This is a genomic window from Blautia aquisgranensis (assembly GCF_040096615.1).
GTDB lineage: Bacteria > Bacillota > Clostridia > Lachnospirales > Lachnospiraceae > Blautia_A > Blautia_A aquisgranensis.
Map to the genome: position 1 here is coordinate 173,015 of NZ_JBBMEJ010000003.1, position 57,671 is coordinate 230,685.

Genomic DNA, 57,671 nt, shown 5'->3' on the forward strand with positions numbered 1-57,671 from the left:
CCTATTTCGAGGTAAACGGCGCGCTTCTTTCCAGATCTATTATCTTTGAGCTGAAGGCTCTGGAGATCCCGGAGGTGAAGGAGCTGATTCTGCGGGCTGTGAACGATCCAGAGCGGGGAATGGGAAGTTACGATGTAGTGATCGATGATGATGCACTGGAATTTCTGGCAGACATGGCAGGAGGTGACGCCAGAAGTGCACTGAATGCCGTAGAACTGGGAATTCTGACCACACCCCGGGGAGAGGACGGAAAGATCCATCTGACCCTTTCTGTGGCTTCTGAGTGCATTCAGAAGCGTGTGGTGCGCTACGATAAGAACGGGGACAACCATTATGATATTATCTCAGCGTTTATCAAGAGCATGCGAGGTTCCGATCCGGACGCTGCAGTTTATTATCTGGCAAAAATGCTCTATGCAGGAGAAGATGTGAAATTCATTGCCAGAAGGATCATGATCCTGGCCTCAGAGGACATTGGAAACGCAGATCCCCAGGCACTGTGCGTGGCAGCGGCAGCAGCCCAGGCTGTGGAACGTGTGGGAATGCCGGAATCCCAGATCATTCTTTCCCAGGCTGTGACTTACATGGCCTGTGCGCCAAAGAGCAATGCGGCAGTCAACGCCATACAGGAGGCTATGCGCTGTGTGAAGGCGAAGAAGACTACCGTTCCGGTACATCTCCAGGATGCCCACTATGGCGGCCATGAGAGCCTTGGTCATGGAATTGGCTATAAATATGCCCACAATTATCCGAACCATTATGTAAAGCAGCAATATCTGCCTTCAGAGATCGAGGGAGAGCATTTCTATGAATTAAGTGACATGGGATATGAGAAGACGCTGAAAGAACATATGAAGAAGATACATGACGAAGCAGAATAACAGGTAAAAAAAGGAGGAGCTTTCTCAGAGAAGCTCCTCCATTATTTTGTCGTAAACGTTCTGGTATTTGTAAGGCCAGCTTTCACATACGGACTGTGCAGCGGGCAGATTGGGAACGTTGATGCTGAGATCTACAATGTTGACACCGCCTTCTATGATCCGGCAGCGGACGGAATAGCTGCCCTCTTTCGTCGGATAATAATCAGCAGGAGTGAGAAGATGCTCCTCAATCTTGCAGTGAAGAGAATTGAGATATTCTTCGACTTCTTTCTTGATATCTGAGGAAAGCTCTTTGGAAAAATATTTCAGAGTATTTTTTCCTTCATCAGTTAACCGGTAGTAGGTTCGGTTGGACTGGGAGGACATTTCCACCAGTTCGGCCTCCACCAGCTCGGAGACGGCCTGTTGGAGCTGAAAATAATTGGTATATTTCCGATCCAGGATAAAATCCGTGATCTGCGAATTGGTAAGATCTCCCTCAGAATTCTTCAGCATATATAAAATGATAAGTTTATAGGTTGTAAAAGGTGATGCCATAAAAATGCCTCCTTTTTACTGACGCAGGGAAAGAGGTTTAAAAGCTTTTCCCTGGAAGCTCTGCCGCTCCTTCATTCTGTGATGAAGAAGGTTCAGAACCTCGCGTTTACGACTGGCCCATAAAGGTGCGATCAGAAGTTCCTTCGGACCGTCGCCTGTTACACGGTGGATCACGATATCCGGACGCAGCTGTTCCAGACAGTCGATCACAAGATCCAGATATTCTTCTCTCTCATAAGTACGGAAAAGACCGGATTCATAATCAGCGGCAAGATCAGTACCACGAAGTACGTGGAGAAGCTGGAGCTTGATTCCCTGAATATCCATGGCATTGAGATAACGGATCGTATCCAGGATATCCTCGTGGCTTTCGCCGGGAAGTCCAAGGATCGTGTGGACGATCACTTCGATCCCGCCTCTGCGGAGACGGCTCACTGCGTCATCAAAGCAGGAGAGCGGGTAGCCGCGGCGGATATACTGAGCAGTTCTTTCATGAATGGTCTGAAGTCCGAGCTCCACCCACACGGGTTTGATCCGGTTCAGGGAATAAAGAAGTTCCATGACCTCATCGCCCAGGCAGTCCGGCCTTGTTCCGATGGACAGTGCCACGATATCCGGATGGGTGATCGCCTCTGTGAAAATCTTTCGCAGATATTCCACCGGAGCATAGGTATTGGTGTAAGCCTGAAAATAGGCAATGTATTTGTGAATCGGTCTTTTGGCGGAGAGGCTTGCAATCTGTGTATCGATCTGTTCCGTGATGGAAAGAGAAGCACTTGCTGCAAAATCGCCGCTTCCTCCCTGACTGCAGAAGATGCAGCCGTTTTTTCCCAGAGTGCCGTCACGGTTGGGGCAGGACATGCCGCCGTTTAAAGCCACCCGGTAGACCTTTTCGCCGTAGCGCTCCCTGAGCATGTAATCCAGGGAATGGTACGGCTTGTCATTCCAGCGTGTTCTCATGCTTCTTCCAGTTCGCTTTTTTCGCTTTCGTCCTTCGGTATGTAGTTATCGAAGATCTTTACGAAAAGCTTGGATTTCCAGTAAGCCAGAGTCGCAAATCCCATCAAAACAAAGAGCATGATCAGAATGGAAAGTACCTGAGCCGCGCCTGTATAGGACATAAGCAGGAAAAGCAGTACCGGTGATGCGGAGATCAGGAGCATCAGTGCAGTCTGCGGAAGATGGCGGACTGACATCAGGAATGCGTTGACAAAGGTGTTCTTAATGGAGTTGTAAAATTTCGCAAGGATCGGATAAATGTACAGAAGGATCAGTGCATAGATAAATGCAACTGCGATAAACAAAGTGAAAAGTCCCTTGTACATTACACTGTCTCCGGCTCTTGCAATGCGAAGATCAACAAACAGAACACCGGCTGTAAGCAGCATAATAATATTTATGATGGTTGCCTGCTTGAAATTCTGCTTAAAAGCGTGGAAAAAGCTCCGGATGATATAGGATTCTTCGTCTCTTGCCATTTTCAGTGTAACGTAGTAAAGAGAGGTTATGGAAGCGCCTGCCGTAATGATCGGAATACAGCAGAGGATGCACAGAATGTTCAGAAGGATCAGGTCTGCCACGCGTCCCATAAACACGAAGAACTTATTATCCATGTTAAAAAAACGATTCATCTGATAAGTCTCCTTTTCTTTTAAAAATTATTATTTTAAGTATACCCAATCACAGAGGAAAAAGCAAACCCCAAATAGGATCGGAGAATAAATGCATGTGTCCGTCATGGAAAGACAAAAATGTGAAATAGTTTATTAAATTTCCCTAAAATGCTTGCTTATCACAATTTAGAGTGTTAAAATATCAGTATTGTATCAAACGAAAATTATGTAATTTCAAAGGAGCGTAACAATGAGCAAAAAAATCAGGACGGAGGCCGTGGATCACCTGTTTGAAGCGATCCTGTGCTTGAAAGACAAGGAAGAGTGCTATACGTTTTTTGAGGACGTTTGTACCATCAATGAGTTGCTTTCATTATCTCAGCGCTTCGAGGTAGCGAAGATGCTTACGGATAAGCGTACATACCTTGATATCTCAGAGAAGACGGGTGCTTCCACAGCTACGATCAGCCGTGTAAACCGTTCCCTGAACTATGGTAATGATGGGTATGAGATGGTATTTGCACGTATGAAGAAGAACGAAGAAGAGAACGATAAGGCTGAGTAAGGCCATAACGCAAAAAAAGAGATGGACGCGGATGTCTGTCTCTTTTCTTCTGCCCGGAAAAATGTTCCGTGGATCATTTCTTTTTTTCTTTGTGGTGGGAAGTCTCGTCTTTCTGTGGAGTCATCTGATCGATCATGTTCTCAATGATCATCTTCTTCATATAAACATCGAAGCTTAACAGACAGATAAAGGAGAACTGGTGGAGAAAATCCTTATCCTCCGGATCAGCGTTCTGGAAGATTTCACCTGCACTCTTGAAACGACGAAGGAGATCTTTTTCGAGGTAACGGATCTGGTTCTGCTCCATGCTGAAAACCTCCTGATAGATGTAGGTCATATCCTTGTCAGTCATGGACTTGAAATATTTATCTGTGATAGGTCCGAGAAGCGTCTGGATATCACTGATAGAAAGAATATTCTTAAAATAATAGATAAAGATCAGCATCAGTAGATGCTCTCTGGAATAGCGTTTCTTCTCGGGGGGCGGGAGAAGCTTGTTCTTGGCATAATTATTGATCATGGTCTTGGTCAGGATCTTATCATTGTCGTGACGTTTGGTGGAAGCAAGATTCTCTTCCATAAAAGTTGTCACCTGATCCATGTACAGATCAATGTTCGGGATATCATCGGGTTTTATATAATCAAGCTCAGCTATTTTTTCGAAAATGCTGTGCATCATGTCTTTTTCATTATTTGTCATCGCATTTATCACCTCTGCTCCCTATTATATAGTTTTAAATACTACTTGTAAAGAAACTTTTTTTGAAGGGCATAATGTTATTCGTGGAATGAATTTCCGGGTTTACCGGTGAGGAAAGACATGATAGTATATAAAGATACGATTGGAACTTATTAAAAACAGATACCTGTTGCCGATATAAAAAAGAAATGGAGATCAAAATGAGTATACATGAAGCGTTGGATACACTAAATCCCATGCAGAGGGAAGCAGCTGTACATACAGAGGGACCACTGCTGATCCTTGCAGGTGCCGGTTCCGGAAAAACAAGAGTGCTGACACACAGGATCGCCTATTTAATGGAAGAAAAAGGAGTAAATCCGTGGAATATCCTGGCCATTACTTTTACCAATAAGGCTGCAAATGAGATGCGCGAGCGTGTGAACCGGATCGCGGGAATGGGAGCGGAGAGCGTATGGGTTTCTACTTTTCATTCTGCCTGCGTGAGAATCCTGCGCCGTCATATTGAAGTGCTGGGATTTAGCAGCAATTTTACTATTTATGATGCAGATGACCAGAAGACAGTCATGAAAGAGATCTTCCGGAAATTTGATGTAAATACGAAAATATACAAAGAACGTGCTGTTTTGGGAGAGATTTCCCATGCGAAGGACGAACTGATCACGCCGGAAGAGCTGGAGCTGAATGCAGGCGGTGATCCGGATGCACGGAAGATCGCAGGCATGTATAAGGAATACCAGTCCATTTTAAGGGGAAACAATGCACTGGATTTTGATGACCTGATCATGAAAACGGTGGAGCTTTTTCAGCACAATCCGGATATCCTGGATTATTATCAGGAACGGTTCCGTTATATCATGGTGGATGAGTATCAGGACACCAACACGGCACAGTTTAAATTAGTAAGTCTTCTTGCTGAGAAATACAAGAATCTTTGTGTTGTAGGTGATGATGACCAGTCTATTTACCGTTTCCGCGGGGCAAATATCGGAAATATCCTTGGCTTTGAGAAGGTTTTCCCGGAAGCTAAGGTGGTGCGCCTGGAGCAGAATTACCGTTCTACCAAGAACATCCTTAACGCAGCCAATGAGGTGATCGTCCACAATACAGAGCGTAAGGAAAAAACTCTCTGGACAGAGAACGAAGAGGGGGATAAAGTCCATTTCCGTCAGTTCAACAATGGTTTCGAGGAAGCGGAATATGTAACCGGCGAGATCATGCAGGGACGCAGGAGCGGCAGATTCCAGTACAAGGACTGTGCAGTACTTTACAGAACCAATGCCCAGTCACGTCTTTTTGAGGAAAAATTCCTCCTGGCGAATGTTCCTTACAAGATCGTTGGCGGGGTTAATTTCTATGCGCGCAAGGAGATCAAGGATCTTTTGAGTTACCTCAAGACTATTGATAATGCAAGTGATGACCTCGCAGTGCGCAGAATCTTAAATGTGCCAAAGCGTGGAATCGGAGCTACCAGTATCGGTCGTGTCCAGGATTATGCGGACAATATGAATTTAAGCTTCTATGATGCGCTCCGAGTGGTTGAGGAAGTGCCGTCCATTGGCCGCGCTGCTTCCAAGATCAACGATTTTGTTTCCTTTATCCAGGGACTTAAGAGCAAGGCGGAGGCTTATACAGTCCGTGAAACTCTGGAAGAGGTCATTGAACTTACCGGTTATGTGAAGGAACTGGAGGCAGAGAAAACGGAGGAGGCTCAGGCGAGGATCGAAAATATCGATGAGCTGATCTCCAAGACAGAATCCTTCCAGGAAGCCATGGAGGAGGCCGGACAGCCGGCAACACTTTCTGCATTTCTGGAGGAGATCGCACTGGTGGCAGATATCGATTCTGTTGATCCGGATCAGGATTATGTGTTGCTGATGACCCTTCACAGTGCCAAGGGACTGGAATTCCCCAATGTATTTATCGTGGGAATGGAGGACGGTGTTTTTCCGGGATATGCTTCCATCTGGTCCGGTGATCCGTCGGATATCGAGGAGGAGCGAAGGCTCTGTTATGTGGGAATCACCCGTGCCATGAAGGAACTGACTTTAACCTGTGCAAAACAGCGGATGATCCGTGGGGAGACTCAGTATAACCGTGTGTCACGTTTTGTAAGGGAGGTTCCACGGGAGCTGGTAGATCTTGGACATACCATTCAGGAGAAAAAGCCCAGAGTAGATGATATCGTATCTCCGAAAAGCGCCTATGCCCAGATGAAAATGAATTTCCAGGCAAAGAGCACCCTGCAGAAAAAAGATTTCACAGTGAAGAAGGCGGACAGCCTGGACTATGGTGAGGGAGACACGGTCCGTCATGTGAAATTCGGAGTCGGTATCGTAAAAAATATCGCAGACGGCGGCAGAGACTACGAAGTGACGGTAGACTTTGACAAAGTCGGCGTGAAAAAAATGTTCGCCGGTTTTGCCAAGCTGAAGAAGATCTGAGAGGGATCTCTCCGGGCAGACTATTTCTGCAAAAAACTGTAAAAATCCGGCCTCAAGGTTGTAATTGGAAAACCGGTATGTTAGAATCAGTATCAGCGTAATTGAATTGCTGTGAAGTGAACAGTATCACCGGCACATATGCTGCCGGATACTGTGAGGAGGGAATCGGGTAAAAAGCCTGAGCGGTTGCGGCCACTGTATACAGAAGAAGGGATTTCACATGCCATTGCAGAAACTCATGTGAGAAGGCGAAATCCCGATGTCAGAGAGATTCTGGAGAAAATTCTGATACATCATTCATGATCGGCTAAAAGATGAATGGTGTATCAGTTTTTATTTTGCGGAGTTTTTTCTGAGTCTGTAAGTCAGGAAACCTGCTTGACAGTATGTAAGTGGGAGCTTCCGTACAAAGTGTTCCGTGCAGATTTTATGAAGCCCCATCTTTTCGGTTACCCATAGGCAACAGGAGATAAAACAGGCGAAAAGAGAGGAAATGAAATGAAAAACAAGTATGTATCCACAAGAATCATGGCAATGGTAATGGCAGCGGCAATGACCGTATCAGCAGCTCCGGCTGTTTATGCCGCAGAGAGAGCAGACTCCGAGACCATCAAGGAAGACAACCAGCCGGCAGCAGAAGACAGTACAGAGTCTGCAGACACCGAAGATTCTTCCGCAGAGGCAACCAAGACAGAATATCCTCTGACCATCACAACCTATGATTACGATGGAAACGAAATCGAAACCACTTATGAAAAAGCACCGGAAAAAGTCCTTGCTGTATATCAGGGAAGCATTGAGACTATGCTCGCACTTGGTCTGGAAGACCACCTGGTAGCTACCGCAGGTCTTGATAATGAAGTTCCGGAAGATCTCAAAGAAGCATTCTCAAAAACAAATTATCTTGACGAATTTACCCCATCCCTTGAAACTGTAACAATGCTGGAGCCGGACATGATCTTATCCTGGAGCTCTCTTTTCTCTGATAAGAATCTGGGAAATGTAACAGACTGGATCGACAAAGGCTGCAACACCTACTACAACACCAATACTCGTCCGGACGGCGACAGAACACTGGAAAATGAATTCACAGATATCTTAAATATCGGAAAGATCTTCGATGTACAGGACAAAGCACAGGCTATCGTTGATGATGCAAAAGCAGTGATCGACAAAACTCTTACTGCAACTGCAGATGTAAAAGACAAACCAAGCGTAATGGTATTGGAGCCTCTTGGAGATGACATCACAAACTATGGCGTAAAGAGCCTTGGCGGAGATATGGTAACACAGTTAGGCGCAACTCTTGCAAACCCGGATGCTTCCACCGTTGGAAAAGAGGATATCATCGCAGCCAACCCTGACGTGATCTTTGTGGTTTACATGCCATATGCAGGAGATGATCCGGAAACTGTTAAGAACAGCCAGCTTGCAGTGATCCAGGATGATGAGTCCCTGAAGAGCCTTGACGCAGTAAAGAACGGACGTGTTTACCCGATCATGCTCAGTGAGATGTATGCAAGTGCAACACGTACCCAGGACGGAATCGAAACTTTTGCAAAGGGATTATATCCGGACGTAAATCTTGACTGATCGGAGAAAATGCAGTGAAAGAAACAGCTTCACAGAGAAAAAAAGATAAGGTGCTCAGAACATCCATGTATGTGGCAGTTCTCATCGGACTTGCAGGATTCCTTATTTTTTCCATACTTGCAGCCATCACTTTTGGAAATGCGGATCTGTCACTGAAGGATGTATACAGCGTTATCGCTTATAAATTGTTTCATATAAAAAGTCTGTCCGCCTATGCGGAAGGCGCAGTTCATGATGTTGTGTGGCTGATCCGGCTGCCTAGAGTCCTTCTGGCTCTGGCAGTTGGAATGGCTCTTTCCGTGTGCGGCGTGGTGATGCAGGCTATCGTGCAGAACCCGCTGGCAGACCCGTATGTGCTGGGTATCTCATCTGGTGCATCTCTGGGTGCCACACTGGCCATCATGCTTGGAATCGGAAGCTTTCTTGGTGGAAACTCTGTGGGAATCACAGCTTTCATTGGCGCGATGATCACTTCTTTTGCGGTGATCGCCATTGCAAACATGGGTGGAAAGGCAACTTCCGCAAAACTGATCCTTGCGGGAATGGCGGTCAGCGCAGTCTGTTCTGCTTTTTCCAATTTTGTCATTTATATTACCAATGACAAAAATGCGGCAACAGAAGTTATGAAGTGGAGCATGGGAAGTCTTGCCGGAGCAAGCTGGACCAGAGTGGGTGTAATGCTTCCGGTCACGCTGGTGTGCGTGGCTGTTTTCTGGACGCAGTACCGGAACCTGAATCTGATGCTTCTGGGAGATGACGTATCCATTACCCTTGGAACAGATCTGCACAGACTGCGGACTTTTTATCTGATCATTGCTTCTGTTATGATCGGATTTGCCGTGTACTGTGCCGGTGTAATCGGATTTGTGGGACTGGTGATCCCTCATGTGGTCCGGATCCTTTTTGGAACAGATCACAGAAAACTGCTCCCCTTAAGTGCGCTTCTTGGTGCATCGTTTCTGATCTGGTGCGATGTGGCATGTCGTGTGATCCTTAAAAATTCCGAGATGCCCATCGGTGTGCTGGTATCCATTATCGGTGCTCCCTGCTTTATTTATCTGCTTGTGCGGAAATCCTATGGATTCGGAGGTGCCCGGTAATGAAGATCACCACAGAAAATATTCAGGTTGGCTTTCACGCCAGACAGATCCTGAAGGGAATCTCCATGGAATCCCAGGATAAGGAACTGGTAGGAATCATCGGACCAAACGGAAGCGGAAAATCCACTTTGCTGAAATGCATTTACCGTATTCTGAAACCAGACGCAGGAGCCGTGTATCTGGACGGCGAGGAGCTTCATTCCATGAGTGTTCGAAGCTCTGCGAAAAAAATGGCCGTGGTGGCACAGCACAATTATTATAATTTTGATTTTACGGTCCGCGAGGTGGTTCTTATGGGGCGTGCGCCTCATAAAAAGACTCTGGAACGGGACAATGCAAAAGATTACCAGATCGTGGATGAAGCGCTGAAAACCGTACAGATGGAGGCGTTTGCAGACCGTACCTTTTCCACTCTTTCCGGAGGAGAGCAGCAGAGGGTGATCCTGGCAAGAGCACTTGCCCAGCAGACCTCTGCACTGATTCTGGATGAGCCTACCAATCATCTGGACATTACCCACCAGATCATGCTGATGGAGCTGGTGAAAAAACTTAATGTAACCGTGATCTCCGCTATTCACGATCTGAATATTGCAGCAGCATACTGTGATAAGATCTATGTACTGAAGGACGGAGTTCTGGAAGGTTACGGAACGCCGGAAGAAGTCCTGACCCCGGAGCTGATCCGCAGGATCTATAAAGTAGAAGCGGAGATCGTTTACGACAGCCGCGGAAAGATGCATATTTTGTTTTTATGATTCTGGCTGTGAGGCGGGATGCATAGAGGGAAAAAGATGAAAAAGATCGGGATTTTGACATGCCTTAATTCCAATGATGTGTGTACCAGGGCAGGATGTCTGTCTGCATTTCGGGAAAGAAGAGATTTTTTTTCCGGCTATCCGGAAGATACGATTCTGGCAGCTGTGATGACATGCAACGGATGCAAAGAAACCAATGCAAAAGAACCTGCTGAAGATGAGGGAATTTTGGAAAAGGCAGACCGGCTGGTCAGTGAAAAGATCAGCGTCATCCATGTCGGGGTATGCCGTCTGAATGAGGAAAAAAAGGAATGTCCGCGGATAACACAGATCTGCGGTCTGATAGAAGAACGCGGGATCAAAGTGATCCGAGGAACCCATAAAGAATAAGAGAAAACCGCCGTATCTTTCCGGAAATGCCGGAAATACGGCGATTTTTTTACAGAATGTTTCTGCGAAAATTTGTGTAAGTTCTGGTAAAACCAGACATATGGTGGTATAATAAGAACATTAAAAAAAGGCTCGGGTGCAGCGACCTCAAAAAACGCTGCGCTGTAGATTTACTGACAGAAAGTACAGCCGAACAGAAAGAAAGGATGGTGCAGTGTTATGAATTTAAATACAACAAAACTTGAAGAACTGCTCGCAACACTGAAGAAAAAAGAAGAAGAGAAAGATAAGAACACAGTCCTTTGGGTACTGGCGATCATCGGTGCTGTTGCAGCTGTTGCCGGTATTGCGTTTGCAGTATACCGTTTCTTCGCTCCGGATTATCTGGAAGATTTTGAAGAAGATTTTGATGATGACTTCGATGATTATTTCGAGGATGAGGAAGAGTAAGAACTTTCACTGCAGAGGCTGTTTTGAGCAGATCAGAATGGCAGTCTGTTATGTATGAATATGAGAAGCGGATAATTGAAGCCCCGGCGCGATACCGGGGCTTGATTTTTGAAGACGGACCGTGAAACGCTGTACTAGTTATAAAACAGAAAGAGGATTTATGAAAAAAGGTGAAATTTACGAAGGTATTATAGAAAAAGTGGAATTTCCAAACAAAGGTTTTGTTTGGGTTGATGACCAGAAAGTAATTGTAAAAAACGGAATCCCGGGACAGAAAGTCAGGTTTATGATCAATAAGAAACGTTCCGGCCGGGCGGAAGGACGTCTTCTGGAGGTCCTGGAGAAATCTCCGCTGGAGACAAGAGAACCTGCCTGTCAGGAGTTTCCGGCATGTGGCGGCTGCATGTATCAGACCATGAGCTATGAGGCACAGAAGGAGATGAAGGAATGTCAGGTGAGGGAACTTCTGGATGGGGCAGTGAGAGAAAGTCTGGCTAAGATCGGGAAGAACAGTGATGTGACAGAAAAAGCTGAGGCTGCGGATCGTTTATATCACTGGGATGGGATCTATGGCAGTCCCATTGAGTTCGGGTACCGCAATAAGATGGAGTTTTCTTTTGGGGATGAGTATAAGGATGGGCCGCTGTCCCTTGGACTTCACAAAAAGGGAAGCACTTACGATATCCTGAATACGGATGACTGTAAGCTGGTCCATCCGGATATGACAAAGATCCTGGTCTGTGTGCGGGAGTTTTTCCTGGAGCGTAATGCCAGCTTCTATAAAAAGCTGCAGCATGTGGGGTATCTTCGACATCTTCTTCTTCGAAGAGGTGTTACAAGTGGTGAGATCCTGGTCCATGTGGTAACCACCACCCAGGAAGAATATGATCTGGAGCCTCTGAAAGAACAGCTTCTTGCACTTCCGCTGGAAGGGAAGATCGTGGGGATCATGCACATTTTAAATGATTCTTTATCTGATGTAGTGCAGAGCGACGAGACGAAGATCCTTTACGGAAAGGATTATTTCTATGAAGAACTTCTTGGACTGAAATTTAAGATCAGCACATTTTCCTTTTTCCAGCCAAATTCCCTGGCTGCGGAGATTCTGTATTCCAAGGTACGGGAATATGTAGGAGATACCAGAGACAAGGTGGTGTTTGACCTTTACAGCGGAACCGGCACCATTGCCCAGCTTGCGGCGTCCGTTGCCAGCGAGGTGATCGGTGTGGAGATCGTGGAAGACGCGGTAAAAGCCGCCAGAGTAAACGCTGCACTTAACAGCATCAATAACTGTCGTTTTATTGCCGGAGATGTGCTGAAGGTTCTGGACGATGTGCCGGAGAAACCGGATATGATCATCCTTGATCCACCAAGAGATGGCGTTCACCCCAAAGCCCTTCCAAAGATCCTGGCTTACGGCGTAGACCAGATTGTATACATTTCCTGCAAGGTTACAAGTCTTGTGAGAGACCTCCCGGCATTTTATGAGGCTGGATATGAGATGACCCACGCCTGTGCAGTGGATCAGTTCTGCCAGGGGGTCCATGTGGAGACCGTCTGTTTACTGTCGAGAAAAGCCCCGGTTTAAGTGGGTTTCCGGCGATTATCGCAGGATATGAACCTGTGTTTTTAGTGAAAAATTATGAGAATATAGAATTTCCCCACAAGGGGGGAAGTAAAATCCGCGGACAACTGCTTGTGCGCCGAAACTTTATCGGCATAAAGCGTGTCCGCGGATTTTACCATTTGTACAAGATATTCCATTGAAAGTGTTCCTCTAAAGGATTATAATAAATATGTTGTCATTGTAATATGGAGGAAGTATATGGAACTTTTAACAACAACCGAAATGGCAAAAAAGTGGGGGCTCTCTAGACGAAGAGTAACAACATACTGTACAAATGGGCGGATCGAAGGAGCGATTATGAAGGGAAATACATGGCTAATACCTGATAATGCGATAAAGCCTGAAGATCCCAGGCGTACAAGAAAAAATAGTGATGAGATAGAGGAGGGCGCTAAATGAGTTCATATACTGAGATTGATACAGCTTTATTAGATTTGGATTTTACAAATCCGCGTATACAAAATTATTTACAAAACTATCCGGAAGAAAGCAGATCAGGAGAATTACTTGCTATGCTGCTAGGAACTGGAACTGACAGTTGTGCAAGTTTAAAGGAGTCTATCAAGGAGCATGGTGGAATCATTAATCCAATTATTGTAAATCACTTTCCGGATGGCAGATACGTAGTTATCGAGGGTAACACTCGTCTGCAAATATATAGAGATTTTATTAGGGACAATGTGCCAGGAAATTGGAATAAAATAAGGGCTATCATCTATGAGAATCTCGAAAATAATGAAATGCACTCAATTCGGTTACAGGCACATTTGGTTGGACCAAGAGATTGGGATGCTTATGCCAAGGCGAAATATTTAACCTTTCTTTCGGACGAAGAGAAAATGCCTATGAAAGAACTTTTGGCGTATTGTGGTGGATCCTCAAAAGCATCAGAAATTCGCTATATGATTCAAGCATATAAAGATATGAGAGATATATATGCTCCACTATGTGAGGATGACACACAGTTCGATCAAAAGAAATTTTCCGGCTTTGTTGAATTACAAAAAAAGAATGTTGTGGAAAGTCTTCAGCTACATGGATATGACAAAACTGATTTTGCACAATGGATGGTAGATGAAAAATTCTCTCGATTAGAAGACGTGAGACGATTACCACAGATTCTGAATAGTAAAAGAGCAAGGCAGGCTTTTTTAAAGCATGACACGGCTGCGGCTAAGAAAATTTTAGAAGCTGAGGATATCACACCGGATTCTCTGAAAAATGTTACCTACGAGATGTTGGCCAATGAACTTTCAAAGAGAATGTTTGACATTACACATGTGGAGGTTCTTAAGCTAAAAACAGATGCTGAGTATGAGGAAAAATTAAACGCACTACGAAAAGTAGTTGAGACAGTGCAGAGCATAGTCTTAGATGAAATTGATGGTAACTGATATGGGAGAATCAAATAAGCATAAGGTTTTAGTTGAATACGCCTTAAGATTTATTAAAGATAGCGTTGGGGAGGATTTGAGTTATTTTATCGAAACCGATATTAATGATGGACGACCGCTTCCTCAATTGACAATGGAAGGATACAGACCAGACGTATTTTTTGAATACAACGGTGTTATGTTTATAGGAGAGGCAAAAACAAGTGATGACATTTTGAGAGAACATAGTATAAATCAGTATTACTCATACTTGAAAAAATGTTCATTAAACCAGGGACATGCAACATTTGTTTTGGCAGTTCCTCTTGAAGACCGGGCCAGGGCAAATAATATCCTTGTAAAAATCAAGAAAGAAATACCTGGGGATTATGAAGTAAAAGCGATTGGAATGATTGTATAGTTATGAAAAGTAACAAGTTAAAACGAGAGCCTAAATATATAGCCAAATTTAAGGCTTTTCCGTATCAGCAAGAAGCTGTAGATGCGGTGAAAGATTTAGAATATGCTGCGATTTTTCATGAGCAGGGATTGGGTAAAACTAAAATTGCCATTGATGTGCTTTTATATTGGCTGTCAAAGTGTTCGATGGATACTGCTTTAATTGTTACCAAAAAACAGCTGGTTGCAAACTGGGTTAACGAGTTTAAAGACCATACTTCGATAAAACCTGCAGTGTTAAATACAGATAAAAATAATAACTACCGAATTTTTTGTGGACCATACAGAGTGGTGTTGACAAATTTTGAGACTCTAGAAACAGAAAAACAACAATTCGAATTGTATTTGAAAGTTAGAAATGTCGGGATAATTATTGATGAGTCTGCAAAATTGAAGAATCCTAATTCAAAATTAACAAAGACCTATTTTGAGTTGGCTCCGTTGTTTCAGCGAAGAATTATAATGACAGGTACACCTGTAGCCAATAGACCATATGATATCTGGGCACAGATATATTTTTTGGACTTTGGAGAAAGTCTGGGGGCTGATTTTAACGAGTTTAAAAAGGAAACAGACCTTAGCAATAAACTTAGTAGAAATACTGATTTACAGAAAGAGTTTGAAGATAATATTTCCCAGATTTTTAATAGGATAAGTTCTTTTACAGTTCGCGAAACAAAAAATAGTGGAATCATTACACTGCCGGATAAAGTATATATACAGGAAGTTACAGAATTCAATCGTATGCAAGAGGAGTTGTACGAGCGGATAAGAACTGAATTATATGCTGAAGTGGTAAGAGATGGTGAAAGATATATTGATGATTCCTCTGCAATTGTCAAGCGTCTACTTCGCTTAATACAGGTTACATCAAATCCCAAATTGGTAGACGAGGAATGCGAAGCATCTGCAAAGGAGCCTTTGTTGGATGAACTTATTCAAAAAATATTGGCAAATGGTGAAAAATGTATTGTATGGAGTAATTTTATTGAGAATATAGATTACTTCACTAAAAAGTATCAGGATTTAGGTACTGTAAAAATACATGGGAAAATGAATATGGATGCTAGAAATCGTTCTGTCCAAAAATTTCATGATGATGATATTCGTATTCTCTTTGCAACTCCAGCATCTGCAAAAGAAGGTCTGACACTAACAATGGCTAATCATGTTATTTTCTATGATAGAGGTTTCAGCCTAGATGATTATTTGCAGGCACAGGATAGAATACACCGCATTTCACAGAAAAAAACATGCTATGTTCATAATATTATTATTAAGGACAGTATAGATGAATGGGTTGACTTATTATTGAAAGCTAAGCAAAATGCAGCGGCATTATCACAGGGAGATATCAGCTTAGGAGATTATCAAGGCGTGGCTGATTATAGTTTTGGAGATATTGTAAAAAGCATTTTGGAATTTGAAGAAGTAGATGAATAAGGTGGCAGTATGGGAATAAGAGTTATTGGACAGAAAAAGTTTGAAGTTACCGAAACAGAATTATTACAACAAGATTTATTGTTTTACATTGATAATCCTAGAGTATATTCGGTATTGCATGAAAATGGACACGATAATCCGACTCAGACAGAAATTGAAGAGATAATGTGTTCACTGGACCATGTTAAGAGTTTGAAGTCACAAATCATGCAAAATGGTGGCCTTATTGAGCCGCTGATAGTGGTCAAACGAAAAGATAGATATGTTGTGTTGGAGGGAAATAGCCGCCTGGCAGCATACAGAATTTTAGCAAAAAATGACCCACTTAAATGGTCTAGAGTCTTGGTGCAGATATTACCAGAGGATATTTCTGACTCAGATATATTTACACTTCTCGGTACATTCCATTTAAATCCTAAAAAGGATTGGAGTAAATTTGAACAAGCCGCCTATATTTATAGACAAAAGAAGGAATTGGGATGTTCGGATTCCGCCTTGGGAAAACAAGTGGGTATTTCAGCGATAACTGTAAAAAAATACTGTGAGATATATGGCTTGATGGTAGAGCATAATGATACTCATCAATCTCATTGGAATATGTATGAGCAGTATGTACAGAACAAAGGCATTAAACAATATCGAAACACTTATCCAGAGATGGATTCGTTTTTCGCAAAGCAGGTAAAGACAGGGGAAATTGTCAGAGCTCAGGACGTAAGAGATATACTGGGAAAAATTGCTTCTGATGAGGGTAAAAGTTCAACGCATATAATGCAGGATTATATTAAAGGTGATATCGACTTAGAAGAGGCCCATGCACGTTTTGAGGCCACCGGAAGAAGCGGTGACAACTATGAAAAAGTAAAAAAATTTCAGAGATTAATTTCAGAAAAAGATTTTTGCGATGAGTTAAAAAAAGAGGCTGTTGGCAATAGTAAAGACATATTATTTTCATTGAGAAAAATTAATACAGCAGTAACTCAGTTAATGAAAGAAATTGATAAGAAAAAATAGTAGAGAAGTCAGGGATCGACAAATCAAAAGAAAATGGTTATAATGAAACCGTTCTGATGATAGCGCTCCAGGACGGTTTCACTATGCGTAGGAGTTTAATCGTGGAAGATATATTGTTAATTGAACCGGCATACAAAAATAAATACCCACCAATCGGGCTAATGAAAATTGCGTATTTTCATCGTTATATCATGCACGATTATGTAAGATTCGCAAAGGGAAGATTACCGGAGGGACTAGAAAATAAAAAATGGGATAGAGTATATGTAACTACTCTTTTTACCTTCGAGTGGGAAAATACAAAAAAAGCATTACAATATGCGCTGTCTGTAGTAAAACCAGGCGGAAAGGTTTTTACGGGAGGTATCCTGGCAACACTGCAGCCGGAGTGGATTGCAAGGGAATTTCCTACTGTAATAAATAATACCGGACTTCTTAATCACGAAGGTACCCTTGGATTAAAAGGGGAGGAGTGTATCGACACACTTCCTTTGGATTACGGGATATTGGACGATATAAAGGATGAGTATAAATATCCTGCGGAGGATGCATACTTTACATATATGACTAGGGGCTGTGGTATGAACTGTACTTTTTGTGCGGTTAAAACATTGGAACCTACATATGAGCCATATGTATCTATTTCAGATAGTATTAAGAGAATTGATAAAGAGTTTGGACCAAAACGAGACCTTTTGTTGATGGATAATAATGTTTTGAGATCTCCCAAATTTGATCAAATAATTGATGAGATAAAAGCATTAGGATTTGAAAAAGGTGCAACATTTGTAAATCCGAAAACAGGAAAAACTGTTGTAAGACATGTTGATTTCAACCAGGGGTTAGATGCATTTTTACTTAATGAGCATAAAGCACAAAGGTTAGGAGAATTAGCAATAAAACCAGCACGTATCGCCTTTGATCATATTGAAGATGAAGATGTATATGTGCGCGCGATTACATTGTGTGCAAGGGCAGGGATTGATCATATGTCCAATTACCTTTTATACAATGGAGAGGATTTCACTGGTAAAGGGCACTCTTATCATGCGGATACACCAGAGGACTTATTCTATCGCATGCACCTGACTATGGAGCTTGGCGAAAATTTAACCGAGGAGCTGGGAAGAAAAATTGCTATTTTTTCGTTCCCTATGAGATATATTCCGCTAGATAATGATCAAAGAGGATTTATTGGTGCTAATTGGAATGCAAAATATCTTCGAGCTCTACAGTGCATGTTGATACCAACACAGGGAAAAGGTATCCAGGGAAGATCCTTCTTTGAGGCAGATTTTGGTAAGACAGCCGAAGACTTCGTGATGTATCTTGCAATGCCTGAAAGATTGTTAAATAAACGTGGTCATTTTGTAGAAAGAAAAGATGAGCCGAAATTTGAAAGAGAGATTCGGTATACACAGTGGTCTGAAAATAGACATCTTATCGACACCTGGATGAAGTATTATTCGATGTTCGAGAAGGATACAGTTCTGGAATATATTGGGTGTAATAGATTTAGCGTGGAAACGTTAGACAAAATTGAAAATGAAGAACTGAAAAAATTGTATTTTCTTTATCTTACGCCAAGTGCAACAATTCGAGTATTCTCGGATTGCACGGAGGATACAAAAAGAATAATTAGCACATTTATTTCAGAGGAACTCCCGTTTATGTATTCTCGTATCGTTGAAACGATACTGAGTTCGAAACCGGGATACAAAGTAATCGCCGGTATACTTGAAAATTTTGGGGAAAAAGTATGTACAGATTTGTTGAAAAAAATCGATCTGTTCAGCGGGCATGATAATGATAAATTAACGATGCTAATAAAGGCAAACAAATCCAAACGCTTAGTTGATTTTGATTTCGCATTATTACAGTTCATTCCATATTTTCACGTGAGTAATTTGCTTTCAAAACAAGAGGAGCAGATTATTATGAACAGCGCATACGAATTAAAAGAGGCGCCAATAAGAAAAATTCTATTATTACATTTGGATGAATTGAAAGATGTATTAATAAAGACAAATGGCGCTCAGCCTGGTGATACACAAATAATTTCTGTAATAGAAGAACAGATTAAAGAACTGTATCATCAGATAAGCATATTTGAATTATAGGAGACAGAATAGTGGAGCATCAGTTATTAATTGGAAAGTTCACACTAGAGTCCCTTACAAGCGGATTGTATGTATCTCCGTTGGACTTATATAGGGAGTATGTACAAAACGCAGCCGATTCAATTGACGAGGCTCTTGAGCAGGGGATTCTAAAGAAAGGAGAAGAAAAGATCTCAATTACGGTTTCGGAATCTGAAAGGATAATAAAGATTTCAGATAATGGAACTGGCGTTGGAGCAAATGATATTTACTCAAATCTTATAGATATAGGAAATTCCAAGAAAAGACATTCTAATAGTCGAGGCTTTAGGGGAATTGGAAGATTATCAGGATTAGGATATTGTCAGAAGTTGAAATTTGTGACATCTATCCATGGAGAAGAAAAGGCATCCTGTATTACATATGATGCTGAAGAATTAAAGTATTTACTCTCTCCACAAGTGGACAGTCGTGATTCGATTGATCAAGTTTTATCAAGTGTTCTCACAATTGAAGAAATACCCGAGCGTATTAATGAGCATTACTTTTCAGTTGAGCTTTACGGAGTAGTCCCAGAAAGTGATTTGCTGAATGATTCCGAGGTGGTCTCGTATTTACAACAGAATCTTCCGGTTCCGTTTTCTAGAGACTTTGTATGGGGCTCAATGATAAAACAAAAGTTGGCCCAGATGGAGGTTGAACTTGCGGAATATAATGTGGAGCTGAGAACAGACCGTACGGTAATAGATATTTGCAAACCGTACAAGAATAAAATACTTGCTGATAGGATAAGAAAAATAAATGATTCTATATCAGATATTAACTTCGTGCCCTTTTATTCTGGCGAAAAAGTTACGGCTATGCTTTGGTATGCGGAGACAAACTTTTTAGGAACCGTTCTGGATAAAGATATAAAGGGAATTAGGATCCGGCAAGGAAATATTCTTATTGGTGACGAGAATACATTAAGGAAATGTTATAAAGAGGAACGATTTAATAGCTGGATGGTTGGAGAGTTGCTTGTCTTTAATGAAGATATCATTCCGAATACAAGACGAGATGACTATGAAAAAAATAGTGCCTATAAAGAACTGCTTAGTCAGTTCACGGAATGGGCTAATGAAATGTCAAGGCAGATACGTCACCGATCTTACGAAAGAAGTTTAACTCAGAGCGATAAGAAATTTTTGGCTGATGAAAGTGTTACGGATGTAGATGGAGTGGACATTTCTCTTGGGACAGAATTAGATTGTTATGATATGGATGATTCTGATTCGGTTGCCAATACAGATCTGCTCAGTAAGTTATCACTGCTTATGGATATGGGAAAAAAGAAAACAAAATATAATGTTTTGAATCTTAATAGTAAGTTTACAGTCGACCAGAAGCATACGCTAGAGCATGTTTTTGATGCATTGTATGCAAAATATACTAATGCCAAAGCTAATGATATTATCCAGACAATAATCGATTCGTTTTAATTCTATAGCGGTCCTCTTAAATAATGCAATCTCTTTACAGGGGTGATAAAATATAGTGTAGGAGATGATCGTATGCTACACAATGAAGCTAGAAAACTGGTATTGGAAGCCTGGGATAAAACTCACAATGCCAAGGAGATTGCAAAGTATTTTTCAGTAAATGAAAGTACCATATACCGCCTTGTAGAAGAACGCACACGCACTGGAAGTTATGAAACCAGAACGTATCTGAGAGGACGGAAACCAATTCTTACAGAAAAGCAACACCAGGATATTCTGGAACTTGTACAAAAACAACCGGATATCACAATGAATGAGATTATCGAAATCCTTCATTTACCAGTAGGCAACGAAGCTGTCAGGCGTTTTTTGATAAAACAAGGTTATACTTATAAGAAAAAGTCTTTGTATGCAAAAGAACAGGAGCGTCCCCGATGTGCAGATAAAACGCAAAACATGGATAGAAAATATAGCTGGTGCAAAACCAGAACATCAAATATATCTGGATGAAAGCGGCATTAATACAAATCTTACAAGACACTATGCACATGCAGTACATGGGAAACGTGCCATTGACGCTACCCCAGTAAACACGCCTGCCGGAACAACCGTTTTGTCATCTATTCGTCTGAATGGCAGTCTGGTATATACTACATATCAAGGTGGGACAACTGCACAGAGATTTCGTGAATATATGAAAGAACAATTGATACTGAGCCTTGAAAAAGACGATGTTGTAATCATGGATAATATGCGTTCTCATCATTCCAAAATAGTGACAGAGCTTTTGGACAAAGCTGGTATTTCCTATATATATTTACCTTTACCACCATACAGTCCAGATTTAAACCCTATTGAAAAAATGTGGTCAAAAATGAAATCCATTCTCAGAAAGAGAAAAATCCGTATTGCATCTGAACTACCTGAAGCTGTAAAAGCGGCCCTGGAATCTGTAAGCACAAATGATTGCAGAGGATGGTTTCGTGCATGTGGTATTTGCGTTAATTAAGAGGGCTGCTATAGGTTCTCGGAGTTTTTGGATTCCGTAAGTCACAATGGTATTTACGGTACTTTGCATTCCTGTATTTTTGATTTTGGAAATACGTTCTTATTGCAGACATCAGATATAAAAGGAATAAATATAGATATACAAAACACCTAACGGAATTTATGGTAGGTGTTTTGTATATAGAATAAATTAAATAATCAATTATCTTAAAAGAAAAAATAGACAAAACATACTAAAATATCTTTTAGCAATTGAAAAATAGGTTTGCATGCGGTATACTAAAAGAAAAATAGGGCATAATATACCAAAATATCTTTTAGAGGTGCTTAGATGAATATCGAAATAAAGAGAGATTATTATTTAGAACAACTCATTAGTCGCATGGATAATGGTTTAATAAAAGTTGTTACAGGAATTCGCAGATGTGGAAAGTCATATCTTTTGCGTACGCTATTTAAGAAATATTTGCTTGAACAAGGTGTTTCAGAGGATCACATCATTGAAATGGCATTCGACCTATATGATAACATTGAATTTAGAGACCCAAAAGTGTTTTATCTTTGGGTGAAAGAACAACTAAAAGATGGGGAGAAATACTTTATTTTGCTGGATGAAGTTCAGATGTTAGATGAGTTTGTGAGCGTGTTGAATGGACTTGCGGATAAAAAGAACTGTGATGTATTCGTAACAGGAAGTAATGCCAAGTTCTTGTCCAGGGATATAGCTACGGAATTTGGCGGACGTGGTGATGAAATACACATGTACCCATTAAGCTTTTCCGAGTTTATGAGTGTATATGATGGGCATTATTATGATGGTTGGAATGAATATATTACCTATGGTGGCATTCCAATTGTTGTTCTGGCAGATACTGATGAGCAGAAGATGGCACTATTAGATAATTTGTTTAAAGAAACATACATTCGTGACATTGCCTCTAGAAACAAGGTCAGAAATGTAGGAGAGATGGAAACGCTTCTCAACATTCTTTCGTCAGCTATAGGATCATTAACAAATCCGAATAAGCTGCAAAAGACTTTCAAAAGCGTGAACCAGTCAAAGATTACTGCTACAACAATTACAAAGTATATAGAATATCTTGAAGATTCCTTCCTGATTGAAGAAGCGAAAAGGTTTGATATTAAGGGGAAATCATATATAGGAACACCTATGAAATATTATTTTATGGATATGGGGCTTCGCAATGCCAGGCTTAACTTTAGGCAGATGGAAGTAACCCATTCTATGGAAAATGTGATATATAATGAACTTCGAAAAAGAGGTTACAGGGTTGATGTAGGAAATATAATGATTGTTGAACCCGGCAAAAATGGAAAACCTGTGAAGAAGCAATTAGAAGTGGATTTCATTTGCAGCAAAGGATCAAAGAAGTATTATATTCAGTCTGCATATTCATTAGAAACGGAAGAAAAAATGGCTCAAGAAATCAGACCGTTTACCAAAATCAATGATTCATTCAAAAAGATTGTCATTACATCAAATACACCGAAACCATTTTATAATGACGATGGAATTTTGATGATGAGTGTATTTGACTTTTTACTAAAGCAAGAGTCATTGGAACTTTAATTTCTAAAAGATATTTATGGATATTATGCCCAAGATATCTTTTAGTGATGAGTACAACAGAATAAACACTTTTTAACGATAGCTCCGACCTATCGTTAAAAGGTTCGTGGATATGTTCCCTTATACGGACTGAAACTTCTGACGTACTTGGTGAGCAGTCGAGCCATGTGGAGACGGTGTGCCTTTTGGGCAAACGAAAACCAGATACCACGGTAAAACTCAGTGTGGATATGGAGGATTACTACCATATTATAAATGATAAAGATGAGAAATGATGATTTCGCTATAGTGACTTGTTCACGTTGATAATATATCTGATTTTGGAGGAAAATTAATTTATGGATAAAGAAAAAGCAGATATGATTATTTATACGACAGAGGATGGTCTGACGAAAGTTGAAACTACTTTTGATGGTGATACAGTCTGGTTGTCTATTGATCAGATGGCAGAATTGTTTCAGAGAGATAAATCAACCATTTCCAGACATATAAAAAATATATTTACAGAAGGTGAATTACAGCGGGATTCAGTTGTTGCAAAATTTGCAACAACTGCTTCTGATGGAAAAGTTTACAATGTAGATTATTACAATCTTGATGTTATTATTTCTGTTGGCTATCGTGTAAAATCAAAACGAGGAACACAGTTCAGAATCTGGGCAACTGGGATTTTAAAAGAATACATGAGAAAAGGTTTTGCTTTAGATGACGATCGTTTGAAAAATCTGGGTGGCGGTGGATATTTCAAGGAATTGTTGGATAGAATCCGTGATATTCGTGCATCCGAGAAAGTATTTTATCGTCAGGTTCTGGAAATTTATGCAACGAGCATAGATTATGATCCGAAAGCGGAAATATCTATTGTATTTTTCAAAAAAGTGCAAAACAAAATTCATTACGCAATTCATGGACAAACTGCAGCAGAAGTAGTTTATACCAGAGCCGATGCAGAAAAAGAATTTATGGGACTTACTACTTTTAAAGGCAATCAGCCAACCTTAAAGGAAGCTGTAGTTGCCAAGAATTATTTATCTGAAAAAGAATTGCGGGCAATGGGACAGCTGGTATCGGGATATCTTGATTTTGCAGAACGTCAGGCAGAACGAGAACAGGCTATGACAATGAGGGACTGGGCAGAGCATCTGGATCGGATTCTGACAATGAGTGGTGAACAGCTTTTGCAGGGGAATGGAAGTATATCGCACAAACAGGCTGTTGATAAAGCGACTGGTGAATATAAAAAATATAAAGCGCGAACACTCAGCACGGTAGAAGAAGACTACCTGAATTCAATAAAAATATTGGAGAAGAAAACAGATAAAAAACAGTGAGAGCATCATCGGAATTAGTGGTCTGGTATTTCCGATGTATTATGAAGTCTTTGAAGGCGAAGCAATTTGGTTGCTCAACGAAAACACAGTCGAGACCATCGCATTACTTTCAAAAGTGCACACCGTTGCAAACGTTTGATTCTCACGGCCCCATCTTTATTTCAACAACGGGAAGAAATCCCTCCGCAGCAGCTGGCGCTGTCTGCGGAAGAGATGATCTTCCCGTTGTTTTTATATCGTGGTATTATTCAGCTTTTATCTCTCCATCATACTGATAGACTCAATTCCAACACTTCCGCCACGAACTACTTCGATCTGCTTAAACTCTTCCTTGATCAGTTTGATAACAGCATCGTTCTTGGTTGCTGTCTGAACAAATTCCAGAAGAAGGCTGTCCTTGCCGTAGTCGATGACACGGGCCTTGAAGGTCTCAGCGATCTGGAAAAGCTCTACTTTATCCTCAGGAGAACATCCCTTGACTTTAATATAAAGAATCTCTTTCATTCTTACGAACACATCTGTAAAATCAATAACCTTGATGACTTCGATCATACGGTTCAGCTGTTTCTTGATCTGTTCAAATGTTTCATCATCGCTGACTGTGGCGATGGTCATTCTGGAAACGGTAGGATCCTCGGTGGTTCCAACTGTAAGACTGTCCAGGTTATAGGACTTTCCGGAGAAAAGACCGGAGATCTTGGAAAGAACACCTACCTGGTTTTCAACGTAAAGAGAGATCCATCTTTTTTTCATTCCTTTATCCATGATACATTTCCTCCTAACAATCCATGATCAGGTCAGCCAGAGTTCCGCCCGGCTTAACCATCGGGTAAACCATTTCCTCCGGATCAATGATAAATTCGATGATCGTAGGAGTTTTTGTGTTTTTCTTAGCCTCTTCGAAGGCAGCTGCGATCTGGTCTTTTTCTGTGACGCGGATTCCCTTTGCACCGTAGCTCTCTGCGAGACGGATGAAATCCGGTGTGTATTCCGGATATTCCTGACCGTCTGTACGGCGGGAGAGTGCACCGGCCTTCAGGTTTGTCATGGCGTAACGTTTTCCGTAGAAAAGCTTCTGCCACTGGCGGACCATTCCGAGATATTCATTATTGAAGATACAGCAGATGATCGGAAGCTCCTCCAGAACTGCGGTAGCCAGCTCCTGAATATTCATCTGCATGCCGCCGTCACCGGAAACGGAGATGACCGGTGTGTCCGGATTACCAATCTTGGCACCGATAGCACCTGGAAGGCCGTAACCCATGGTTCCAAGTCCGCCTGACATGATCAGCTGACGGTTCTCGGTGATGTCTGCATACTGGCTCACCAGCATCTGATGCTGACCTACATCGGTAACAAGAATGGCCTTGTCAAACTGGCGGTTGATCTCGCCGATGATATCCAGCGGTCCCATAATACCACGGTCCTTCATGGTAAGAGGATGCTCTTCTTTCCATTCCCGGATTTGCTTCAGCCATTTGCCGGTATTACATTCCTGCACATATTCAGCCATTTTTGTGATAGCCTCTTTTGCATCGGCAACAATGGGGATATCTACATGGATGTTTCTGGAAATGGAAGCGGTGTCGATATCAATGTGGACGATCTGTGCATGTGGAGCAAATTCATGGAGCTTGCCTGTGATACGGTCGTTAAAACGGGTTCCGATGGAAAACAGAAGATCGCATTCATTCACTGCCATATTTGCGGCATAAGCGCCGTGCATACCAAGATTTCCGATAAACAGAGGGTTCTTTGTGGAAATGGCGCCACGTCCCATAACGGTTGTGACAACCGGGATCTGAGTTTTCTCAACAACCTGGGTAAAAATCTCCTGCGCACGGGAAATGATCACACCGCCGCCGGCAAGAAACAGAGGTTTTTTGGCCTTCTGCAGCATTTTGAGGGCACGCTTCAGCTGTCCGATGTGCACGCTGGTGTTAGGCTTGTAGCCACGGATATTGACAGTCTTCGGATACTCAGCATTTCCCAGCTCGGCCATTACATCCTTTGGAAGGTCGATGAGAACAGGTCCCGGACGGCCGGTACGTGCGATGTAAAAAGCTTCTTTAATAATGCGGCCGAGGTCTTCACGGTTTCTTACGGTAACACCGTATTTTGTGATGCTTCGTGTAATGCCGACGATATCAACCTCCTGGAACGCGTCGTTGCCGATGAGATGACGGGCAACCTGACCGGTGAAGCATACGAGAGGAACACTGTCGTAGTTGGCAGTGGCAAGACCTGTGACAAGGTTGGTGGCACCAGGGCCGCTGGTTACCAGGCATACGCCCACCTTTCCTGTAGTACGGGCATAGGCATCTGCCTCATGGACAAGAGCCTGCTCGTGACGTGGCAGGATGATGTCGATGCCGCTCTGTTTATATAATTCATCACTGATATCGATGGTGCAGGCACCAGGATAACCGAACAGAACATCAACGCCTTCTTCTTTTAAGGCTTTTACAAGCAATTTGTTTCCGGAAATCTGTTTCATGAATTGGTTCCCTCCTTTGATGATGTGAAAATGATAAATGGCTTTTGCAGAATTTTTTTCCAATAAAAAAGTCCCGGCATATCGGATAAAATATGCTCAGGACGGATGATTCCGCGGTACCACCTGTTTTCAGAGGTAAAACTCTGCTCTCTGCCAGTACGAAAAATATACTGCCTCCCTGTAACGTGGGAATGACGTTGAAGCCTACTGCATGAAGATCCATGGTTCAGTCCACTGCTCGAGGGCTACTTCCATAATCCTGTCACGAAGATTCTCACCGACCATCTTCTCTCTGGGCATCCGAAGAATATGTACTATTCCCTGTCATTGCATTTAGTAAATGTGAATAAAAATTTTAAACTATTATAATATAAAATAGCGGAACTGTCAATGAAAAATGACAGCTCCGCTAAAACTGGTCTTCGTAATCAATCTTCGGTTTTTTCAACTGTTTCCGGACTTTTTTCCGGAAGATAGACATGTACCTTCTCGATACGGTTCTTATCCAGCTTTTCCACAATGAGACGGATACCTTCGTCTGTGATCACTTCGTCACCGGCTACCGGGAGACGGTCCAGATGTTCAATGATAAATCCGCCAAGAGAATCATAATCCTCAGAATCCAGCTCCGTGTGAAGATGATCGTTCACATCGTCCAGATGCATGGAGCCTTCAATGATATACTCGCGGTCAGAGATCTTCTGTACAAGCTCATCCTCTTTTTCGTCGTATTCGTCATGAATCTCACCGACGATCTCTTCCAGGATATCCTCCAGTGTGATAAGACCTGCCATATCGCCGTATTCATCCAGAACAATGGCAATGTTGAAGGTGGAATCCTTCATTTCAACAAGAAGATCGGAAATGCTCTTACGCTCGTAGGTGAAGTGCGGTTTTCTGAGAAAATGTTCAATATCAAATTTTTCATCCTTATTATAAAGAAGAAGATCCTTCATGTTGATGATACCAACGATATTATTCTGGCTGTCCTTATAAACCGGGAGACGGGTGAATTTATCTTCACGGAAGATCTCAATCAGTTCATCGTAAGTGGAATTCACATCAGCAAAGGTTACATGTACTCTCGGTACCATGATATCTTTTGCTGTAGCATCTCCGAGATCGAACACGTTATAGATCATTTCTTTCTCGTCCGATTCGATAACTCCGTCCTCATGGCTGACATCTACGATGGTACGAAGCTCTTCCTCAGTCATAGCTTTGTTCGCGGCATCCGGGTCCACACGCATGAGACGCATCACACCTCTGGAAAACAGATTGATGATAAAGATCACAGGTGTCATGATGGTCATGAGAAATTTGAAAACCGGAATGTAGCGGAGAGTGATCTTCTCAGCATTGATGGTCGCGTAGTTCTTCGGTGTGATCTCGCCGAAGATCAGGATCAGCACAGTAAGGATGACTGTGACAATGCTGACCATATATCCGCCAAAGCTGTATGCAAGTGTAGTTGCAAGGGAAGATGCCGAAATGTTCACAATGTTGTTGCCGATGAGAATCGCACTGAGAAGCTTCGGGGTCTGGTTCTCCAGAATATCAAGAGCCATAGCCGCCCGCTTGTTCCCCTCGTCTGCCAGGGAGCGGAGACGGATCTTGTTTACCGACATCAGCGCGGTTTCGTTAGATGAGAAAAAGGCTGACAGTGCCAGCAGAATAAGTAATATGATTATCTGGTAAGTGTCGCTAGGGTCCACTTTAAATGTTCACTCCTTTAAATTTGAAAAAAATATACAGATACTCCCACATTATATACTTTTTTACCGGTTTTGGCAAGGGCAGCGTGAAGTGTCCCGGGAATCTGTTTTGTTACTGATCACGGAGTAAACAGCAGCTGTATTTACGAAAAATCTACGAAAACGGAGGCAACAGCTTGACAAAATAGTAAGCCTGGACTAACATGGCTTTAAAGGTATCTTGTGGAAGGAGAAAATATATGTTTCTGGAGATAAAAGGAATCAAAAAATCCTTTGGGACAGGTGAGAGTCATGTGGATGTCCTGAAAGGAATCGAACTGGAAATAGAAAAAGGAGAATTCTGTGTTCTCTTAGGCCCGTCCGGTTCCGGAAAATCTACACTTCTGAATATTATCGGGGGTATTGACGGTGCAGATTCCGGGAGTATCACCATTGAAGGTGAATGTCTGGAGGATATGAAAGAAAAGAAGCTTTCGGTTTACCGCAGAAAGCACCTGGGATATATTTTTCAGATGTACAATCTGATCCCCAATCTGACTGTGAGGGAGAATATTGAAGTGGGTGCTTACCTGAGTGATCAGCCGCTGGATGTGGACGAGCTTCTTACTACGCTTGGACTTTACGAGCATCAGCGGAAGCTTCCGAATCAGCTTTCCGGAGGTCAGCAGCAGCGAACAGCTATCGGGCGTGCTATTGTGAAAAATCCGGATATTCTCTTGTGCGATGAGCCTACGGGAGCCCTGGATTACAACACCTCCAAGGAAATCCTCAAGCTGATCGAGACCGTGAATCACAAATATGGAAATACGATCGTCATGGTCACACACAATGATGCCATCAAGGATATGGCAGACCGTGTGGTGAAGCTTCGTGATGGTATGATCCGAAAAAATTATCAGAATGAACACAAGATTCCGGCAGCAGAGCTGGAATGGTAAGGGGGACGGTATGAAGAGTCCTTTACGAAAGCGTATCCCCAGAGAGCTGAAAGGGGAATTTGGAAAATATCTGGTGGTTTTTCTACTGATGGTGCTGACCATCGGGTTCGTTTCAGGCTTTCTGGTGGCAGACGGAAGTATGCTGACAGCTTACAACGAAAGCTTTGCCAAATATAACATCGAAAACGGAAATTTCCGCACAGCAGAAAGAATCTACAAATCCCAGTGGAAGGATATAGAAGCTGCCGGTGTAAAGCTTTATGAGAATTATTACATAGAAGAAGACCTGGACAATGGAAGCACCATGCGTTTCTTTAAGAACCGGGAACAGGTGAACAAGGTCTGCCTGATGAAGGGAGAAATGCCCTCCAGAGAAAACGAGATCGCCATTGACCGTATGTATGCAGACAATAACAGTCTTACAATTGGCGACACCCTTACAAAAGGAAAAAGATCCTGGAAGATCACAGGTCTGGTGGCTCTTTCTGATTACAGTGCACTGTTCCAGAATAATAACGATTCCATGTTTGATTCCGTGAAATTCGGTGTGTGCGTAACAACTCCGGAGGGATTTGATGCCCTCAGTCAGGATAAGCTTCAGTACAACTATGCCTGGATCTACAACAAGCAGCCAGAAGATGAGAAAGAGGAGAAAAAAATCTCCGAGGATCTTATGGAGGACATAGGAGATGTTGTGACCCTGGAGACTTTTGTGCCGCGTTATCTTAATCAGGCGATCATGTTTACCGGGGATGATATGGGCAGTGACAAGGCAATGGTGGTTATGCTGCTCTATATCGTGATCGTGATCATGGCTTTTGTATTCGGAATCACCATCAGCAACACGATCCGCAAGGAAGCCGGTGTGATCGGTACCCTACGTGCATCCGGTTATACAAGGCAGGAGCTGATCCGGCATTATATGACTCTGCCGGTGCTGGTAACGCTGGCAGGTGCACTGATCGGAAATATTCTTGGCTATACAGTGTTCAAGGGTGTCTGTGCGGACATGTATTATGGAAGTTACAGTCTTCCAACTTACGTGACCATATGGAATGCGGAGGCGTTCCTTCTGACAACGGTGGTGCCGGTGGTGATCATGGTACTGATCAATTATGCTGTGCTCCGATACCGGCTGCAGCTTTCCCCGCTTAAATTTCTGCGGAGGGATTTTTCAGGAAAAAAACAGAAACGTGCGGTTTACCTAAGCCCGAAGATCGGAATCTTTTCCAGGTTCCGCCTGCGTGTGATCTTTCAGAACACCAGCAATTATATTGTGTTGTTCATAGGAGTTATTTTTGCAAATCTTCTGCTGTTTTTCGGAATGCTTCTGCCGTCTGCGCTGGATCATTATCAGCAGGAGATCCAGGATAATATGCTGGCAAAATATCAGTATATGTTATCAGTGCCTGCAAGTGTGTCATCCGGAAACAAGCTGGATGGAATGCTCTCCCTGCTGGAATATTATATGGATACCAGAACGGATAATAAGGATGCGGAAAAATTTTCCGCCTATTCGCTGAATACCCTGCCTGGCAAATATAAAAGCGAGGAGATCCTTTTATATGGAGCGGAGCCGGAAAGCCAGTATATCCATGCGGATCTGTCCGGTGACGGCGTATATATTTCCAGCGCCTATGCAGACAAATACCGGATAAAAAAAGGCGATACCATAACTTTGAAGGAAAAATACGAGAAGGATGAATATTCCTTTAAAGTGGATGGAATCTATGAATATACGGCAGGTTTATGTGTATTCATGGAGCGAAATAAGCTGAACGAGATCTTTGATCTGGGAGATGATTATTTTGGCGGATATTTTTCGGACACGAAAATCACAGATATTGATGAAAAATATATCGGTTCTGTGATCGATCTGGAATCCCTGACCAAGATATCTAGGCAGCTGGATGTTTCTATGGGAGATATGATGGGAATGATGTACGGGTTTGCGGTGATCATATTCCTGGTTGTGATCTATCTTCTTTCCAAGGTCATCATCGAAAAAAATGCCCAGGCAATCTCCATGACGAAGATCCTCGGTTACACGGACGGCGAAATCAGCAGGCTGTATATTCTTTCCACATCTCTGGTTGTGGTAATCTGTCTGCTCTTAAGTCTGCCCATTGAGCGGCAGGTGATGGAGGTACTGTTCCGTGAGATGATGCTTGCCAGCATATCCGGCTGGATCACCATGTGGGTAGACCCAATGATCTATGTAAAAATGATGGCGATCGGAATCGCGTCCTATGCAGTGGTCGCAGCCCTGGAATTCCGGAGGATACGTCACGTTCCGATGGATGAGGCATTAAAAAATGTAGAGTAAAAAATAAGGAGTATATGCGATTAAGTGCAGCAGATTTACGTTTCTGCTGTGCAGATGAGTTATCTGTGAATAATTGCATATACTCCTTAAATATTTATAAATTTTCTGAAATACTGGAAATATTACTACAAACTTGATATAATAAACGCAACAATCCTCTGATGCACGAATACCTGGAGCACAGGGGATAATTCACACAGGAAATCAGGTGAGGAACATGGCAGACAGGAAGAAAGATTCGCTGTATAAGAGCTTTGGTTATGCTTTTGAGGGCATTTTTACCTGTATCCGGAAGGAACGCAACATGAAGATCCACTGCACGGTGGCTGCGCTGGTTGTGATCGCGGGAGTAATCCTTGGGCTTTCGGTGACGGAATGGTGCATCTGCCTTGGCCTGTTTGGCATGGTGATGTCACTGGAACTGGTGAATACAGCTGTGGAAGCAGTAGTGGATCTTGTGACCAGTGAACGTCATCCGCTGGCAAAAATTGCCAAGGATACAGCAGCCGGAGCGGTACTGATCGCTGCGATCATGGCGGCAATCGTGGGGCTGATCATTTTTGTTCCCAAGGGACTTGCTTTTCTGGGAATATGCTGAGAAACAGATGGAAACAGGAACCCGGCGCAGGGCTGGTCGAAGCGACCTGACTGCTGTGGGTTTATGAAAGGAGAATGCACTATGGAATTAGGAGACGGACTGAAGAAAATCTTACTGGCAGGTATCGGTACTGCAGCAGTGACAGCAGAGAAATCCAAGGAAATTCTGGATGAGCTGGTTAAGAAGGGAGAACTTACGGTTGAGCAGGGCAAGGTTCTCAATCAGGAGCTGAAGCACAATATCAAGTCAACCGTTAAGACTGCCGCAGATTCTGTGAAAGAATCCGCAGCCAGAAAGAACGAGCAGGAGGAGCTTAAGGCGACGATCTCCAAGCTGACACCGGAGCAGCTTGCAGCTGTGAAGGCACAGATCGAGAGCATGCAGGCTGAGGCAGATGCAAAAGAAGAAGCCGAAGCACCAGCGACAGAGCCTGCTGAGGATGCAGCCACAGAGCCTGTAGAAGAAGAGGAAACAGAAGCAGCCGGCGGGAGTGAGGAAGCTCCGGAGGCATAATAACGGGGAACTTCGAAGAAAGCAGCAGAATTTATGGAAGAAGCCGGACAGAATAAGACGGTGGAACAGGAACAAAAGATAGTTTAAGCGCAAAGAGGAAGCTTGAAAGCTGTCGGATAATTGATAACGTAAACGGAGAATTTTATGACCAGAGAAGAACAGGAGAAAAAAGAAAAAAGCGGATATGGAGAACGGCTGAGAGAAATCACAGCCGTTCTGAAAAAGCATGCCATTACCCGGGGTGTTTCTCCTGAAAAACTCCGGCTCATACTGGAAGACCTGGGCCCGACTTATATCAAGTTGGGTCAGATTATGTCCCTGCGTTCCGATATTTTGCCCAAGAGATACTGTGATGAGCTGATGAAACTCTGTTCCGATGTGCCGCCCATGCCTTTTTCACAGGTGATAGAAGTTCTGGAGGAATCCATGGGCTGTCCATGGCAGGAGGAATTTCAGCGCATTGATGAGAAGCCCCTTGGAGCTGCATCCATTGCACAGGTGCACCGGGCAACTCTGAAAACAGGGGAAGAGGTTGTGATCAAGGTTCAGCGAAAAGGAATCTATGAGACTATGGCCCGGGATATCGGACTGATGCATAAGGCTGTGCGTCTGATGCCACCAGTAAGTATCAAGGGCATGGTAGATCTGAACATGGTCTTAAGTGAACTGTGGACTGTGACCCAGGAGGAGATGAATTTCCTGACGGAAGCTGCAAATATGGCGGAATTTGCGAAGAAGAATAAAGATGTGGCATTTGTGAAGGTGCCTGTTCTTTACCGCGAATATATTTCACCACATGTTCTGGTAATGGAATATATTGACGGCTTTGCGATCAATGACCGGGCAGATCTTCTGGCGAATGGATATGATCTCAATGAGGTCGGAACGAAATATGTGGACAATTTTATCAAGCAGGTGATGGAAGATGGTTTCTTCCATGCAGATCCTCATCCCGGAAATGTACGGATTCAGGAGGGAAAGATCGTCTGGATCGACATGGGAATGATGGGGCGTCTTACAGAACACGACCGTCAGCTGATCAGCGAAGCCATAGAAGGCGTTGCCATGAACAACATCGGCAAGATTCAGGATGCGGTTCTGGCTCTGGGAGATTTCAAGGGAAAACCGGATTCCAGCAAGCTGTATGAGGACATCCGTGGTCTGATGGAGAAATACGGAACTGTCGATATGGGAAGTATTGATGTGGCAGAGGTAATGGTGGATCTGATGGAGGTCATGAAGGAGAACAAGATCATGATGCCTCACGGGCTTACCATGCTGGCCAGAGGACTTACCCATGTGGAGGGTGTTCTGGCGGAGATCAGTCCGGAGATCAACATGACACAGATCGCGGCAGCCAGGATCAAGGAACAGTTTCTGGCCAACGGAAACTGGAAGCATGAGCTGAAAAAGGGCGGAAAAAATCTTTTCTGGTCCATGAAGCGGGCAGTGGATATCCCTTCTCTTGCAGCGGATTTTCTGCAGGGCTGTATGAAAGGACAGACCAAGATCAATCTGGATCTGCATGCGTCAGATGATATGGCATGGCTTTTAAGAAGACTTGTGCGGAACATTGTGATGGGGCTCTGGGTGATGGCACTTCTGATCAGCTCCAGTATCATCTGCACCACGGATATGAAGCCGAAATTGTGGGGAATTCCGGCACTTGGTGCTTTTGGATATATATTTGCGTTTATTATTGTTTTATATGTATTTATCAAGCATTTCTTTTCACGGAAATAGAGATGGCAGTGCTACAGAGTATATTAATATGGGAGGATTTTTGCAATGGGAGTAAGTGAGGCAAAAACAGCGATTCTTGAGAATCGTACAGCACTTGGAATCGAGTTCGGTTCCACAAGGATCAAAGCAGTTCTGGTGGATGATAAGAATCAGCCGATCGCATCGGGTGCTTATGAGTGGGAGAACCAGTATGTGGACGGAATCTGGACCTACAGCCTGGAAGAGATCTGGAAAGGTCTTCAGGGAAGCTACCAGGACATGGCGAAAGATGTGCAGGAGAAATATGGTGTGGAGCTGACAAGCGTAGGTGCTTTTGGTGTCAGTGCCATGATGCACGGATACATGCCGTTTAATAAGGCGGGAGAGCTGATGGTTCCGTTCCATACCTGGCGAAACAATATTACAGGAGAGGCTTCGGAGAAGCTGGCAGAGCTTTTTCATTATAATATTCCTCAGAGATGGAGTATCGCACATTTGTACCAGGCGATCCTTAAAGGCGAGGAGCATGTAAAAGATATCGATTATATCACAACCCTGGAAGCTTATGTACACTGGAAGCTGACCGGAAAAAGAGTTCTTGGTATTGGTGATGCGGCAGGAATGTTTCCAATCGACAGTGAGACGAAAGATTATAATGAGGAGATGGTACAGAAATTTGATGAGCTGATCGCTCCTTACGGTTTTTCCTGGAAGCTTCGTGATATCATGCCACAGGTTATGGTAGCAGGACAGAATGCAGGATACTTAACTGAAGAAGGTGCGAAGCTTCTGGATGTAAGTGGAAAGCTGAAAGCAGGAATTCCGATGTGTCCGCCTGAGGGAGACGCTGGAACCGGCATGGTTGCAACAAACAGTGTACGCCAGCGTACCGGAAATGTTTCCGCCGGAACCTCTGTCTTCGCAATGATCGTTCTGGAAAAAGCACTTTCAAAACCATATAAAGAGATCGATATGGTCACAACGCCTGCCGGAGATCCGGTTGCCATGGCACATTCCAACAACTGCACCTCTGATCTGAATGCGTGGGTGAATGTATTTAAGGAATTTGCAGAGGCAATGGGCATGGACGTGGATATGAACAAGCTGTTCGGAACCCTTTATAATAAAGCACTGGAGGGCGATCCGGACTGTGGCGGTCTTCTTTCCTACTGTTATTTCTCCGGTGAGCATATGACCGGTTTTGAAGAAGGACGCCCTCTGTTCGTGCGTTCCCCTGAGAGCAAATTTACTCTGGCTAATTTTATGAGAAATAATCTCTATACCTGCCTTGGGGCCATGCGTGTGGGCCTGGATATCCTTTTGAACCAGGAGCATGTAAAGATCGATAAGCTTCTGGGACATGGCGGCCTTTTTAAGACAAAAGGTGTCGGACAGCAGATCCTCGCAGATGCGGTAAATGCACCGGTTTCTGTTATGTCAACTGCAGGAGAAGGCGGAGCCTGGGGAATTGCACTTCTGGCTTCCTATCTTGTTAATAAAAAAGATGGCGAGGAGCTTGCAGATTTCCTGGATGAAAACGTATTCAAGGGAAATGAAGGCAGCACACTCGCACCGGAAGAAGAGGGCGTGAAGGGATTCAATGCTTTTATGGACCGGTATATGAAAGGCCTTGGCATTGAGCGTGCAGCTGTAGAGTCGGAAATCTGGTAGATTTACAGGCTGGCTGCCAGCTTTTTAATATCTTCCAGTTGCGGACAGGCTTTCATGCTGCCTTTATCCAGCATATTCGGGACGGTGATGATTCCTTTATCCTCCCACTTGAGATAAGCGGTCATTCCCTTGTACTGTGCAATGGCCGCGTCAAAAACATGATCAGCGCCTGCGTCAAGAAGAAGTGCAGTTTTGTTAAAATGGAATCCTGTGCTTCCGCAGGCGTACAGACGGTCAATAACGGTCTTAAGCTGCGCGGTCATATCGAACCAGTAGACCGGTGATGCAAAAACAACCATATCGGTGTCGGAAAGCTCTGCGAGAACGTTTTTCATATCGTCATCCTGGACGCACTTTCCGCCGTGGGAGTAGCAGTATTTGCATCCGAGACATCCGCGGATGTTCATATTTGCGATATTAAGGATATTTACGGTGTGACCGTTTTCTCTGGCAGTTTCTGAAAAAGTATCTGCCATGATCTGTGTGTTACCGTTGTGGCGTGGACTGCCGTTTAAGATTGTGATCTTCATTTTGAATTCCTCCGTTTATTATGTATAGCCGAAGCAAATGCAGAAAAAAATCTGCATTTGCTTTGGCTATATTGTAACACAAAAATATAAACGGGATGAAAAGAATTCAGGAGTGGAATTGTTTGATTATATGTTTTTACGGAATTTTATTGAAAATAATTCTCCGTAATGATATCATGAGACACGAAAAACACAGAAAAAATAAGAGAAACCGTACATATACAGGAGGAGAAAAAACAATGAAATTAACCATGCTTGGAACCGGAAATGCTCTGGTAACTGAGTGTTACAATACCTGCTTTGTGCTCAGCGATGAGTATGGACATTTTCTGGTTGACGGAGGCGGCGGAAATACCGTGCTTTCCCAGCTGAAAAAAGCAGGCATTGATCTGATGGATGTTCATGAGATCTTTGTTACACATAAGCATGTGGATCATATCATGGGAATCGTGTGGGTGATCCGTATCATCTGCCAGAACATGAAGAAAGGTACTTATCAGGGTGAGGCTAATATCTACGCACATGACGAAGTGATCGGACTTCTGAAAGACATGGCATTCAAGCTTCTTAATAAGAAAGAGACTCAGTACATCGGTGACAGACTTCACCTCATCGAGGTAAAAGACGGCGAGGAGAAAACCATCCTTAACAAGAAAGTAACTTTCTTTGATATCGGTTCCACAAAGGCGAAACAGTTCGGCTTCCAGATGATCTACGGAGACAACAAGGTACTGACCTGCTGCGGAGATGAGCCGTATAACGAATGTGAGGAGAAATATGCCAAAGGCAGCGACTGGATGTTCCATGAGGCATTCTGTCTGTACGGACAGCGTGATATCTTCAATCCTTATGAGAAACATCACTCCACAGTCAAGGATGCCAGCGAGCTCGCTGAGAATCTTGGCGTGAAGAATCTTGTCCTGTATCACACAGAGGATAAGAACATCAAGAACCGTAAAGAGCTTTACGGAGCAGAGGGCAGAGAGTACTATCACGGAAATCTCTTTATTCCGGATGACCTTGATGTGATCGAGATGTAATAAAATATGTAAAAGTGACCGGGGATACTGTGATGGGTATTCCCGGTCTTTGTATATACATCCAGGCATTTCACAGGAAAAGCTCAAGTCCAATCATTCATTAAAAGAAATTCCCGGATATTTTTGTGTTTGATCCCGTTCTGACTCATATCAATTTCATCCATGGAAACAACGTATTTAGGAAAATTATCACGTATGGAATCATAAACGCCGAATTCCCGTTGGATTGTTGACTCAGAGGCAAGCAGGTAAGTAACCTGGATGTAAAGTTTCTGAGACTGTATCTGACATACAAAATCTATTTCCTTTGAGCCGGATTTTCCAACGGTAACAGAATATCCGCGGCGCAGCAATTCCATAAAAATGATATTTTCCAGAATAAGGTTTATATCTTTCATATTTCCACCGAATACCGCCTCGCGTAATCCATGATCTGCCATATAATATTTTTCGTTGGTAGCCAAAATTTGTTTTCCCTGCAGATCCTGACGTTTAACCTGATAAAAAAGATAAGCGTTTGTACAGTAATTTATATAATTTAAAACCGTTTCCGGTGAGACTTTACGTTGCTCATTTTTCATAAATTTCACAATAGAAGATGATGAAAAGGTAGAACCGATGTTTCCAATTACATAAGAGACAATGCGGGAAAGCATATCCACATCTCGTATTTTGTTCCGTTTTACGACATCTGTAAGGACTACGGAGTGGTAAATATCAATCAGATACTGTCTTGCGGGTTCTTCCATAAAACGGAGGTTAGCCAGATAGGGCATACCACCTAAAAGAAGGTATTTTTGAAAAATGACAGTGTCAGAAGAATCCGGAAAAACAGAAAGATACAATTCGCGAAATTCAGAAAAAGAAAAGGGATATATGGTGAATTCCACATAACGGCCACCCAATACAGTCGCAAGTTCTCCGGAAAGAAGCCTGGCATTAGAACCGGTAATATAGATATCACAATCCAGCTCCAGGCGGAAAGAATTGATACATTTTTCCCAATGCTCAACTTCCTGAATTTCGTCAAAAAAAAGATATATTTTACCGGAAAGATTCCGGGTACGCTGTATAACTTCATCATGAAGAGCCTGGGCTGTACATAAATGGGAATTTCTCATATCTTCAAAATTGAAGGATAAAAACTGTAAATCGCTGATGCCGATATTTTTCAATTCTTCTTTAATAAGCTCAAGCATAACAGATTTGCCACAACGTCGGATACCGGTCATAACTTTTACAAGATCTGTGTTGATAAAAGGACGAATACGTTGCATATACATTTCACGCTTAATCATGATAAACACCTCCTATATATAGTATATCAAAGATATACTGGAAAATTCAAATAAAATTATTAAGTTTTTAAGTTATAACTGAAAAATTTGGAATAATAATGATTTTATAAGTTATAATAAAAATAGTACTTGTAAATTTATTAGTGATAATGGAGTGACAGAAAACACTTGTACGTTTCATAGCTATCGTTTACAATATGGTCATGATAATTTTGGTACCTGCAGGTAAGTAACGTGAAAATTACATTTGCCTGCTATATATAATAAGCAGCGAGGTGACAGAATATATGCCAGTAACAGATCGAATCACCCTTCAAAAAAAATATCAGAAACTTCAGGAAATCCTTCGTTCCCTGGGAAGCGTTGCTGTAGCTTTTTCCGGTGGAGTGGATTCCACATTTCTTCTGAAAGCAGCACAGGAGACACTTGGCGATAAGGCTATAGCCATTACGGCATGTCCCTGCTCCTTTACAGAAAGAGAGCTGAAGGAAACAGAGGATTTTTGCAGAGAAAATAATATCCCGCAGGAGGTATGCAGGATCAATGAATTCGAGATTCCCGGATTCCGCCAGAATCCGCCGGATCGCTGCTACATCTGCAAAAAAGGTATTTTCACAAAACTCTGGGAAGCTGCGAAAGAAAAAAATATCAATATGATCGTGGAAGGTTCCAATATGGATGATCTTGGAGACTACCGCCCTGGGCGTCGTGCCATTGTGGAGCTGGGAGTGCGAAGTCCGCTTCAGGAGGCTGGACTTTATAAGGACGAGATCCGGGAGCTGTCGAAAGATATGAACCTTCCCACCTGGAACAAGCCGTCTTTTGCATGTCTGGCGTCCAGATTCGTATATGGGGAAACGATCACAGAGGAAAAGCTCCGCATGGTAGATCAGGCAGAGCAGTTTCTCATGGAGCTTGGTTTTCATCAGTTCCGGGTGCGTATCCATGGAACCATGGCCAGGATCGAGGTTCCGTCTGAGGATATCCTTAAGATTGCAGATAATGAGGCAAGAGAGAAGATCACGGAGAAATTCCGTTCTCTTGGATTTTCCTATGTGACACTGGATCTCCAGGGCTTTCGTTCCGGAAGCATGAATGAAGTGTTGGGAAAATAAGAAAAATAAAGAATAAATTAAAGTTCCCGGAAATACTGAAAATAGGTATTTCCGGGAACTTTTGCTATAAATTTACATATAATCTTTCAGAACATTATGATCACGAAGCACCTTCTCCACAACCGTTCCTTTTACAACATTGAGGAGCGGTTTTTTCAGTGCGTTCAGTGGTCCGGGCAGCTGGATCTCAAGCGGAGATTTTCCATCCATCAGCTTCACGCTGCTGTCAAGAAGCTCACGGATATCGTAAACACTTCCCCATACTTCCGGAACACCACGATCTACACCGAGAAGACCATATACAGCCTCCATTGCGGTACGCACGGAATATTCTGTGGTGAATACAGTATCACGAGGAGTCTCAGCAAACTGACCGAGGAAAGCGAAGTTCACGCAGCCATCCGGAATAACATCCGGGCGGTCGCCCTTGGTACGTGGCATGAAGAATGCAGTGATATAAGGCATCATGGTCGGAACGCAGATGGCACTGTTTTCAGCCATCTCGTCGATCTGCTCTACCGGAACGCCGAGATGATACAGCCACTCAGCAGTGATCTCTTTACCGGTGCAGTCCCTCATAGGTTTCTTGATATAGTCACCAGGAACATCGGTGAACAGTCCGTATACCCATACGCAGACCTTCTTCGGATCCTGTTCCTTGAACTGGCCCTGACGGTTGATGGTCCAGCTTAACAGCCATTTGGAATCCTGACAGCTGACGATACCGCCGGTAACAACCTTGCCGGAGCGGGGATCACGCTGGCAGATATTGGTAATATACGGGATGATGCGGTCATCCAGTGTGGTGATGGTAGCGGATTCCCAGTTGGTTTTCTGGATATCGGAGCAGAATTTTTCCGGATGTCCGAAGGACGGATCCTGTGCGGCAATGTTTTTCCACAAGGACCATACACCACTTGTACGAACTTCGGCATCTCCGTTTGGAGCATGGTTCTGGTCGCCGTAAATAGTGCCCTCTGTGCAGCTTCCGTTTGTGACGAATACAAGATCGTTTTCTGTAAGAAGGATGCCCTGCTCTACGCCTTTGACTTTGCACTCAATGGCAGAAGCGATCTTTTTTCCATTTTTGAAATCGAAGATCACGTTTGTGACCTCTGTATTGAACTGGAAGTCAACGCCTGCATCCTCCAGATATTTCTTCATAGGAAGGATCAGGGATTCGTACTGGTTATATTTGGTGAATTTCAGGGCACTGAAATCCGGAAGTCCTGCAATGTGATGGATGAAACGCTGGAAATAAAGCTTCATCTCCAGAGCACTGTGCCAGTTTTCGAATGCGAACATGGTGCGCCAGTACAGCCAGAAGGTAGAATCAAATACCTCATCATCGAAAACATCCTCGATAGTTTTGTCGTAAAGATCCTCGTCCTTTGTCATGAATAGTTTCATGATCTCCATGCAGCCCTTCTGGCTTAAATTAAATTTGCCGTCTGTGTGTGCGTCCTGGCCACGGTTTACAGTTGCACGGCAGAGAGAGTAGTTCGGGTCGTGCTTGTTCAGCCAGTAGTATTCATCCAGAACAGAAGCACCTGGTTTTTCCAGGGAAGGAATACTGCGGAAAAGATCCCACAGACATTCAAAATGATTCTCCATCTCACGGCCGCCACGCATGATATAACCTCTGGACGGATCGAAGATTCCATCGCAGGCACCACCGGCGATATCCATGGCTTCCAGAATGTGGATATGATCTCCAGGCATCTGTGCGTCTCTTACCAGGAAGCAGGCAGCTGCCAGGGAAGCAAGGCCGCTTCCGACGATGTAAGCATGCTTTTCATCCACGCCTTCCGGTTTCTCCGGGCGGGCAAAGGCTTCGTAATTACCATTGGAATAGTAGATACCCTTGCTGTTTTTGTCATAACGGCCGCGCTCTGTATTGCGGTAGTTCTCAGTTGTTTCTTTTACGTGGAAGCTTTCTTCCTCATTGATCTCTTTCGTTTTTTTCATCAGCATGGCTGCGCCTGCTCCGGCTGCTGCAAGTGCTGCGAGTCCCATGAATCCTTTTTTATCTGACATATGACATCCACCTTTCGTAAATGAGATACTGTTTTGTATCGAATCAACGGTTCTTTGTTTCTGTTGAGGCTATGATAGCCCATCCGGGAAAAAGATTCTATTTACAAAACACCGGGAATGTTCAGTTTCTTATCATTATGCCACTTTTGATAAGTTTTTATTCTGCTGTGATAAGTTTTTTATGTCAGAGGAGCGGCTTCTGTGGAAAAATTGCGGATTGCGTTGTCAATGCTTCCATATAAAGCGGTAGCGATATCATCTACGATCACATGATAATCCTCCTTCATTCCATTTTTGATCCAGTCCAGCATAAGTCCCACAAAGCTGTATTTGTAGAGATTTGCGATAAAGATCTTCTGATCGTTGGTGATGGAGCTGTTCTGGGATTTTTCCTCCACAACGCCCATGAGAAGGTCAAAGGTAAGGTGAAACAGATAATTTTCGATCTGTTCCCGGCCTACACAGCGGTAGACATTTAAAATAAAGGGTTTGTTTTCCATTACGGCATCAAAGATCTGAAGAAGTCCCTCCTGCCAGGTAGAAGAGGTCTTTTTTCCCTGAAGGGCAATCCTGGCATCCTCAAGGCAGGACCATTCCACGAGATCATAGATATCCTTAAAATGATAATAAAATGTCATGCGGCTGATTCCACAGTCCGCGGTCAGATCGCTGATGGTGATCTTATCCAGCGGTTTTTTGAGAAGCAGACGTTTCAGGGATTCCTCAAGGGCAGATTTTGTTGCATTTGTCATGATTTTCTCCTTTATAAGATGAGTGGTATGAGCTTTTTGAGTTTTCGGTTATTGTTATTAATATAACATGAAAATGCACAGAAAATCTATGCGAAACAATGACTTTTCTGTGAAAATATGATAAACTAGTTACTGTTTATTTGAATTTCGAGTATCTATAAAAGAAGGAGTCTCTCCGCATATGAAAAAGAAACCAATCTATATCCTGCTGATATTTGCGGCAATAGCACTCCTTGTCTATATGACAGGAGAATCCTATTACAACGGTATTATTGAAAAAGCAGGACTGGATAAAAAAACAGAAAAAGTCTATCAGTATAAATACGATATGATCGTGGACAGTCCGGATTCAGAGTTCTGGCAGGAGGTATACACAAGTGCAAAAAAGACAGCAGCCGGGAATGATGTGCTGCTTGAAATCATGGGAACAGACCGTGGAACTTCTTATAATAAGCTGGACTATATGAAGATGAGCATTGCTGCCAAGGTGGACGGGATCATCCTGCAGTACAACGGGGAATCCGGACTGGAGCAGGCTATCAATGATGCAGTGAACAGTGGGATTCCGGTCGTGACGGTGATGAGTGATGCTGTGCACAGCCACCGCCAGAGCTTTGTGGGCGTCAGCGATTATCAGCTGGGAATGGCTTACGGCGAGATTGTTTCCAGATATGTGGATGAGGATACACAGAAGATCCTCATCCTTCAGAAAAGGGACATTGATGATATGAACGAAAGTCAGATCTATACCCAGATCAGTAATGCAGTACAGGCAGAGACAGGTTCCGATGAGATTTCCATCAGGGGAAAAAATCTCCTCTCAACAGGAACCTTTGAGACAGAGGAGGCTGTCACCGATATTTTCCAGCAGAAACGGAACATTCCGGATATTCTTGTGTGCATGGACGAGGAAACGACAGAATGCGCGAGACAGGCAGTTCTGGATTTCAACCTTGCAGGTAAGGTGAAGATCATTGGCTATTACACCTCTGAGGATATTCTGGCAGCAGTGGAAAAGGGCGTGATCTCTGCCACCTGTGACATGGATACCACACAGCTTGGACAGTACAGTGTGGAAGCCCTGACCAATTATATCAAGGATGGAAGAACCAATTCCTTCTATAATGTGGATATTAATTTCCTTGACAGGGAAGCAGTGCAGCAGATGAGAAAGGAGGCGGCCACAGATGAAAAAGTTCCGGTGGAGTGACCTTTCTCTGGTAAGCAAGATCGTGATCGAGGTAGGCGTGCTGGCTGCCCTTCTGTTTACGATCAATATGCTGTTTTATATGCGGATCAACAATTCCATGCAGGAGATGGATGATGTGTACGCCAGCAACGCACAGATTACAGAGCTGGGGCAGGTTTTTGACGATGTGCAGGACAGCATGTATCAGTACCTTAAGGTAAAAAGCTCTCAGGCACTGATGGATTATTATCAGAATGAGGCGAAATACAGGCAGGAGCTGGATAAGCTTAACGACCAGAACATTGAGGATTCTGTAAAGCTTCTGGAAAAAAAGATCCGTAAGATGTCCGAATCCTACCTTTCCTGTACAGCGGGAACTGTTGCTGCCAAACGAGGCAGAAATGTAGAAAAATACAAACAGAAATATGATGACAGCCTGGAGCTTTACAGTTATATCCAGAGTTCCATGGATGAACTGAACAAGCAGCTTTTTAAAGAGAACTCCCAGACCTATGGAGCACTCCGGGCTGTGATGAAATATCTGGAGATCAGTAACACGGTGATCATGCTGCTGGCTGTTGCCTGCGGAATGGTTCTTCTGATCATGGCGACCAAGGGAATGTTCCGGCCTCTGACCAGTATGGCGGAAACAGCACAGCTGGTAGGCCAGGGGAATTTTAATGTGAAGATGCCGCCTACAGATGCGAGGGATGAGCTGGGTGAAGTAACAAGAGCGTTCAATACCATGGTGGAGAACCTGGCACTTTATATTACAAGGACAAAAGCCAGCATGGAAAAGGAGCAGCAGATGATGGAGAGGGAGCTTCTGATGGAAACGCATCTGAAGGAGGCCCAGCTGAAATATCTCCAGTCCCAGATCAATCCGCATTTTCTTTTTAATTCCCTGAATGCGGGTGCCCAGCTTGCCATGATGGAGGATGCGGAAAAAACAGGGATTTTTGTGGAAAAGATGGCGGATTTTTTTCGATATAATGTAAAAAAAGGCGAGGAAGATGCTTCTCTTGAGGAAGAGCTGGAGGCGGTAGATAACTATATCTATATCTTAAATGTGCGTTTTGCGGGGGACATTCATTTTTCAAAGAGAGTGGATTGTGATGTGGAAAATGTGCGTGTTCCCAGCATGATCCTGCAGCCGGTTGTGGAAAACGCGGTGAATCACGGAATACGCAATATTGACTGGGAAGGTCATATCGATCTGAGTGTGGAACGCTGGGACGATCACATTGAGGTCAGTGTCCGGGATAACGGATTGGGAATGACAAAAGAACAGATCGAGAGAGTACTGTCCAAAAAAGCGCACAGCAGTTCCGGTGAGGGTGATTCCACAGGAATCGGAATGAACAATGTGATCAGCCGTCTTGAATTGTATTATCAGCAGGACGGACTGATGGAGATATACAGTGAAGGCGAAGGAATGGGAACAGAGGTTGTGATCAACATTCCTCTGGAGAGGAGCGAAAAAAATGTACAGAATTCTGCTTGCTGATGATGAGGGAATCATGCTGGAATCTCTGAAGAGCATCATCAGTTCGAATTACGGAAATGAATGTGAGATCCACACTGCAAAAACAGGCCGTGCAGTGGTGGAAGAGGCGGAGAAATATCCGCCGGATATCTGCTTTATGGATATCCAGATGCCGGGCTTAAGCGGTATTCAGGCGATCCGCGAGATTCAGAAATTTAACAGATCTGTAGTGTTTGTGATCATCACAGCCTATGATAAATTCAATTATGCAAAAGAAGCGGTAAACCTTGGAGTTATGGAATTTCTGACCAAGCCCGTAAATAAAAAAGTGGTTCTGGAAACCTGTGCAAAAGCTATGGAAAAGGTAGACTCCACCAGACAGAAGAGAAGTGATGATCTTCGCATTCGCGAAAAGCTGGAGACAGTTGTGCCCATGATCGAAAGTGGCTATATCAATAATATCCTGCTTCAGGATGATTTTCAGACATATCAGGATAATTACCGGGAGCTTCTGGATATTCAGCAGGAGTACGGATATATGATTGTGGCAGAGTTTGGAGATTCCATGGAAAACGGAGTTCTCACGAATGCGGTAGGCGCCAGCGTCAAAGCCAATAAATTCTATTCTACCTTCCGGGAAATCGCCCAGGGATTTTTTGAATGTCTGGTAGGACCGATCATGGGAAACCGTATCGTGCTTCTTGTTCCTTACAGGAATGCAACAGAGGATTATGAGGAAAGAGTGGAGATCGTAACCAGAACCAGAAACATGGTACATAAGCTGGAGAGCCGGATCGACAGCAAGTTCCGCTGTGGAATCGGAAGAGTGAAAGAGCTTGGAAGCACCATGAAGGAATCCTTCAAGGAGGCCATGATCGCACTTCGTGAAAGTACAAGCCATGTGATCCATATCGAAGATGTTCCGGCAGCCCAGAAGTATGACGGGGAATATCCGAGAGACCTGGAGCGGCGCTATGAGAAACGCGTAATGGATAAGGATGTGGCAGGCGCTTTGAACTGTGTAGAAGAATTTTTCCGGTGGATGGAGAACCAGCCGGGAGTCAGTACTGAGGATATGCAGATCAAGGTACTGGAGCTTGTGATGGGCGTGGAAAAAAAGGCTTTTTTCGAAGGCGCGGTGAAATATGCGATCGGTTATCGAAAAAATTATATTCATGAGCTGCAGGCATGTGCAGGTATGGAAGAAATGAAGAAATGGTTTCTGGATAAGACTTCGGAGATCTGCAGCAACATGGAGAGTGCCAGGGAAAAAGAGGCAGTGTCCATTATTGAAAAAGCAAAGTCCTATATCCGGGACAATTACAAAAAAGATATTTCGCTGGACGAGGTATCCAGGGAGGTAGATATCAGTCCATATTATTTCAGCAAGCTTTTCAAGCAGGAGACGGGTGGGAACTTTATCGAGTATCTTACAGGGGTACGTCTCAGAAATGCAAGAGAGCTTCTCAAGGATTCGGAACTTTCCATCAAGGAGATCTGTGCGGAATCCGGATACAGCGATCCCAATTATTTCAGCAGAATATTCAAAAAATATGAGGGCGTGACACCAAGTGAATTCAGGGAGAGATTGAGGTAGAACAAAAATGAGTTGGGGAAAAGGTATAAAAAATCTTGTGGTTTTTCTTTGTATGTCGGCACTGATGCTGACCGGCTGCACAACGGAAAAGACAGAACAGACGACAGCACAGGAAACAGATACTCAGGAGAAAACAGGGGAAAAGAAGATTCAGATCGGTCTGACAGTGGATTCTTTTGTGATTGAACGCTGGATCCGTGACAGGGATGTTTTTGTGGCAACAGCCAGAGAACTGGGGGCAGAGGTGAATGTGCAGGATGCAGGCGCTGATGCAAAGGAGCAGATCAGTCAGATCGACTACTTTATCAAGAAGCATATGGATGTGATCGTAATTATAGCCAGGGACTGTGGGGCACTTTCGGATGCGGTGGAGCGTGCCCACAGTGCGGGAATTCGGGTGATCTCCTATGACCGGATGGTTCAGGATGCAGATACGGATATGTACATATCCTTTGATAACCGTAAGGTTGGTGAGATCATGGCACAGTCCATGCTGGAAGCAATTCCGGACGGTGGAAAGATATTCATGATCCAGGGCTCTGCCACAGATAATAATGTTGCAATGGTAAAAGAAGGCTTTGAAGATACATTAAAGGGCGGAAATCTGCAGGTGGTATATGAAGCCAACTGTGAGGGCTGGACTGCAGAGCTTGCGGTGGATTTCGTTGAGGAAGCCCTGGAAAAATATCCGGATGTGAAGGGAATCATGTGCGGAAACGACGATATTGCAAGTCAGGTGATCCAGGTCCTTGCCGAGAATCAGCTTGCAGGAAAAGTGATCGTGGTGGGGCAGGATGGTGACCTGGCGGCCTGTCAGCGTATTGTGGAGGGAACTCAGTATATGACTGCGTTCAAATCCATCGAGGATCTGGCCCGCCAAGCAGCGGAATATGCAGTAAAGATGGCACAGGAGGGAAAGGTTCCCTCTGATGTGACAGACACCATGAATGACGGAAGCTATGAGGTTCCGGCCAAGATTCTCGCGCCGGTAGCAGTTACCAGGGACAATATTGACGAGGTGATCATCGACGGAGGCTTCCACAGAAGGGATGAGGTGTATCTGAATACCGATTATGATACAGATTATGACAATTCAGAAAGCTATGCACAATAATACAATATTATGACAAAAATCAATAGCAGATTTTTGGCACAAAAATGTCTTGCTTCATGCAGGGCATTTTTCTTTTGCAAAAAAATGTCTTTGTCTTTGCCAACTATGTCCAGATAGAGCTGTGCTATAGTAACATCATCAAAGGAAACGTGATTCCAAAAAATGAAACGGAGGGTTTTATAATGAAAAGAAAGATGGTATCTGCAATTCTTTGCGCGTCAATGGTAGCTGGTATGGTAGTAGTTCCTGCAGCAACAGCACAGGCAGCAGACAAAAAAGTGATCGGTGTTACCATGCCGACCAAGGATCTCCAGAGATGGAACCAGGATGGCGAGAACATGAAGAAAGAGCTTGAGGCAGCCGGATATGAGGTTGATCTTCAGTACGCATCCAACGATGTAAGCACACAGGTTTCACAGCTTGAGAACCAGGTTGCAAACGGATGTGATCTTCTGGTTGTTGCATCCATCGATGGAAGCAGCCTTGGCGAGCCACTGAAACAGGCAAAGGAAAAAGGAATTCCGGTTATCTCCTATGACCGTCTTCTTATGAATTCTGATGCAGTTTCCTATTATGCAACATTTGATAACTACAAAGTAGGTCAGAAACAGGGCGAATATCTGGTAGATGCACTGGATCTGGATAATGCAGACGGACCGTTCAACATCGAGCTGTTCACAGGTGATCCTGGTGATAACAACTGTAACTTCTTCTTCGGCGGTGCAATGGATGTTCTTCAGAAATACATCGATGACGGAAAACTTGTAGTAAAATCCGGTCAGACAGAGTTTGAGCAGGTTGCTACAGCGAACTGGGACAGCGCAAAAGCTCAGGACAGAATGGATACCATCATCGCAGGTAATTACTCTGACGGAACAAACCTTGACGCAGTTCTCTGCTCCAACGACTCTACAGCACTTGGTGTTGAGAATGCACTGGCAGCGTCCTACACAGGCGAGTATCCGATCATCACTGGTCAGGACTGTGATACACCGAACGTTAAGAACCTTGTAGCAGGAAAACAGGCAATGTCCGTATTCAAAGATACAAGAGCTCTTGCATCTGCAGTAGTAAAAATGGTTGACTCCATCATGAAAGGTGAGGAGCCGGAAGTTAATGATACTAAGTCCTATGACAATGGTACAGGCGTGATCCCGACATACCTTTGCGATCCGGTTGTAGTTACAACAGACAACTACAAAGAGATCCTTATCGATTCCGGATACTACACAGAGGATCAGATCAAATAAATAAAATAAATTTTAAATGCAGGTGGGATCTATGCCCGCCTGCATAAACAGTGGAAAGGGAGGGAAATTTAAATTGGCTAAGATACTTCTGGAAATGAAAAATATCACCAAAACTTTCCCCGGTGTAAAAGCGCTGGACAACGTTAATCTCCAGGTCGAGGAAGGCGAGATTCACGCACTTGTAGGGGAGAACGGTGCCGGTAAATCTACATTAATGAATGTATTAAGTGGTATTTATCCCTACGGTTCATACGAGGGAAATATTATTTATAATGGTGAGATCTGTAAATTTAACACCATAAAGGACAGTGAACAGAAAGGTATTGTTATCATTCATCAGGAGCTTGCGCTGATCCCGTATATGACCATCGGCGAAAACATGTACCTGGGTAATGAAAGAGGAAAAAGCTTTTCCATCAACTGGAACGAAACCTATGGAGAAGCGGATAAATATTTGAAAATAGTGGGGCTGGAGGAATCCTCCAGAACTTTGATCAAGGATATTGGTGTTGGTAAGCAGCAGCTGGTTGAGATCGCGAAGGCTCTTGCGAAAAATGCAAAGCTTCTGATTCTGGATGAGCCTACTGCATCACTGAACGAAGATGATTCCAAGGCTCTTCTGGATCTTCTTCTGAAATTTAAGAAGCAGGGAATGACGTCTATCATCATTTCCCATAAATTAAATGAGATCTCCTATGTGGCAGATAAGATCACGGTTATCCGTGACGGTTCCACGATCGAGACTCTGGATAAAAAGAAAGATGATTTCTCTGAGCAGAGGATTATTCAGGGAATGGTCGGACGTGAGATGACAGACCGTTTCCCGAAACGCCCGGATGTGAAGATCGGGGATGTTTCCATGGAGGTTAAGAACTGGAATGTTTATCATCCGCTGTACACAGAGCGTAAGGTGGTAAACAACGTATCCTTCAAGGTACATAAAGGTGAGGTTGTTGGTATCTCAGGTCTTATGGGTGCCGGACGAACCGAACTGGCTATGAGTATTTTTGGCAAGAGCTATGGAACAAAGATCTCCGGACAGATTTTTATGAACGGAAAAGAAGTAAAGCTGAACACGGTTCAGGAGGCCATCGACAACAAGCTTGCCTATGTTACTGAGGACCGAAAGGGAAACGGACTGATCCTTTCCAAGTCCATCAAGATGAACACGACTCTTGCAAATATGTCCGGTATCAGCAACGGAAAAGTGATCGACACAGATAAAGAGTATGCGGTTGCTGAGGAATACCGGAAGAAGCTGAAAACAAAATGTCCGACTGTTGAGCAGAATGTAGGTAACTTAAGTGGTGGTAACCAGCAGAAGGTTCTTCTTGCGAAGTGGATGTTTGCAGAACCGGATATTCTGATCCTGGATGAGCCTACAAGAGGTATCGATGTAGGTGCAAAATACGAGATCTACTGTATCATCAACGACCTGGTCGCAGCCGGAAAATCTGTGATCATGATCTCTTCGGAGCTTCCGGAAGTTCTTGGAATGTCAGACAGAATTTATATCATGAACGAGGGCAGATTTGTAGGTGAGGTGAGTGGCAAGGAGGCTACCTCCGAGCTGATCATGTCCAAGATCGTGAAGTCAGGTAAAGGAGAGTAAGAAGATGGAGAAAAAGATTAGTTTTTCAGAAATATTAAAGAAATATACCATGGTCATCGTCCTGGTATTTGTTGTGATCATGTTTTCTGTGAACACGAAGGGTGTTATGCTTCTTCCGCAGAACGTGAATAACCTGGTAGCGCAGAATGCGTATGTATTTATTCTTGCAACTGGTATGTTGTTCTGTATCCTGACCGGTGGTAACATCGACCTGTCTGTTGGTTCGGTTGTTTGTTTTGTTGCTGCTGTCGGTGGTAAGATGATGGTTCTTAACAGCATGAATCCGTATCTTACCATGATCGTAATGCTTCTTGTTGGTATTGCGATCGGTGCATGGCAGGGATTCTGGATCGCTTATGTAAGAATTCCTCCGTTTATCGTTACTCTGGCTGGTATGCTTGCTTTCCGTGGTCTTTCCAATGTTGTTCTGGAAGGCCAGACACTGGCTCCGATGCCTGATGGTTATCTGGCTCTGTTCAATAATTATATCCCGGATTTCCTTGGCGGCGGTGAAGGTTTTAACAGAACCTGTTTTGTTGTTGGTATTATTGTGTGCATCGTTTATGTTGTTGTTGTTATGAAGAATCGTGCGGATCGTGCGAAAAAGGGATATAGTGTTGAGGCTTTTGGTGGTGTTGCAGTGAAGATGGTTCTGATCTGTGTTGTTGTTCTGGCGTTTATGTTCAGACTTGCTCAGTATAAGGGTATTCCGAATTCTCTTCTCTGGGTTGCTGTGATCATTGCTATTTATACTTATATTGCTTCCAAGACTACTACTGGTCGTTATTTCTATGCAGTTGGTGGTAATGAGAAGGCTACAAAGCTTTCTGGTATTGATACCAATAAAGTTTATTTCCTGGCTTACCTGAATATGGGTCTTCTGGCTGCTATTGCAGGTATGGTTACTATGGCGAGACTGAATTCGTCTAACCCGCAGGCTGGTACGAACTTTGAGATGGATGCGATCGGTGCCTGCTTTATCGGTGGTGCTTCTGCTTATGGTGGTACTGGTACTGTTCCTGGTGTTATCATTGGTGCGCTGCTGATGGGTGTTCTGAACCTTGGTATGAGTATTATGGGTATTGACCAGAATATTCAGAAGGTTGTTAAGGGTATGGTTCTGCTGGCAGCGGTTATCTTTGATGTTGTTAGTAAGAGGAAGTCTTTTATTGTTAAGTAAGTGAGAGTGGGACGTGAAAAGGGACGCCCGGGAGGGCAGTGTGTTTTCCTTGCTGTTTCGGAGCCCCGATAGTACTAAGGCCCCGGTGATTTGCTAAAACCATTCTCAAAATTCCGGAACTCGCGGCTTGGCCGCTCAGACAGCCGGAATTTTGAGAATAACGCAAATCCCCGGGGCCTAAGTACTGTCAGGGACTCCTGCAAAGGCTGCGGAGAAACACACTGTCCTCCCGGGCTGTGCTTTGGGCGTGGAAGGGATGGGGTGACGGGCTGTTGCCCTTCGGGCAAAGCGCCTGCGGAAATTCTGACGAAAGTGTGGTGGGCCATCGGGCGCTGCGCTGGATGGCTGCAAGGGCTGAGTTTGCGTTTGCCTGACGGAGGGGTGGTGAGCCGAGGCGCTGCGCTGTCGGCTTGTAGTGTGTGGTGAGGTGTTGTGCTGTTGGTTTGTGGATGTTGAGATGGTTTGCTGTTGGTTTGTGTGAGATTTTTTTGTCGAGTTTCTTGGTTTTGTGGGGGTTTTGCTTGTTTTTGGGGTGGGGTTATATTATAATGGGTGGTAGTTATTGAAGTTGTGGTTGCTGTTCATTGGTGGCATTCTGTGAAGTGTATTCGGAGTGGACAGTAACAATTTTTGTTTCGGGAGGCTGCGATGGGGAATACGGTGACGATTTGTTTTGCGAATAATAAGGGCGGCAGCGGGAAGTCTACGAGCTGTTCTAATGTGGGGGCGGCTCTTGCCGGGATGGGTAAGAGGGTGCTTCTTGTGGATGGTGATATGCAGCTGAATCTTTCGCTTTCCTTTTTTGATGAGGAAGAGGTTCTTAAGATGGCTGCCAGTGAGAAGAATCTTTATTATGCGATCGGTCATCAGTCGGATCTGACGGATTTTATCGTGCATACGAAGTATGAGAATCTGGATCTGGTTCCGTCTTCTACTTTGATGAGTTCTGTGGAGTATGAGCTTTTTACGAAGTGGCAGAGGGAGTTTATCCTTCGTAAGTGCCTGCAGAAGGTGAAGGATTCCGGGGTTTATGATTTTATTCTGATCGATGCGCCGCCGACTCTTGGTGGCTGGGTGATGAATATTTTGTGTGCTTCGGATTTTGTTCTGGTTCCGGTGGAGGCGAGTCCCTGGGGGATGTTTGGTCTTGCGAATATGTTTGATTTCCTCAATGAGGTCCGTGAGATCGCTCCGGCGCTTCAGGTTCTTGGAATCGTGGTGACGAAGGCGGATGCCCGGAAGAATTATTTTAAACAGACGATGGAGACTTTGAAGGAGATGGAGGGTATCTATCTGTTTGAGTCTTTTATCCGTGTGGACAGTTCTATTGAATGGTCACAGGACAGCAGCGAGCCGGTTGTGGAATTTAAGAAGAGCAGCCGTAGCGCAAAAGAGTACAAAGCATTGGCAGAGGAGGTAATGAATCGTGTCAGTAGGTAAAGCAAGTATCCAGAGAGCAGTGAATGCAGAGAAGACAGCAGAGAAAGTTACAGAGGTGAAAGTAGCTGTGAAACCGGCAGAAGTAAAGGCAGAGCCGGCCACAGAGAAAGCTCCGGCAGAGAAGAAGACTGCAGCGAAGACTTCTGCAAAGAAGACAACTGCAAAGGCTCCGGCAAAGAAAGCTGCAGCAACGAAGACTACAGCGAAGAAGACCACTACAAGAAAGACTACCACAAGAAAAACAGCTGCAAAGAAAACAGCAGCAGCTGAAAGCACAGGAACCGTTGCCCAGAATGTTATCAGCGGAGGAAACGCCGACGAGCTTCAGGCAGTATTTCATACGCCAAAGAAAGAAGAAGCAGACAAAAATCAGCCGGTAGGACTGAAAGACGAGCTTCCGGTTTATCTGCTGTAATTATAATACAGAAGAAATATTCACAAAGTTCATTACAAAAAACTGCCGCAGACTCTGTGCTATAATTCAGACACAGCGTTTGCAGCAGTTTTTTACATATTGTAATATGCAGAATACAATCCACCTTTTTCCAGCAACTGTGCATGCGTACCGCGCTCCGCGATACCATCCTCAGTGATCACAATGATCTCGTCTGCATCCCGGATCGTGGACAGGCGGTGAGCGATCGTGATCGTGGTACGGTTCTTAGAGAGCTCTTCCAGGCTCTTCTGGATCCAGCGTTCGCTTTCGTTGTCCAGGGCGCTGGTGGCTTCGTCAAGGATCAGGATTGGCGGATTTTTGAGGAAAACTCTGGCAATGGAGATTCGCTGTTTCTGGCCGCCGGAGAGGCGGGTTCCGCGTTCTCCCACATAAGTGTCGTAGCCGTCAGGCAGCTCCATGATGAAATCGTGGATGCTTGCACATTTTGCGGCCTTGATGATTTCTTCATCTGTGGCATTTGGTTTTCCGTAGGCAATATTATCCTTGATGGTTCCGTCAAAAAGATAGACATCCTGCTGTACCATACCGATCTGGCTTCGGAGACTTTTTAAGGTCAGGTTCCGGATATCTTTTCCATCGATGGTGACGGCACCTTCCGTTACATCATAAAATCTGGGCAGAAGAGAGCAGATCGTGGTTTTTCCGCTTCCGGAAGGTCCAACCAGTGCGATGGATTTTCCGGCAGGGATATCGATGGAGATATCGGAAAGCACTGTAGTTTCATCATCACTGTAATGGAAGAAAACATGATCATAACGGACATGACCTTTCACATCAGTAAGTTCCACAGCATCCGGAGAATCCTTGATCTCGGATTCCGTTTCCATTACATCCAGGAAACGTCGGAAGCCGGAAAGACCTTTCTGCATCATCTCCACAAGTTCCACCAGAATCTGGATCGGACTGATAAAGATTCCGATGTACAGCGCATACATGGCAAGGTCAGCAGTCTGCATCTCGCCCTGGGCGATCAGATAACCGCCGTAGACCAGTGTTACCAGATACATCATACCCTGGAAAAAAAGATTGGAGCTCATGAAGCCACCCATGCAGTGATAATTGTCTCTTTTAGAAACAAGAAAAGCTTCGTTGCTTTTTTTGAACTTGGCGCGCTCAATGTCCTCATTGGCAAAAGACTGCACCACACGGATACCGGAAAGTGTATCCTGCAGACTTGCATTCACATCCCCGATCTTCCGACGGTTTTCCATGAAGGTTTCCTGCATTTTTGCGTTCTGGCGGAAAGAAAAAATAAACATTACGATCACCAGGATGATCAGTGGAAGTGCCAGCTTCTTATTGATAAAGAACAGGAAGATAAAAGCACCGATAATTTTTACCAGGGAGATAAAAAGATTTTCGGGGCCATGATGTGCAAACTCGGAAATATCAAAAAGATCACTGACCAGCTTGCTCATCATCTGACCGGAATTGTTCTTACTGTAATAGGAAAAAGACAATTCCTGGTAATGGTCAAAAAGCTCCCGGCGCATATCACGCTCCATCTGAGCACCCATCATATGTCCCTGATAGGTTACATAATATTTGCAGAGACTCTGAACAATGTACATAACAAAAAGAGAAAGTGCGATCACAGGGAGAGCATGAAGAATGATACTTTTATCCTCTGTGAAGAGTGTTTTTGTCATAGTACGAAGGATCTGGGGATAGGCAAGATCCACCAGACTGATGATAGCCGCACAGATCAGGTCAATAAAAAAGACCGCTTTGTACGGGCCGTAGTAGCGGATGAATTTCTTAAGTGTATTCATCGGAAAAAGTACCTCCGTTTTTTGAAATATGTAGTGCATTATTAGTAACAGAGAAAGCTCTGACACTGACACAGTATCTTCATCTTAACATAACAGAAAAGAAAGTCAAGGTAAGGAAAATACGCAGTTCGCTAAAACTAACATAAAAATTTAATTTTCACCTTGACATATCCGAATAAACCTCGTATAGTGTATTTCAGATTTGGTGTGTAACTGATAAGCAGGCATTAACCAGTCATAAATGTTATTATTTTTATTTGACGTTTATGGGGGTTGGTGTCTTTTTTTGTTGCCCACTTGGAAAGACATGCTCTCCCGAAACGTCAGAGGAAAAGGAGAGAAAAACATGAAAGACAAGATTTTCGGAGTTTTGCAGCGTGTGGGACGATCCTTTATGCTTCCCATTGCAATTCTCCCTGTGGCAGGCCTGCTTCTTGGATTCGGCAGTTCTTTCACAAATGAGACAACCATCGCAACCTACGGACTTCAGGGAATTCTGGGAGAGGGTACCATTTTAAATGCTCTTCTGGTCATTATGAACAAAGTAGGAAGCGCGGTATTTGATAACCTGCCCCTGATCTTTGCAGTGGGTGTAGCCATTGGTATGGCAAAAAAAGAGAAAGAGGTTGCAGCTCTTTCCGCACTGATCGCGTATTTCGTTATGAACGTAGCGATCAATGGTATGCTTGTTGTAAACGGCAAGATCACAGCTGACGGACAGCTTGCAAAAGGCGTTCTGGAAGGTACGGTAACTTCTGTCTGCGGTATCCAGTCCCTGCAGATGGGTGTGTTCGGCGGTATCATTGTCGGACTTGGTGTGGCAGCTCTTCATAACCGCTTCCATAAGATCGTGCTTCCAAATGCACTTTCTTTCTTCGGCGGTTCCAGATTTGTGCCGATCATTTCCACGATCGTATATATGTTTGTGGGAATTCTGATGTATTTCGTATGGCCGGTAGTCCAGAACGGTATCTATGCTCTGGGCGGTCTTGTAACAGGCAGCGGTTATATCGGAACTCTGATCTTTGGTATTATTAAACGTGCCCTGATCCCATTCGGACTTCATCACGTATTTTATATGCCATTCTGGCAGACTGCAGTTGGCGGAACCATGGAGGTTGCAGGCCAGATGGTACAGGGCGGACAGAACATCTTCTTCGCCCAGCTGGCAGATTCCGCTCATGTGGCACATTTCAGTGCAGATGCAACAAGATATTTTTCCGGAGAGTTCATTTTCATGATCTTCGGTCTTCCGGGAGCAGCTCTTGCCATGTACCGCTGTGCAAAGCCTGAGAAGAAAAAAGCAGCAGGCGGACTTCTTCTTTCCGCAGCTCTTGCATGTATGCTTACAGGAATCACAGAGCCACT

At 43.7% G+C, this 57,671-nt stretch carries 50 protein-coding genes, 1 riboswitch and 1 other annotated feature (2 of these 52 running past the window's edge); of the genes, 38 read left to right on the top strand and 12 right to left on the bottom strand.

All coding sequences use genetic code 11. The annotated features are described in order from the left end of the window. Positions 1–881, top strand: the 3' portion of a protein-coding gene (locus tag WMO28_RS04270) for an AAA family ATPase (RefSeq protein WP_178645211.1). It extends 442 nt beyond the left edge of the window; only the last 881 of its 1,323 coding nucleotides appear in the window; its start codon lies beyond the left edge, outside the window; its stop codon occupies positions 879–881. Positions 882–905: 24 nt separating this feature from the next. Here WMO28_RS04270 and WMO28_RS04275 read toward each other — a convergent pair whose 3' ends face one another. Genes WMO28_RS04275 through WMO28_RS04285 form a run of 3 tightly spaced genes read right to left on the bottom strand, consistent with a single transcriptional unit; the run spans position 906 to position 3,049 of the window. Continuing rightward, positions 906–1,418 carry a DUF4364 family protein gene (locus tag WMO28_RS04275; RefSeq protein ID WP_178645210.1) on the bottom strand — a complete coding sequence of 171 codons (513 nt, stop codon included), beginning with the start codon at positions 1,416–1,418 and terminating at the stop codon, positions 906–908. Positions 1,419–1,433: 15 nt separating this feature from the next. Next, the gene (gene mnmL / locus WMO28_RS04280) at positions 1,434–2,378 is read right to left on the bottom strand and encodes a tRNA modification radical SAM protein MnmL/YtqA (RefSeq protein WP_178645209.1); all 945 of its coding nucleotides are present in this window, start codon (positions 2,376–2,378) and stop codon (positions 1,434–1,436) included. Next, positions 2,375–3,049 (bottom strand): DUF624 domain-containing protein, encoded by a 675-nt coding sequence (locus WMO28_RS04285; RefSeq protein WP_178645208.1) that lies wholly within the window; start codon positions 3,047–3,049, stop codon positions 2,375–2,377. The genes mnmL and WMO28_RS04285 overlap by 4 nt, the downstream gene beginning before the upstream one ends. Before the next feature lie 232 nt (positions 3,050–3,281). Between WMO28_RS04285 and WMO28_RS04290 the strand changes: the two genes are divergently transcribed. Beyond that, positions 3,282–3,596, top strand: coding sequence for a YerC/YecD family TrpR-related protein (locus WMO28_RS04290; protein WP_178645207.1), 315 nt, complete (start codon positions 3,282–3,284; stop codon positions 3,594–3,596). A 73-nt stretch (positions 3,597–3,669) separates the two neighbouring features. Here the strand turns inward: WMO28_RS04290 and WMO28_RS04295 are convergent, their stop codons facing one another. Next, the gene (locus tag WMO28_RS04295) at positions 3,670–4,296 is read right to left on the bottom strand and encodes a DUF1836 domain-containing protein (RefSeq protein ID WP_178645206.1); all 627 of its coding nucleotides are present in this window, start codon (positions 4,294–4,296) and stop codon (positions 3,670–3,672) included. 200 nt (positions 4,297–4,496) lie between these two features. On the opposite strand from WMO28_RS04295, the gene pcrA reads away from it, so the two are divergent. The 18 genes from pcrA to WMO28_RS04385 all read left to right on the top strand — a co-directional run bounded on the left by pcrA (position 4,497) and on the right by WMO28_RS04385 (position 24,454). Next, positions 4,497–6,740 (top strand): DNA helicase PcrA, encoded by a 2,244-nt coding sequence (gene pcrA / locus WMO28_RS04300; RefSeq protein WP_349056161.1) that lies wholly within the window; start codon positions 4,497–4,499, stop codon positions 6,738–6,740. 101 nt (positions 6,741–6,841) lie between these two features. Further along, positions 6,842–7,132: riboswitch (cobalamin riboswitch) on the top strand. Between the two features lie 106 nt (positions 7,133–7,238). After that, a complete protein-coding gene (locus WMO28_RS04305; protein WP_021651660.1) occupies positions 7,239–8,333 on the top strand; it encodes an ABC transporter substrate-binding protein in 1,095 nt (364 codons plus the stop codon). 14 nt (positions 8,334–8,347) lie between these two features. Then, positions 8,348–9,433, top strand: coding sequence for a FecCD family ABC transporter permease (locus WMO28_RS04310; protein WP_173745801.1), 1,086 nt, complete (start codon positions 8,348–8,350; stop codon positions 9,431–9,433). After that, on the top strand, positions 9,433–10,188 hold the full coding sequence (locus tag WMO28_RS04315) for an ABC transporter ATP-binding protein (protein ID WP_021651662.1): 756 nt from the start codon (positions 9,433–9,435) through the stop codon (positions 10,186–10,188). Before WMO28_RS04310 ends, WMO28_RS04315 begins: the two co-directional genes overlap by 1 nt. Positions 10,189–10,224: 36 nt before the next feature. Beyond that, positions 10,225–10,578 (top strand): CGGC domain-containing protein, encoded by a 354-nt coding sequence (locus WMO28_RS04320; protein ID WP_044961569.1) that lies wholly within the window; start codon positions 10,225–10,227, stop codon positions 10,576–10,578. A 219-nt stretch (positions 10,579–10,797) separates the two neighbouring features. After that, on the top strand, positions 10,798–11,028 hold the full coding sequence (locus WMO28_RS04325; protein ID WP_015526073.1) for a hypothetical protein: 231 nt from the start codon (positions 10,798–10,800) through the stop codon (positions 11,026–11,028). Between the two features lie 160 nt (positions 11,029–11,188). Continuing rightward, positions 11,189–12,616, top strand: coding sequence for a 23S rRNA (uracil(1939)-C(5))-methyltransferase RlmD (gene rlmD / locus WMO28_RS04330; RefSeq protein ID WP_349056163.1), 1,428 nt, complete (start codon positions 11,189–11,191; stop codon positions 12,614–12,616). A gap of 237 nt (positions 12,617–12,853) precedes the next feature. Next, positions 12,854–13,054: a helix-turn-helix domain-containing protein gene (locus WMO28_RS04335; protein WP_117557952.1), complete on the top strand. Its 201-nt coding sequence runs from the start codon at positions 12,854–12,856 to the stop codon at positions 13,052–13,054. Next, positions 13,051–14,049: a ParB/RepB/Spo0J family partition protein gene (locus WMO28_RS04340; RefSeq protein ID WP_117557950.1), complete on the top strand. Its 999-nt coding sequence runs from the start codon at positions 13,051–13,053 to the stop codon at positions 14,047–14,049. Before WMO28_RS04335 ends, WMO28_RS04340 begins: the two co-directional genes overlap by 4 nt. Next, complete coding sequence (locus tag WMO28_RS04345) at positions 14,030–14,449, top strand: hypothetical protein (protein WP_349056164.1); 420 nt, start codon at positions 14,030–14,032, stop codon at positions 14,447–14,449. Before WMO28_RS04340 ends, WMO28_RS04345 begins: the two co-directional genes overlap by 20 nt. 2 nt (positions 14,450–14,451) lie before the next feature. Beyond that, entirely contained in the window at positions 14,452–15,930 is a 1,479-nt protein-coding gene (locus WMO28_RS04350) for a DEAD/DEAH box helicase (RefSeq protein ID WP_349056165.1), read from the top strand. A gap of 9 nt (positions 15,931–15,939) precedes the next feature. Further along, on the top strand, positions 15,940–16,944 hold the full coding sequence (locus WMO28_RS04355) for a ParB N-terminal domain-containing protein (RefSeq protein WP_349056166.1): 1,005 nt from the start codon (positions 15,940–15,942) through the stop codon (positions 16,942–16,944). A 101-nt stretch (positions 16,945–17,045) separates the two neighbouring features. Further along, a complete protein-coding gene (locus tag WMO28_RS04360) occupies positions 17,046–19,064 on the top strand; it encodes a radical SAM protein (protein ID WP_349056167.1) in 2,019 nt (672 codons plus the stop codon). A gap of 11 nt (positions 19,065–19,075) precedes the next feature. Beyond that, entirely contained in the window at positions 19,076–20,524 is a 1,449-nt protein-coding gene (locus WMO28_RS04365; protein ID WP_178810482.1) for an ATP-binding protein, read from the top strand. 72 nt (positions 20,525–20,596) lie between these two features. After that, positions 20,597–21,034 carry a COG3415 family protein gene (locus tag WMO28_RS04370; protein WP_349056168.1) on the top strand — a complete coding sequence of 146 codons (438 nt, stop codon included), beginning with the start codon at positions 20,597–20,599 and terminating at the stop codon, positions 21,032–21,034. Continuing rightward, positions 20,961–21,533: an IS630 family transposase gene (locus WMO28_RS04375; RefSeq protein WP_349056169.1), complete on the top strand. Its 573-nt coding sequence runs from the start codon at positions 20,961–20,963 to the stop codon at positions 21,531–21,533. The genes WMO28_RS04370 and WMO28_RS04375 overlap by 74 nt, the downstream gene beginning before the upstream one ends. 336 nt (positions 21,534–21,869) lie before the next feature. Further along, complete coding sequence (locus WMO28_RS04380) at positions 21,870–23,123, top strand: ATP-binding protein (RefSeq protein ID WP_349056192.1); 1,254 nt, start codon at positions 21,870–21,872, stop codon at positions 23,121–23,123. 338 nt (positions 23,124–23,461) lie between these two features. After that, on the top strand, positions 23,462–24,454 hold the full coding sequence (locus tag WMO28_RS04385; RefSeq protein ID WP_349056170.1) for a virulence RhuM family protein: 993 nt from the start codon (positions 23,462–23,464) through the stop codon (positions 24,452–24,454). 255 nt (positions 24,455–24,709) lie between these two features. Here the strand turns inward: WMO28_RS04385 and ilvN are convergent, their stop codons facing one another. The 3 genes from ilvN to WMO28_RS04400 all read right to left on the bottom strand — a co-directional run bounded on the left by ilvN (position 24,710) and on the right by WMO28_RS04400 (position 28,666). Further along, positions 24,710–25,219 (bottom strand): acetolactate synthase small subunit, encoded by a 510-nt coding sequence (ilvN, locus tag WMO28_RS04390; protein ID WP_118063734.1) that lies wholly within the window; start codon positions 25,217–25,219, stop codon positions 24,710–24,712. 13 nt (positions 25,220–25,232) lie between these two features. Next, positions 25,233–26,951 (bottom strand): biosynthetic-type acetolactate synthase large subunit, encoded by a 1,719-nt coding sequence (gene ilvB, locus WMO28_RS04395; protein ID WP_178645044.1) that lies wholly within the window; start codon positions 26,949–26,951, stop codon positions 25,233–25,235. Between the two features lie 94 nt (positions 26,952–27,045). Then, positions 27,046–27,288, bottom strand: a binding site (T-box leader). A 91-nt stretch (positions 27,289–27,379) separates the two neighbouring features. Next, positions 27,380–28,666, bottom strand: coding sequence for a CNNM domain-containing protein (locus tag WMO28_RS04400; RefSeq protein WP_178645045.1), 1,287 nt, complete (start codon positions 28,664–28,666; stop codon positions 27,380–27,382). A 239-nt stretch (positions 28,667–28,905) separates the two neighbouring features. Here WMO28_RS04400 and WMO28_RS04405 point away from each other — a divergent pair, with 239 nt between their 5' ends. The 6 genes from WMO28_RS04405 (at position 28,906) to WMO28_RS04430 (ending at position 36,434) form a co-directional block, all read left to right on the top strand. Then, the gene (locus WMO28_RS04405) at positions 28,906–29,604 is read left to right on the top strand and encodes an ABC transporter ATP-binding protein (protein ID WP_349056171.1); all 699 of its coding nucleotides are present in this window, start codon (positions 28,906–28,908) and stop codon (positions 29,602–29,604) included. Positions 29,605–29,614: 10 nt separating this feature from the next. Beyond that, complete coding sequence (locus WMO28_RS04410) at positions 29,615–31,930, top strand: ABC transporter permease (protein ID WP_349056172.1); 2,316 nt, start codon at positions 29,615–29,617, stop codon at positions 31,928–31,930. Positions 31,931–32,147: 217 nt separating this feature from the next. Continuing rightward, a complete protein-coding gene (locus WMO28_RS04415) occupies positions 32,148–32,528 on the top strand; it encodes a diacylglycerol kinase (RefSeq protein ID WP_178645048.1) in 381 nt (126 codons plus the stop codon). Between the two features lie 81 nt (positions 32,529–32,609). Beyond that, positions 32,610–33,041, top strand: a complete 432-nt coding sequence (locus tag WMO28_RS04420; RefSeq protein ID WP_178645049.1) for a hypothetical protein — start codon at positions 32,610–32,612, stop codon at positions 33,039–33,041. Positions 33,042–33,185: 144 nt separating this feature from the next. Then, a complete protein-coding gene (locus WMO28_RS04425; protein WP_178645050.1) occupies positions 33,186–34,784 on the top strand; it encodes an AarF/UbiB family protein in 1,599 nt (532 codons plus the stop codon). Positions 34,785–34,829: 45 nt separating this feature from the next. Continuing rightward, complete coding sequence (locus WMO28_RS04430) at positions 34,830–36,434, top strand: xylulokinase (protein WP_349056174.1); 1,605 nt, start codon at positions 34,830–34,832, stop codon at positions 36,432–36,434. 2 nt (positions 36,435–36,436) lie between these two features. Here WMO28_RS04430 and WMO28_RS04435 read toward each other — a convergent pair whose 3' ends face one another. Beyond that, positions 36,437–36,964 carry a flavodoxin family protein gene (locus WMO28_RS04435; protein WP_349056175.1) on the bottom strand — a complete coding sequence of 176 codons (528 nt, stop codon included), beginning with the start codon at positions 36,962–36,964 and terminating at the stop codon, positions 36,437–36,439. Positions 36,965–37,203: 239 nt separating this feature from the next. Here WMO28_RS04435 and WMO28_RS04440 point away from each other — a divergent pair, with 239 nt between their 5' ends. After that, the gene (locus WMO28_RS04440) at positions 37,204–38,004 is read left to right on the top strand and encodes an MBL fold metallo-hydrolase (protein ID WP_178645053.1); all 801 of its coding nucleotides are present in this window, start codon (positions 37,204–37,206) and stop codon (positions 38,002–38,004) included. Between the two features lie 83 nt (positions 38,005–38,087). Here the strand turns inward: WMO28_RS04440 and WMO28_RS04445 are convergent, their stop codons facing one another. Next, entirely contained in the window at positions 38,088–39,302 is a 1,215-nt protein-coding gene (locus tag WMO28_RS04445) for an ATP-binding protein (protein ID WP_349056176.1), read from the bottom strand. A 287-nt stretch (positions 39,303–39,589) separates the two neighbouring features. On the opposite strand from WMO28_RS04445, the gene larE reads away from it, so the two are divergent. Then, positions 39,590–40,417 (top strand): ATP-dependent sacrificial sulfur transferase LarE, encoded by an 828-nt coding sequence (gene larE / locus WMO28_RS04450; protein WP_349056177.1) that lies wholly within the window; start codon positions 39,590–39,592, stop codon positions 40,415–40,417. A 72-nt stretch (positions 40,418–40,489) separates the two neighbouring features. Here the strand turns inward: larE and WMO28_RS04455 are convergent, their stop codons facing one another. Beyond that, entirely contained in the window at positions 40,490–42,454 is a 1,965-nt protein-coding gene (locus WMO28_RS04455; protein WP_178644070.1) for an oleate hydratase, read from the bottom strand. Between the two features lie 179 nt (positions 42,455–42,633). Further along, entirely contained in the window at positions 42,634–43,206 is a 573-nt protein-coding gene (locus WMO28_RS04460; protein ID WP_178644072.1) for a TetR/AcrR family transcriptional regulator C-terminal domain-containing protein, read from the bottom strand. A gap of 181 nt (positions 43,207–43,387) precedes the next feature. Between WMO28_RS04460 and WMO28_RS04465 the strand changes: the two genes are divergently transcribed. The 9 genes from WMO28_RS04465 to WMO28_RS04505 all read left to right on the top strand — a co-directional run bounded on the left by WMO28_RS04465 (position 43,388) and on the right by WMO28_RS04505 (position 54,489). Then, a complete protein-coding gene (locus WMO28_RS04465; protein ID WP_178644074.1) occupies positions 43,388–44,416 on the top strand; it encodes a substrate-binding domain-containing protein in 1,029 nt (342 codons plus the stop codon). Then, positions 44,394–45,902, top strand: a complete 1,509-nt coding sequence (locus WMO28_RS04470) for a sensor histidine kinase (RefSeq protein WP_349056178.1) — start codon at positions 44,394–44,396, stop codon at positions 45,900–45,902. The genes WMO28_RS04465 and WMO28_RS04470 overlap by 23 nt, the downstream gene beginning before the upstream one ends. Continuing rightward, a complete protein-coding gene (locus WMO28_RS04475; RefSeq protein WP_349056179.1) occupies positions 45,880–47,478 on the top strand; it encodes a response regulator in 1,599 nt (532 codons plus the stop codon). Before WMO28_RS04470 ends, WMO28_RS04475 begins: the two co-directional genes overlap by 23 nt. Before the next feature lie 7 nt (positions 47,479–47,485). Beyond that, positions 47,486–48,592 (top strand): sugar ABC transporter substrate-binding protein, encoded by a 1,107-nt coding sequence (locus tag WMO28_RS04480; RefSeq protein ID WP_349056180.1) that lies wholly within the window; start codon positions 47,486–47,488, stop codon positions 48,590–48,592. 233 nt (positions 48,593–48,825) lie between these two features. After that, positions 48,826–49,842, top strand: coding sequence for a multiple monosaccharide ABC transporter substrate-binding protein (chvE, locus tag WMO28_RS04485; RefSeq protein ID WP_435375866.1), 1,017 nt, complete (start codon positions 48,826–48,828; stop codon positions 49,840–49,842). Positions 49,843–49,915: 73 nt separating this feature from the next. Beyond that, positions 49,916–51,454, top strand: coding sequence for a multiple monosaccharide ABC transporter ATP-binding protein (gene mmsA / locus WMO28_RS04490; RefSeq protein ID WP_178644084.1), 1,539 nt, complete (start codon positions 49,916–49,918; stop codon positions 51,452–51,454). 4 nt (positions 51,455–51,458) lie between these two features. Then, complete coding sequence (gene mmsB / locus WMO28_RS04495; protein WP_349056181.1) at positions 51,459–52,634, top strand: multiple monosaccharide ABC transporter permease; 1,176 nt, start codon at positions 51,459–51,461, stop codon at positions 52,632–52,634. 648 nt (positions 52,635–53,282) lie between these two features. Next, positions 53,283–54,074 carry an AAA family ATPase gene (locus tag WMO28_RS04500; protein WP_178641924.1) on the top strand — a complete coding sequence of 264 codons (792 nt, stop codon included), beginning with the start codon at positions 53,283–53,285 and terminating at the stop codon, positions 54,072–54,074. Then, positions 54,061–54,489, top strand: coding sequence for a hypothetical protein (locus tag WMO28_RS04505; protein ID WP_349056182.1), 429 nt, complete (start codon positions 54,061–54,063; stop codon positions 54,487–54,489). Before WMO28_RS04500 ends, WMO28_RS04505 begins: the two co-directional genes overlap by 14 nt. 92 nt (positions 54,490–54,581) lie before the next feature. Here WMO28_RS04505 and WMO28_RS04510 read toward each other — a convergent pair whose 3' ends face one another. Next, positions 54,582–56,303, bottom strand: coding sequence for an ABC transporter ATP-binding protein (locus WMO28_RS04510; RefSeq protein WP_349056184.1), 1,722 nt, complete (start codon positions 56,301–56,303; stop codon positions 54,582–54,584). A 346-nt stretch (positions 56,304–56,649) separates the two neighbouring features. On the opposite strand from WMO28_RS04510, the gene WMO28_RS04515 reads away from it, so the two are divergent. Continuing rightward, on the top strand, positions 56,650–57,671 hold the beginning of the coding sequence (locus WMO28_RS04515; RefSeq protein ID WP_178641166.1) for a glucose PTS transporter subunit IIA. It continues 1,195 nt past the right edge of the window; 1,022 of the gene's 2,217 nt are visible here — the first part of the coding sequence; it begins with the start codon at positions 56,650–56,652; its stop codon lies off the right edge, out of view.

Bases quoted from the DNA above. Each gene is read 5' to 3' on its own strand.
- WMO28_RS04285 (WP_178645208.1), bottom strand. From the start codon at position 3,049: ATGAATCGTTTTTTTAACATGGATAATAAGTTCTTCGTGTTTATGGGA.
- WMO28_RS04460 (WP_178644072.1), bottom strand. From the start codon at position 43,206: ATGACAAATGCAACAAAATCTGCCCTTGAGGAATCCCTGAAACGTCTG.
- WMO28_RS04320 (WP_044961569.1), top strand. From the start codon at position 10,225: ATGAAAAAGATCGGGATTTTGACATGCCTTAATTCCAATGATGTGTGT.
- WMO28_RS04405 (WP_349056171.1), top strand. From the start codon at position 28,906: ATGTTTCTGGAGATAAAAGGAATCAAAAAATCCTTTGGGACAGGTGAG.
- mnmL (WP_178645209.1), bottom strand. From the start codon at position 2,378: ATGAGAACACGCTGGAATGACAAGCCGTACCATTCCCTGGATTACATG.
- pcrA (WP_349056161.1), top strand. From the start codon at position 4,497: ATGAGTATACATGAAGCGTTGGATACACTAAATCCCATGCAGAGGGAA.
- WMO28_RS04440 (WP_178645053.1), top strand. From the start codon at position 37,204: ATGAAATTAACCATGCTTGGAACCGGAAATGCTCTGGTAACTGAGTGT.
- ilvN (WP_118063734.1), bottom strand. From the start codon at position 25,219: ATGGATAAAGGAATGAAAAAAAGATGGATCTCTCTTTACGTTGAAAAC.
- WMO28_RS04385 (WP_349056170.1), top strand. From the start codon at position 23,462: ATGGATAAAGAAAAAGCAGATATGATTATTTATACGACAGAGGATGGT.
- WMO28_RS04305 (WP_021651660.1), top strand. From the start codon at position 7,239: ATGAAAAACAAGTATGTATCCACAAGAATCATGGCAATGGTAATGGCA.
- WMO28_RS04325 (WP_015526073.1), top strand. From the start codon at position 10,798: ATGAATTTAAATACAACAAAACTTGAAGAACTGCTCGCAACACTGAAG.
- WMO28_RS04435 (WP_349056175.1), bottom strand. From the start codon at position 36,964: ATGAAGATCACAATCTTAAACGGCAGTCCACGCCACAACGGTAACACA.
- WMO28_RS04465 (WP_178644074.1), top strand. From the start codon at position 43,388: ATGAAAAAGAAACCAATCTATATCCTGCTGATATTTGCGGCAATAGCA.
- WMO28_RS04275 (WP_178645210.1), bottom strand. From the start codon at position 1,418: ATGGCATCACCTTTTACAACCTATAAACTTATCATTTTATATATGCTG.
- WMO28_RS04350 (WP_349056165.1), top strand. From the start codon at position 14,452: ATGAAAAGTAACAAGTTAAAACGAGAGCCTAAATATATAGCCAAATTT.
- WMO28_RS04355 (WP_349056166.1), top strand. From the start codon at position 15,940: ATGGGAATAAGAGTTATTGGACAGAAAAAGTTTGAAGTTACCGAAACA.
- WMO28_RS04455 (WP_178644070.1), bottom strand. From the start codon at position 42,454: ATGTCAGATAAAAAAGGATTCATGGGACTCGCAGCACTTGCAGCAGCC.
- WMO28_RS04370 (WP_349056168.1), top strand. From the start codon at position 20,597: ATGCTACACAATGAAGCTAGAAAACTGGTATTGGAAGCCTGGGATAAA.
- WMO28_RS04475 (WP_349056179.1), top strand. From the start codon at position 45,880: ATGTACAGAATTCTGCTTGCTGATGATGAGGGAATCATGCTGGAATCT.
- WMO28_RS04315 (WP_021651662.1), top strand. From the start codon at position 9,433: ATGAAGATCACCACAGAAAATATTCAGGTTGGCTTTCACGCCAGACAG.
- WMO28_RS04470 (WP_349056178.1), top strand. From the start codon at position 44,394: ATGAAAAAGTTCCGGTGGAGTGACCTTTCTCTGGTAAGCAAGATCGTG.
- rlmD (WP_349056163.1), top strand. From the start codon at position 11,189: ATGAAAAAAGGTGAAATTTACGAAGGTATTATAGAAAAAGTGGAATTT.
- WMO28_RS04410 (WP_349056172.1), top strand. From the start codon at position 29,615: ATGAAGAGTCCTTTACGAAAGCGTATCCCCAGAGAGCTGAAAGGGGAA.
- WMO28_RS04415 (WP_178645048.1), top strand. From the start codon at position 32,148: ATGGCAGACAGGAAGAAAGATTCGCTGTATAAGAGCTTTGGTTATGCT.
- WMO28_RS04420 (WP_178645049.1), top strand. From the start codon at position 32,610: ATGGAATTAGGAGACGGACTGAAGAAAATCTTACTGGCAGGTATCGGT.
- WMO28_RS04430 (WP_349056174.1), top strand. From the start codon at position 34,830: ATGGGAGTAAGTGAGGCAAAAACAGCGATTCTTGAGAATCGTACAGCA.
- WMO28_RS04295 (WP_178645206.1), bottom strand. From the start codon at position 4,296: ATGACAAATAATGAAAAAGACATGATGCACAGCATTTTCGAAAAAATA.
- WMO28_RS04290 (WP_178645207.1), top strand. From the start codon at position 3,282: ATGAGCAAAAAAATCAGGACGGAGGCCGTGGATCACCTGTTTGAAGCG.
- WMO28_RS04445 (WP_349056176.1), bottom strand. From the start codon at position 39,302: ATGATTAAGCGTGAAATGTATATGCAACGTATTCGTCCTTTTATCAAC.
- WMO28_RS04480 (WP_349056180.1), top strand. From the start codon at position 47,486: ATGAGTTGGGGAAAAGGTATAAAAAATCTTGTGGTTTTTCTTTGTATG.
- larE (WP_349056177.1), top strand. From the start codon at position 39,590: ATGCCAGTAACAGATCGAATCACCCTTCAAAAAAAATATCAGAAACTT.
- chvE (WP_435375866.1), top strand. From the start codon at position 48,826: ATGGTAGTAGTTCCTGCAGCAACAGCACAGGCAGCAGACAAAAAAGTG.
- WMO28_RS04510 (WP_349056184.1), bottom strand. From the start codon at position 56,303: ATGAATACACTTAAGAAATTCATCCGCTACTACGGCCCGTACAAAGCG.
- WMO28_RS04345 (WP_349056164.1), top strand. From the start codon at position 14,030: ATGAAATTGATGGTAACTGATATGGGAGAATCAAATAAGCATAAGGTT.
- WMO28_RS04340 (WP_117557950.1), top strand. From the start codon at position 13,051: ATGAGTTCATATACTGAGATTGATACAGCTTTATTAGATTTGGATTTT.
- WMO28_RS04425 (WP_178645050.1), top strand. From the start codon at position 33,186: ATGACCAGAGAAGAACAGGAGAAAAAAGAAAAAAGCGGATATGGAGAA.
- ilvB (WP_178645044.1), bottom strand. From the start codon at position 26,951: ATGAAACAGATTTCCGGAAACAAATTGCTTGTAAAAGCCTTAAAAGAA.
- mmsB (WP_349056181.1), top strand. From the start codon at position 51,459: ATGGAGAAAAAGATTAGTTTTTCAGAAATATTAAAGAAATATACCATG.
- WMO28_RS04335 (WP_117557952.1), top strand. From the start codon at position 12,854: ATGGAACTTTTAACAACAACCGAAATGGCAAAAAAGTGGGGGCTCTCT.
- WMO28_RS04500 (WP_178641924.1), top strand. From the start codon at position 53,283: ATGGGGAATACGGTGACGATTTGTTTTGCGAATAATAAGGGCGGCAGC.